Raw genomic sequence first — 56,715 nt, 5'->3', positions numbered from 1 at the left:
TCCAGGCCAGCCAGCAGCACATCAAATACCCGCCCCTGAGCCACCGCCTGCGCGTCGATGCTCAAGCGCCCTGCGGCATCAAACGGGCCGGCGGCGGGATAACGCGCCGTGACGCTACCCTGGGCATCCAATACCTCGAAATAATGGCCCTCGGGCCAACCCGGCAGCAGCGGCAAAGCGTGCATCTGGGTAGCCGCACTTTGCCCATTGAGGTAAGCGCCACGCTCCAATAGCCAGACCAGATCGCGGATCGACTGCTCCAGCCTGAAACGCTCGTACAGATCACGAAAGCGCGCCGGAAAGGGCAGGCACTCGTGCGCCAGGTGATACCCCCAGCGGTGGGGCTTATCGATGATGTCCTTGACCAGCCGCAGCTTGCGCGAGTCCAGCGCAGGGTGGCGACTGCTCGGCTCCAGACGGGAAAACAGATAGTCCTGGTCTTCCCACTCGTCAGGATCCTCGAACGCAAAGCGCCAGGCCCCCTCGCCGTTGTGCAACATCACCGGACGATAGGCCGCCTGCCGCGTGCGGTGATTGGCCCGCCACACGCCCTGCTGGGGCTCGTAGGTCACCTGATGCAGGTTGTCGCCGACTTTGACGTATGAGCGCGCGCCCACCTGGTAGACGCCTTGCGCGTCGGCAGCCACCTCGTCGATCAGGTGTTGATCGTGGGAATACTGCCCGAGGTCTGGCCGCCACAGGCGTGGCTGCCCGTCGTTGGAGCGCACCGCTTCCAGCGTCTTGAAGTAATCGGCATAGCTTTGTCGGGCGCGCTTGAAGACCTTGCCCACCACCTTGGCCCCCGCGGCGAACAACACCATTGAAGTAATGTCCTGCGCCACGGCAACCAATTGTTTGAGCGCTTCTTCCTGGTCGCCACGGCGCCAATCTTCAATGCCGTCATACACCTCGCCGAGCATCTGCCCCACCGCCACGCTGGTCATCAACAGGCCCAATGCCGGGACCACAAACCCAGCGAGGTTGAGCAGCGTCAGCCCGGCGTCCAGATAGTCCAGCAGGCGCTGTTTGCGCACCTCTTCATCCACATCCGCCACTGGGACCGCCAAGGTCCGGGCGTCGATCTGCAATTTGCCCGCATAGGTGGCGAAAAAGTGCTGCGCCAGGCTAGTGGTGATGGGCCTGGCCTCCAGCACGCCCAGGGTGCGGCGCTGGTCAAAGTGCCGGAAAAAACCGACCCGGTCTATTTCGCCCAGGTAAGCGGTGAAAAACGTGCGGTAGGTGCGCACTTCCAGCTTCAGATCCAGATAGACCTTGAAGTCGTTGAGCGAGGGGTACTCAAAAAAAGGTCGCCCCGGCTCATTGGGCATGTACACCACACAGGGCTCCTGCGGGTAATCGGCAATCGGCCGGCCAGAAAACACCACCACGCTCCACAGGCAGCAATCCAGCGCACTCAAGCCCTGCCAGATGACCTGGCGCCCTTGAAACAACAGGCCCCTGGCCTGCACCGGGTCCATCTTGCGATCCAGCAGGGTGCATAACAGGCCATAGGTCTGGTGGGTGATATCGCCGCGCATGCAGGCCATGTGCGCGTCGATTTTCATGTCCAGGGTTTTCATCCAACCGATATCGAGCGCCACGCCATTGAAATAGGCGTCATCGCCGGGCTCACCAACGTCGAGGTTGAACACGTCACTGATGTGCTGCTGATACAAGCGCCCTACATCAAGGTCCCGGCAGCCCTTGGCAAACGCCTGCACTGAGACAGGGCTCACCCCACGCAGGGCTGAGCCCAATTGCAGCCGCGACTGCGGCGCAAAATGCGCGTCTTGTGTTTCCTCCTCGGTAAAGTTCTGCAGGGCCATGTGCAGCAGGGTCTGCTGCTCCAGCTTGGTACTGCGGACATATTCCAGCGGCAGGACGTCTTTCTGGTATTCGTAGAAAGCCCGCACAAACAGGTCCTTCTGCGGCTCGACCGTGACCTGCCAGTGCCTCTGGCAGTAGGCCTTCAACTGCGCACTGCAAAATTCATCCAGTGACCGCAACGGGCGCAAGCGGCCTGCGACTGCGGCCCTCGCCTCGTCAATCTGCGCAGCATCGCGCTCCAGCGCCTCCAACACCCCTTTGGGAGCGTTCAGCATCCAGCCCGGCAGGCGCTTTTGCAGGACCTCGGCCTTGGGCAGGTCGTTGGTGATTTCCAGCAACGCGGCTTGCAACTGGCGCTGGGTCAATTGAGTACATGTCTTGGTCAAATCATCCTGGTCCGGCATGCGCAATGTCCTTTATTGCCCGTTAATCAGCCATTCACCATAACCCGACGCAAGCCATTGAATTTACGCAGATAGTTGATCGATACCGGGGTCATTGCAGGCATTTTTTGCGTGCAAACAGCAGCGGGCTACCACCACAGGCCGGCGTGGATCGGCCGCCGCTCCCGTGATCGGCTAGAATGGCCGCCTTGTCTTTGCCGAGTTGCCCATGAACCCCGTATCGCCAAATGCCCAGCTTGACTGGGACGACCAGGGACGCCCGCGCTCGCGGGTCTTCGACGACGTGTATTTCTCCGATCAGTCGGGCCTGGACGAAACCCGTTATGTGTTCCTTGAACAGAACCATCTGCAACAGCGCTTTGCCGCGCTGCCCGCGGGTGGGCGACTGGTGATTGGTGAGACGGGCTTTGGTACCGGGCTGAACTTCCTGTGTGCCTGGCAGTTGTTTGACCAGCACGCCGCACCCGGCGCCCGCCTGCATTTTGTCAGTGTGGAGAAGTACCCCCTGAGCCACACCGACCTGCAGCGGGCCTTGGCCCTATGGCCGGAACTCCAGCCCTGGGCCGAGCAACTGCTGGCGCAATACATTGCCATTCACCAGGGTTTCCAGCGCCTGGTGCTGGACGCGGGCCGCGTGACCCTGACGCTGTTGATTGGCGATGCCCTGGAGCAACTGCCGCAACTGGACGCGCAGGTCGATGCGTGGTTCCTCGACGGGTTTGCCCCGGCGAAAAACCCCGACATGTGGACCGCCGAGCTGTTCGCCGAACTGGCGCGGCTGGCGGCACCGGGCTCGACCATCAGCACCTTCACCAGCACCGGCTGGGTACGTCGCCTGCTCAATGGCGCCGGGTTCAAGATGAAACGCACGCCGGGCATCGGCCACAAGTGGGAAATCCTGCGGGGTGAATTCCTCGGTTGGCCGGCTGAAACACCGCCACCCACAGCCATCAAGCCCTGGTTTGCCCGTCCGCCGGCCTACACCGGCGAGCGCCGCGCCCTGGTGATCGGCGGCGGCCTGGCCGGTTGCACCACAGCGGCCAGCCTGGCGGCACGCGGTTGGCAGGTCAGCCTGCTGGAACGCCACGCCGGCCTGGCGCAAGAAGCCTCGGGCAATCCGCAAGGCGTGCTGTACCTCAAGCTGTCCGCCCACGGTACCGCGCTGTCGCAACTGATTGTCAGTGGTTTCGGGCATACCCGGCGCCTGCTGCAACACCTGCAGCGCGGGGTCGACTGGGACAACTGCGGAGTCCTGCAACTGGCCTTCAACGCCAAGGAAGCCGAGCGCCAGGCGCAGTTGGCGGCGGCCTTCGACCCACAGCTGGTGCATCAGCTGGATCAACAGCAGGCGCAGGCACGGGCGGGTATCGGCCTTGGATCAGGTGGATTGTTTTATCCCGAAGGCGGCTGGGTCCATCCACCCGCACTCTGCGATTGGCAGGCGCACCAGCCAGGCGTCGAGGTCCTGACCCATCATCATGCGCTGGACCTGCGCAAGGTCGGTGACCAGTGGCAGGCCTGGAATGGCCAACAGTTGCTGGCCAGCGCAGCGGTGGTGGTGCTCGCCGGGGCCGCCGAGGTCAAGGCTTTTGCGGCGGGCGCCGAGTTGCCCCTCAAACGCATTCGCGGGCAAATCACCCGCGTGCCACAGACCGACACCAGCCAAACCCTGGCCACGGTGGTGTGCGCCGAAGGCTACGTGGCACCGGCGCGCCAGGGCGAACACACATTGGGGGCCAGCTTCGACTTCAAAAGCTGTGACCTGACCCCCACTGCCGCCGACCATGCGGGCAACCTCGAACTGCTGGAGGCGATCTCGCCCGACCTGGCTGCGCGCCTGCAGGCGTCGACCCTCGCCCCGGACAGCCTGCAAGGCCGCGCGGCCTTTCGCTGCACCAGCCCCGATTACCTGCCGATTGTCGGGCCGCTGGCCGACAGCCCGGCATTCGCCGACGCCTACGCGGCGCTGCGCAAGGATGCACGCCAGACGCCGGACGTTGCCTGCCCTTGGATGGACGGTTTGTATGTCAACAGCGGCCATGGCTCCCGGGGCCTGATTACCGCACCGCTGAGCGCCGAGCTACTGGCCGCCTGGCTCGACAATGAGCCGTTGCCCTTGCCCCGAAGCGTGGCCGAAGCCTGCCACCCGAATCGCTTTGCCTTACGCACCCTGGTGCGCAGCAATACCCTCAAGCGCGATCATTCAAACTGACGGCAAACCCCAGCCGATCAACTCCTGGTATTTCAACGCCTCCTCGCTGAGGCGTTCCAACTCGGCGCGCCGGGGTTTGATCGCGTGTCGGTGTCACCTGCAACGCTCCTTATCGACGCACAGGCCATTTGCCTTATAACGCATTGTTCTAAAACTCCCGCAACACGCATGGGGTCAGTCTCTGGGTACCCGCCGTATTGGCGCGTGCGCTTTTATCCCTCCCCAACGGAAAAACCGGTAAGGAATTTATGTGCGGATTAGCTGGAGAATTACGTTTCGATGCCCAACCTGCCGACCTGGCAGCCATTGAGCGCATCACCCATCACTTAGCCCCTCGCGGCCCCGACGCCTGGGGTTTCCATGCCCAAGGGCCGATTGCCCTGGGCCATCGGCGCCTGAAAATCATGGACCTGTCGGATGGCTCGGCCCAACCGATGGTCGATGCCCAGTTGGGCCTGTCCCTGGCCTTCAACGGCGCGATCTACAACTTCCCCGAATTGCGCAGCGAACTCGAAGCCCTGGGTTACGCGTTCTATTCCGGTGGCGATACCGAAGTGCTGCTCAAGGGCTACCACGCCTGGGGCGAAGCCCTGCTGCCCAAGCTCAACGGCATGTTTGCCTTCGCTATCTGGGAGCGCGACAGCCAACGCTTGTTCATCGCCCGAGACCGCCTGGGCGTGAAACCCTTGTACCTGTCGCGCACCGGCCAGCGCCTGCGCTTTGCCTCGGCGTTGCCGGCGCTGCTCAAAGGCGGCGATATCAACCCGATCCTCGACCCGGTGGCGCTCAACCACTACCTGAATTTCCATGCCGTGGTGCCCGCGCCGCGCACGTTGCTGGCGGGTATCGAAAAACTGCCGCCCGCCAGTTGGATGCGGATCGACGCCAACGGCACTACCGAGCAGAAAACCTGGTGGACCCTGCCCTACGGCCCCCATGAGGATGAAAAGAACCTGACCCTGGAAGACTGGACCGACCGCGTGCTCGACAGCACCCGCGAAGCCGTGGCGATCCGTCAACGGGCCGCGGTGGATGTGGGCGTGCTGCTCTCGGGCGGGGTCGATTCGAGCATGCTCGTGGGCCTGTTGCGGGAAGTGGGCGTGCAGGACTTGTCGACCTTCTCCATCGGTTTTGAAGATGCCGGCGGCGAACGTGGCGACGAGTTCCAATATTCGGACCTGATCGCCAAACACTACGGCACCCAGCATCACCAATTGCGCATCGCCGAAAGCGAGATCATCGAGCAATTGCCGGCCGCGTTCCGCGCCATGAGCGAACCGATGGTCAGCCATGACTGCATCGCCTTCTACCTGCTGTCTCGGGAAGTGGCCAAGCATTGCAAGGTGGTGCAAAGCGGCCAGGGCGCCGATGAGTTGTTCGCCGGTTACCACTGGTACCCACAGGTGGACGGTGCGAGCGACCCTTACGCCGCCTATCGCGATGCGTTTTTTGATCGCAGCTACGACGACTACGCCGCCACTGTCGCGCCGCAATGGCTGACCGCCAATGACGCCGCCGGCGACTTCGTGCGCGAACATTTCGCACAGCCGGGTGCCGATGCCGCTGTGGATAAGGCCTTGCGCCTGGACAGCACGGTGATGTTGGTGGACGACCCGGTCAAGCGCGTGGACAACATGACCATGGCCTGGGGCCTGGAAGCGCGTACGCCATTTCTCGACTACCGCCTGGTGGAGTTGTCGGCCCGGGTGCCGGGCAAATTCAAGCTGCCGGACGGCGGCAAGCAAGTGCTCAAGGAAGCCGCGCGCCGGGTCATCCCCAGCGAGGTCATCGACCGCAAGAAAGGCTACTTCCCAGTACCCGGGCTCAAGCACTTGCAGGGCGATACCCTCAATTGGGTACGCGACCTGCTGCTGGACCCGAGCCAGGATCGCGGCCTGTTCAACCCGGCGATGCTCGACCGCCTGCTCACCGATCCCCAAGGCCAACTGACGCCGCTGCGCGGCTCCAAGCTGTGGCAATTGGCAGCGCTGAACCTGTGGCTCAGCGAACAAGGAATCTGATTGATGAAACCTCACGCCACGGCCTACAGCCAACGCCTGCTGCGCGGCCAGGCGCCTTCCTACGAGCGCTTGCAAGCGCGTCTGGCCGAAGACGGCAGCGAACCCAGCGCGCAGCCCATCGCATTACATTGCGGCTGGGGCCGGTTGTTGATTGGGCATACCTTCCCTGACCCGGCGAGCCTGGCCCTGGAGTTGCTCAACGAGCAGCCGGGGGAGCGGGATATCGCCCTGTATGTGGCCGCGCCCCAGCAGATCCTCGGGATCGATCCGCAACAATTGTTCCTCGATCCATCCGACACCCTGCGCCTGTGGTTCACCGACTACCGCCCGGCGACCCGGGTGTTTCGTGGCTTTCGCATTCGCCGGGTACAGAGCGAAGCCGATTGGCAGGCCGTCAATCGCCTGTACCAGGGGCGCGGCATGTTGCCGGTGGATGCCAACCTGTTGACCCCGCGCCATCAAGGCGGCCCGGTGTACTGGCTGGCCGAGGACGAAGACAGCGGCGCGGTGATCGGCAGCGTCATGGGTCTCAATCATCAAAAGGCCTTCCACGACCCGGAAAGCGGCAGCAGCCTTTGGTGCCTGGCCGTAGACCCGCAATGCTCGCGGCCGGGGGTCGGCGAAGTGCTGGTGCGCCACCTGATCGAACACTTTATGAGCCGGGGCCTGAGTTACCTGGACCTGTCGGTATTGCATGACAATCGCCAGGCTAAAAGCCTCTACGCCAAGCTCGGTTTTCGCGCCCTCACCACCTTCGCGATCAAGCGCAAAAATGGCATCAATCAACCGCTGTTCCTCGGCCCTGGGCCGCAGGCGGGGTTCAATCCCTATGCGCGGATCATTGTCGAAGAAGCCCACCGACGCGGGATCGACGTGCAGGTAGATGACGCCGATGCCGGGCTGTTTACCCTCAGCCATGGCGGGCGGCGGGTGCGCTGCCGTGAGTCGTTGAGCGACCTGACCAGCGCCATCAGCATGACCCTGTGCCAGGACAAAAGCCTGACCCACAAGACCTTGAACGCCGCCGGTTTGAAATTGCCATCGCAGCAACTGGCCGCCAGCGCCGACGATAACCTGGAGTTTCTCGACGAACACCAGCGCATCGTGGTCAAGCCGCTGGACGGGGAACAGGGCCAGGGCGTGGCCGTGGACTTGCAGACCATCGAAGAAGTGCAAAACGCCATCGAGGCGGCGCGCCAGTTCGACGCGCGGGTATTGCTGGAGAGCTTCCACGAAGGCCTGGACCTGCGCATCCTGGTCATTGGTTTTGAAGTGGTGGCCGCCGCCATCCGCCGCCCGGCCCAGGTGATCGGTGACGGCAAGCACAGCGTCGGCGCGTTGATCGAGGCGCAAAGCCGCCGACGCCAGGCGGCCACCGATGGCGAAAGCCGCATCCCCATGGACGACGAAACCCTACGCACCTTGAAAGCGGCAGGTTACGACTACGACAGCATCTTGCCTTCCGGCGAAGTGCTGGCCGTGCGCCGTACCGCCAACCTGCACACCGGCGGTTGCCTGGAAGATGTCACGGCGATTCTGCACCCGACACTGGCGGACGCTGCCGTACGTGCCGCGCGCGCCCTCGACATCCCCATGGTGGGCCTGGACCTGATGGTGCCGGCCGCCGACCAGCCGGAGTATGTATTTATCGAAGCCAATGAACGCGCCGGCTTGGCCAATCATGAACCGCAACCGACTGCGGAGAAATTCGTGGATTTGTTGTTTCCCCATAGTCAGTCCACGGCTTGAGATAGGCGTTGACGGGTCGGGCCTCATCGCGGGCAAGCCCGCTCCTCCATGGGTACGCGATCAACTGTAGGAGCGGGCTTGCCCGCGATGAGGCCAATGCAGGCAACAAATACCCCAGGCCCCTCATCGAAACCATCGATGCCCTCAACTCATCAGGAGTTTCCATGACCCGAACCATCCCCGAACCGGATCTCAACTACCTGCAGAAAGTGCTGCTGGAAATGCTCGCTATCCCCAGCCCCACCGGGTTTACCGACACCATCGTGCGCTACGTCGCCGAGCGCCTCGAAGAACTGGGCATCCCCTTTGAAATGACCCGTCGCGGGACCATCCGCGCCACCCTCAAGGGCCAGCAAAGCAGCCCCGACCGCGCAGTTTCCGCGCACCTGGACACCATCGGCGCTGCCGTGCGGGCAATCAAGGACAATGGCCGCCTGACCCTGGCCCCCGTGGGCTGCTGGTCCAGCCGCTTTGCCGAAGGCAGCCGCGTGAGCCTGTTCACCGACAATGGCGTGATCCGTGGCAGCGTCCTGCCACTGATGGCTTCCGGGCACGCGTTCAATACCGCCGTGGATGAAATGCCAATCAGTTGGGACCATATCGAACTGCGCCTGGACGCCTACTGCACCACCCGTGCCGATTGCGATTCCTTGGGGATCGGTGTCGGTGATTTCGTGGCCTTCGACCCACTTCCGGAGTTCACCGAGAGCGGCCATATCAGCGCCCGTCACCTGGATGACAAAGCCGGGGTCGCCGCCTTGCTGGCGGCGCTCAAGGCGATCGTCGACAGCGGTGAACCGTTGCTGATCGACTGCCACCCACTGTTCACCATCACCGAAGAAACCGGCAGCGGGGCGGCGGCGGCATTACCCTGGGATGTCAGCGAATTCGTCGGCATCGACATTGCCCCGGTCGCCCCCGGCCAGCATTCCAGCGAGCATGCCGTGAGCGTCGCGATGCAGGATTCCGGCGGGCCCTATGACTATCATTTGTCCCGTCACCTGCTGCGCCTGGCCGCCGACCATGAGTTGCCGGTACGCCGCGATCTGTTTCGCTATTACTTCAGCGATGCCCACTCGGCCGTGACGGCCGGGCACGATATCCGCACCGCGCTGCTGGCCTTCGGTTGCGATGCGACCCACGGTTACGAGCGCACCCATATCGACAGCCTGGCGGCATTGAGTCGCCTGCTTGGCGCCTACATCCTCAGTCCGCCGGTATTTGCCAGCGATGCCCAGCCCGCCCAGGGTTCCCTGGACCGCTTCAGCCATCAACTGGAACACGAGACACAAATGGAGAGCGACACCCGCGTGCCGTCGGTGGATAGCCTGGTCGGGCAGAAAACCTGACGCTGGCAACAATGATCCCGGCACAGTAGCATCGCCGGGATCAATCATTTGAGGCTTGTATGCTGATTCCCTACGATGCACTTGAAGTCGACACCCTGACCCGCCTCATTGAAGACTTCGTCACCCGCGACGGCACCGATAACGGCGACGACACGCCCCTGGAAACCCGGGTACTGCGTGTACGCCAGGCGTTGGCCAAGGGCCAGGCGCTGATCGTTTTCGATCCGGAGAGTGAACAGTGCCAACTGATGCTCAAGCACGATGTGCCCAAGCATCTGTTCGACTAAGGGTTGGGTACAGGCACTGGATGGGTGGTCAGCGGCTGCCCCTGCAAGTTGCGGATCTTTTCGTAGACCTCCGCCCGATGCACATTGACCCCTGCCGGCGCGTCCACACCGAGTTTTACCTGGAAGCTATTGACCTCCAGGATCCGCAGGGTGATGTGATCGCCGATGGAAATGATTTCGCCTACCGCGCGGCTAAGTACCAGCATGGCGTTTGTCCTTTGAGAGTTACCGGACATCGACCATGCGCCCTCCCCCATGCCCCATCAATGCCTTGCTAGCTAAACAGACCTCCCCTACAAGCCTTGGTTAACTTTACTGACAGACAAATATGGAAAGCGCCGCAACAGAAGACAAAAACTGAACACTCCGTTTACTGTGTGGCGAGGGGGCTTGTCCCCCGCCGGGCTGCGCAGCAGCCCCAATAAGACCGCCGTTTTTTATCAGGCAGACCGCAGCGCCTGGGTTTAGGGCTGCTGCGCAGCCCATCGGGGGACAAGCCCCCTCGCCACAGTAAGCGCTTGAGCCACACTTGCCCCTGCGCCCATTAACTTTTGACCGACTGGGCCTTGGCGCGCATTTTTTCCGACATGCTGGTCATTTCGTCATACAGCAACTGCGGGTTTTTCTGCTTCAAGGCCCAGGCCATCCGCCCTTGTTCATGGGGCAGGATCATGAACTCACCGGCCGCCACGCGCTGGTAGATGTAATCGGCGATGTCCGCCGCCGTGATTGGCGAGCTTTCCAGCAGCTTGCCGACCTGAGCCTTCATCGCCGGGGTGGGGCCGCGGAACGAGTCCAGCAGGTTGGTCTGGAAGAACGACGGGCAAACCACATGCACCCCGACTTCCTGCTGCTTGAGTTCCACCAGCAGGCTTTCCGAAAGTGCCACCACACCAGCCTTGGCCACGTTGTAGTTGCTCATGGCCGGGCCTTGCATCAGGGCCGCCATGGAAGCGATGTTGATGATCCGGCCCTTGCTTTTTTCCAGCAGCGGCAGGAAAGCCTTGCAGCCCTTGACCACGCCCATCAGGTTGATCGCGATCTGCCAGTCCCAATCTTCCAGGGACAGTTCGCTGAAGAATCCACCAGAGGCGACCCCTGCGTTGTTGACGATCACATCGATACCGCCCAGCTTGACTTCGCAGGCCTGGGCAAAGGCAGTGAGCTGGCTGTAGTCACGCACGTCACAGCGCTGGATAAAGCCATCGCCACCGGCCTGGAGCACCAGCGCGAGGGTTTCCTGCAAACCCGGCTCACTGACATCCGACAAGGCCAGTTGCCAACCTTCGCGGGCCCAGCGCAGAGCGATTTCGCGACCCAGGCCGGACCCGGCGCCAGTGATCATCATGCGATTTTGCATAGGAAGTAGCCTTGTGGTTCAGGGAAGAAGTACGCGCCAGTGTAGCGAAGGTTATTCACCGCCCCATGCACCATCAAGTTGCTGAATGCCGCGGGCAAACCAAAGGCCCGGTCGGATGCCAGGGCCTGGGGTTAGTTCAATCTTTTTAAACTAAGCGCGAAGCCGCACTACAATTAAAAAGGAAATAAGCCAGTGGCCAAATCGCTTTAAAAAAACAGGGAATTTTCTGCAAAGTGCAGGAGTCAGATTGGTTAAGGCAGCCGTTTTAGATGTGCGGCTCTGACAATTAACAATCAGGTCTTTTCAGAAGACGAATAAGGAAAACAACCTATGAGCCTCATTCTTATCATTGTTCTGATCCTCCTGCTGGTCGGCGGCCTGCCGGTGTTCCCGCACTCGCGCAACTGGGGTTATGGGCCATCGGGTATTCTCGGTACGGTGCTGGTAGTGCTGTTGATCCTGTTGTTGCTGGGCAAGATATAACGGCGTTGATTGCATAACTGTAGGAGCGAGCTTGCTCGCGAAGAACTCAGCAGTACTGCGGTTATCCAGAACAAACGTGTTGCCTGGGCATTTTTCGCGAGCAAGCTCGCTCCTACAAAAAATAGATGCAAAAAAAAGAGGCCTTGAAGAAGGCCTCTTTTTTATTGCTTGGCGATTAGTCCGGCTTGCCGTCTACCACGCCTGCGGTGTTATCCAGCAGGCTCTTGGTCGCGGTTTGCAGGAACGACTCAAGTTTCTGCTTGAGTTGTGCCTCATCCGCCGACTCAGGGATTACCTTGCCGGTAGGGTTGGCGCCCAGTTCGTATTGCCACAGTTTCGGTGGCATTTCCTTGGGCAGTACCAACACACGGTCAGCGGTGAGCAACGCCACGGTCTGGTCGCTGCCCGATGGCTTGATCACGCCAAAGCCCTTGTCGCCTTCCGGCAGGTTGAGCAGGTCACGGCCCCAGCACTGGTGGCGGGTTTCACCGCCCAGGCGGCCCATGATGGTCGGCACGATGTCGATCTGCGTCCCCACGGTATGGTCGCGCACGCCGAACTTGTCCTGCACGCCCGGGGCGATCAGCAGCAGCGGCACGTTGAAGCGGCCCAGGTCCATCTCGGTGATCTGTTGCTCGTTACCGAAACCATGGTCGCCGACGATCACAAACAAGGTGTCCTTGAAGTACGGCTCCTTGCGGGCCTTCTCGAAGAACTGGCCCAGGGCCCAGTCGGAGTAGCGCATGGCCGTCAAATGTTCGTTGAGACGACCACGGTCAGTCACCGGCTCGACCGGCAACGGCGTCGGCAAGGCGTACGGCGTATGGTTGGACAGGGTTTGCAGCAGTGCGTAGAACGGCTTGCCGCCCTCGCGCGCCTTCAACTCTTGCAGGCCACGGTCGAACATGTCCTGGTCGGACACGCCCCAGGTCGGATCGGAGAACACCGGGTCGACGAAGTCATTGCGGCCAATGAAGTTGGTCATGCCCTGGTTGCTGAAGAAGCCCGACTGGTTATCCCAGGCGAAGTCGCCGTTGTAGACATACACATCGTCGAAATCGCGGGCACTGAGCAATTGCGGCAAGCCCGACAACTTGTGGCTGCCTTCCGGGGTCTGCATCAGGTATTCGAAGCCTGGCAGGTTCGGGAAGCAAGCCATGGTGGCGAACATGCCCTGGTGGGTATGGGTGCCGTTGGAGAAGAAACGGTCGAACAGCAGGCCTTCCTTGGTCAACTCATCGAAGTACGGCGTGATCTTGCCGTTGCTGCCCAACGCGCCCACCGAGTGACCGGCGAAGCTTTCCATCAGGATCACCACGACGTTCTTGATCGGCAGGGTCTTCTCGGCCGGTGGCGTGAAGTCACGGCGCACGGCGGCGGTGTCGGTATCCACCAGTTTTTCGTCGGGCAACACCAGCATGTCGCGCACGGTCTGGGTGGCCAGCGGTTGCTCCAGGGTGGCTTTCCAGACGTTCTCGCGATGCTCGGAAAAACGCGCCTTGGCCGCACCGATCAGCGACAACGTACCGTTGAGGCCCAGGTGGTTGGCGAAGTTGGAGTCGGTGGTGTACACGTCACCCCAACGCAGCGGCGGGCCCTGGCGCAGGGTACCGCGCGCGGCGACCACGGCGATCAGCAGGCACACCATGAACACCGCGACGCGGCCGTACCACGGGGCAACCTGGCGAGTGCCGACGGTGCCACCGCTGAACGGGCCACGGGGCCGCGTGGCACGGTCAGCGCCCTTGAAGGCGATGCTCAGGATAAACGTCCCCACGGCCCAGCCCAGCAGGTAACGCACCACCGGGAAACCGTACCAGAGCATGCTCATCACGGTTTTCGGGTCTTCCTTGACGTACTGGAAGACCAGGCCGTTGAGGCGCTGGTGGAACTCGCGGTAGAAGTCCATCTCCATCAGGCCAAGGAACAACGCGATGCTGGAGACCACCGTCAGCCACAGCCGGAAGAACCCGCGAGCAGCCATGGCGCGCACACTGAACAAGGCCAGGATCAGCGGGATGCTCAGGTACACCACCAGGCGCAAGTCCAGGCGCAGGCCGTTGACGAACGCTTCAAGGAAGGTCGAGGCCGGGGTGTCGAGCATCATGTCGCTGTTGTAGATCAACAGCCCGAGGCGCAGCAGGGAGAGCATCACCATCATGACCAGGGCGCAAAGCAGCGTGTAGGCCAGGTGGGATTTGACGGTGGGTTGCAGCAGGCGATTAGAAGCTCGCTGCTGATTCAGGGCGTCCGGGTTTGCCATGTTGTTTGAGGACCCATTGGAAGTTTAAGTTGCGAAATAATGCAGCGGCGTCCTGCCCCGGCCAATAGAGGCATAGGGTCCAGGGTATTACGCGGTGGGCAGATGGTGCCCGATCAACGTCGGCAACGCTATTGATTACTCAGCGCGCAGGGCTCCTGGCGACACAGACGGACTGTGGCAGGAAAATAAAGCGGGGGAATTGTCTTGGATGAAGTGTGAAAATTTTGTGCAGCGAATATCCAGACACACAAATCTAGTGGATGCGGGGTACAAAAATGTGGGGGGTGGGTTTGCTCGCGATAGCGGCGTGTCAGCCAATTAACCGGGTAATGATGGGGCATTAGGATCTACACAAGTTGCTCTTTTTGGGGGGGGTGTACATATCCATTGCTGTGGTCACGGCCACTTAGGGTTCCGCCCTTACGGCGGGTCACTTTCGAAGAGCGCGAAAGTAACCAAAGCGCTCTTGCCCCACCACTCGGCACCTCGCCTAGGCTCGGTGTGCCCGTAATCCGACATTGATTTGGGGGGCCGCCGCGATGGGCCATCCATGGCCCAGCGCGGCTAAACCGGCGTCCTGCCGGTTTACCCCCCAAATCAATATCGGATGACGGCCAGCGTGGTTTAACGGGGCGCCTAAGATCAAAATCACAAGCAGAGCGAGGCGGCCTGACAGCCGGCCTGATCGTCGAAGCGTGCGCGTCCCCCTGTGGGAGCGGGCTTGCTCGCGAATGCAGTCTGTCAGTTGATAAATGCATTGACTGACACTCCGCATTCGCGAGCAAGCTGAACTGGCCTAATGATCCCGGACACCTCTTAAGGGCGATATGATTCGCCCAACCAGGAGGTTCCATGCAAGAACGAAAGACCTACACCCGCGAGTTCAAGCAACGTGCTGCAAGCATGGTTCTTGATGATAACTGCTCAGTTCCTGACGTCTGTGCATCGATGGACGTTGGCCCTACGGCCCTGCGCCGCTGGGTTGATCAGGTTCGTAAAGAACGTCAGAAAGGGCAGCCAGTGGCAGGTACCAAAGCAATCAGCGACGAACAGCGAGAGCTTCAACAGCTGCGAGCCAAGGTCAAGCGCCTGGAGACCGAGGCTGAAATCTTAAAAAAGGCTACGGCTCTCTTGATGTCGGATCCCGATCGTTTTTTCCTGATCGAGGAGCTGAGGGAGTCGAGCTCATATCCGACCCGTCTGCTTTGTAGTGCGCTGGGCGTTTCCCGCAGCGCGTTTTATGACTGGCTTAAGCGTCGCTCAGCGCCGAATGCCAAGCGTGACGCGCTCAGAGCAAAAGTCGTGCAACTGCATGTCGAAAGCCGGGGAAGTGCAGGCGCGCGGATGATCTCTCAGCACTTGAAGGCCCAGCAGATCAAGGTGGGACGGCATCTGGCCGGAAGACTCATGGCGGAGGCAAACCTGGCCAGCAGACAGCGCCGCCGCCATCAGTATCGCTCTAGAGGCGTCGAAGCATTTGTGGCCAAGAACCTGCTCGAGCGTAACTTCGAGCCAACCGCAATCAATCAGGTCTGGTGCGGCGACGTTACCAGCCTGATGGTTGGGAAGCGCTGGTATCACTTGGCAGCGGTCATTGATCTGTTCGCCCGTCGAATCGTTGGCTGGGCGTTTTCTCTGGTCAATGACGCCAACCTGGTTAGCAGAGCGCTGAGAATGGCGGTGGAGGTTCGAGGCAAACATGCAGGCTTGATGTTTCATTCGGATCAAGGCTGCCAATACACCAGCCAGCTCTTTCAGTCCGCACTGCTGGAGCATGGGATAGCGCAAAGCATGAGCCGTAGGGGGCAGTGCTGGGACAACGCGCCAACAGAGCGTTTCTTCGGGACACTCAAATCAGAGTGGGTGCCCACCAAGGGCTACACAACAGTTGAAGAAGCCAGGCAGGATATGACCAGCTTCTTCATGCGATACAACCGAATCAGGCTCCACAGCTACAACAACTACCTGTCGCCAATAGCCATGGAGCAGCAGTCGGCTTAATTACCGTAGTCGGTGTCCGGAAAAACTTGACCAGAACAAGCCCGCTCCCACAGGGGAATGCAGCTCTGCGCTCTGGCTTTGTTGTTGCTTTTGCTCAGCTTTTGATCTGGCTTTTGATCTTGGGCGCCCCGTCAAACCACGCTGGCCGCAGGCAGGTATTGCGCAGTGGGCACCCCGGCAGGATGCCGGGGTAGCCGCGACACGGCCATGGATGGCCGATCGCGGCGGGCCCACGGAGCAATGCCTGACTGCGGGCATGCCGAGCCTAGGCGAGGCACCGAGTGGTGGGGCAAGAGCGCTTTGGTTACTTTCGCGCTCTTCGAAAGTGACCCGCCGTAAGGGCGGAACCCTAAGTGGCCGTGACCGCAACAACGGATATGTACCCATACCAAGAAGATACTTGTGTAGATACTCAGAGCTATCGCGGGCAAGGCCGCACACTATTTGATCGTGCCCAATGAAGATCAGATCCGCACATTGCCCCGTGGCCCGGCGATGGCCCAGATAATCAGGCCCAATACCGGCAACAGCAGGATCAACAGGATCCACAACACTTTGGCCCCGGTGCTGGCGCCGCTTTTGAACACGTTGATGATCGCCCAGATATCCAGTGCAAGGATGATCAACCCGATCAGACCATTAAATGTGGAACCCATGGTGTCGCTCCTAAGTGAGGGCTTGCCTGCTTAGGATAGCCAGCCCTGACGAGGGTTCCGTTTTATTTCAGACATGCAACGCGATGCGCAGGGCTTCCAGGGAGGGTTCGCCCTTGATCCCGACTGCGGCACACAACTCCAGCACCCGTGGTACGTCGTTGCCGTACACCAACACCGCCTGGATCTCATCATCGAGCAACTGGCTGAAGTTCATCAGCGTATAGCCGCCGTTTTCCGGGTTCATGGCACTGAGTTGGATCTGGATGCGATTGAGCGCCGTGAGCGCCTCGGTCTTGGCCAATTGCTTTGGCTTGAGGTTGAACGCAACGTCGGGACCAAAGGAGGCAACGATCTGGGCGAACAGGTCCTGGTAAGTATCAGCCTGGAACAACACCGTTTCCGGCAGACTACCGACCACAATCCACTCGCCCAGAGGGATGGGGAAGCTGTCGTCATAGTTGATATCGGGGTTGGCCGCCAGGAATCCGTCGGCATCGGCGTAGGCCTGGGTGGCCTCGTCGGCGATCTGCGCGATCTCGGCCTCGCCCAGGCAACCGGAACTGATTTTAGTGATGAGTTCGACGAGCGCGGTGTTCATGGGCGAATCCTGTGGCGAGGCTGATTTTGAGGGCGCAAAGCCTACACCAGTTTTTGCAACTGCGCCGTCGTATCCACCGCACCCATGGTCTGGGCCGCCACCAGGGCGGTCGCCCCTTGAGCATCCGTGGCCTTGGGGTTGGCCCCGACGCTGATCAGGTACTCGACCATCTCGGTACGGTTGAACATCGCCGCCATCATCAGCGCCGTGCGGCCATCGGCAGAGGCACCGTCTACCGGAGTGCCAGCTTCGATCATTGCCGTGACCACCGCCAGGTTGCCCTTGAATGCCGCACCGGCAATCGGTAATTGATTCTTATCGTTGGCGATCTGCGGGTCGGCCTTGAACTCCAGCAGCACTTTCACCGCCTCGGCATGCCCGTGATAGGCGGACAACATCAACAAGGTATCGCCATTGTGATTGCGCAGATTGACCGGCAAACCTTTGGCCAGCAGCGCGGCCAGCATGGCGGCATCGCCCCGGCGGGCCACGTCGAAGACCTGCTCGGCAAATTCGGCGGCTTCTTCTTCGGTCATTTGTTTGGCTTGATCTGACATCTGCGGCTCCCTATGGGGTGTGGCGTAAGGCCGTCAGTTTCCCGAGCAGCGCCACGCCTGTCACCCCTTTTTTGCCGAAGGCAGCAATAGTCAGGCTCTATCACGTGCCGTCAGTAGCGATATTTTCCGCCCTGAATATCCGCCAGCACCTGCTCGGTCACAGGCACATAGCCATCCGTGCCTGGCAGCCAGGCATAGAGTGGATCATCACCCACCCTGGCCGGGTCGAACGCCTCCTCCTTGAGCCGCACCTTTTGGTACTTGAAGGTGCCAGTGGTTTCCATCTTGACCTTGATCCGCAGGAACAGCGGCACCGCATAGGTCGGCATCTGGCTCAGGGCGAACTGCAGCAAAGCCTGCATATCCAGAGTTGCGAGGGATTCGGATGGGGTAATCGCCGCCATCCCGGCGCGGCCGTTGGTGTTGGCGATTTCCACGCCGTAGGCCACCGCCTCGGTGATCTGCGGGTGCTGCATAAAGATGTTTTCGACCTCGGTGGTGGAGACGTTCTCGCCCTTCCAGCGATAGGTGTCGCCCAGACGGTCGACGAACTGCGCATGGCCAAAGCCGATGCTGCGCAGCAGATCGCCGGTGTTGAAATAGCGATCGCCCTTTTCGAACACATCGCTCAACACCACCTTGCGGTTCTTTTCCGGGTCGGTGTAACCATCGAACGGTGCCTTGTCGTCGATCCTGGCCAGCAGCAGGCCCTGCCCGCCCTTCTGCACTTCACGCATAAAGCCATTGCTGCCACGGATCGGTTCGCAGGTGTCGTGGGCGTAGTCCACCAGTGCCCAATGCATCAGGGAAAAGCCGATGGTGTTGTCGAAATTCAGCACGTTGGTGAAGCCGATATTGCCGTCGCTGGCCGCGTACAGTTCGCAGATATGATCGACCCCAAAGCGCTCCTTGAACGGCCCCCACACCCCTGGGCGCAAGCCGTTGCCGATCATCTTCACCACGCGATTGTCGCGGTCGCGCGGGCTTGGCGGCTGGTCGATCAGGTAGCGGCACAACTCACCGACATATCCCAGGGTGGTTGCGTTGAATTTGCGCACATCGTCCCAGAACTGGCTGGCGCTGAACTTGCGGCGGATGGCAAACCCTGACGCACCGGCAATTGCCGAGCCCCAGCACACGCAAAGCCCGGTGGCGTGGTACAGCGGCAGGGTGCAATAGACGACATCCTCCGGGCCCATGTCCAGGGCGATGGTGCCGAAGCTGGCCGAGGATTTCATCCAGCGGCCATGCTTGAAAATGCCAGCCTTGGGCAAACCGGTGGTGCCGGAGGTGTAGATATAGAAGCATGGGTCGTTGAAGTAGATCTGTTGGCTGCTGGCCGGGTTGTCCGGCGAGCAGTCCGCGCTGGCCGCCATCAGGTCGATATAGCCAGCAGGCACCGGCGCCGCCTGTTGCTCGGCAACGTACCAGGTACGCTGAGGATCAATCGCCACCTGCCCGCGCACGGCGTCGTAGGCTTGGACCAGTTCAGCGCCGACCACAATCGCCACCGGGTCTACCAGGGTCAGGCTGTGGACCAGCACCGCCTGGGTTTGCGCGGTGTTGAGCATGGCGCAGATGCCGCCGACCTTGGCCACCGCCAGCACGGTCAGCAGCAGTTCGGGACGGTTTTCAATAAACAGCGCGACCACATCCCCCTTGCCAATGCCCTGGGCCTGCAGGTGATGGGCGATGCGGTTGGCGTGCTGGTTGGCCTGGCGATAACTGAGCACCTGATCGCCGTACAGCAGCGCCGCGCCCTCGGGGTTGCGCTGGGTGGCCTGTTCGAAGGTCCAGCCCAATCCGCAGGGTTGGTCGGGGTCAGTGATATTGGCGACGCGGATACCACGCACCAGGCGTGGCAGGGCCCTGACAATGGTCGGCACCTTGCGCAACATCATGCCGAGGGTAATCATCTCGCTGTTCGGATTGCTCATGTACAGAAGTCCTTTTTCTTATTATTCGTAGAGTCTGCGGGCCTTCATGGGGTGTAGGACCGCTCCTGAATGCCTTGCAGGAAAATACGCCAGCCATTCCTTGGCTGTACACGCGGGATTTGCAATGTTTTGTATCCCACATCGAGGCGGTGCCCAGCACCGTTCGTCACCGGCCAATAGCGCAAAATGCAGGATGCACGATGGCCATTCATGCATATTGCACGAATCCGAAAAATTCAGTTTTTTATATGATATTGATTTATAAGGATTTTTTACAAAAACCAATACTGGCACAATCACTGCACCTATCACTCCATGCCGCACAACACGAGCCAATGGAGCCGATAGACATGAGCCTGATCCAAGACAAATTCGCTTCTGTATTCTCCAACTACGACGTCACCACTCAAGCGCGTCCTGATGGTGGGATCCTGCTGACCCTGCGCAACACTGAGGGCAAGCAGATCAAACGCTCGATCTCGTACCAGCAGCTGCACACTGCCGACCAATTGACCTGGGTCATCAGCGCCATCCGTCGTGACCTGGCAGAACAGGCCAGCGAGCTGCCGCAGATTTCGATGCTGCAAAGCCAGCACCGCTTTGCCCTGCCAACCTACCACTCGGCCTGAATACCGATTTGTTTTACTGGGCCGTGAAGCTGTCAGGCTTCACGGCCTTTTTTTATCTGCACAAACCGCGCTTGATCGCCTCGCTCACCGCCTGGACACGGTTATTGACGTGCAACTTGCCGTAGATATTGCGCAGATGAAATTTCACCGTAGCTTGTGAGACACAACGGATCCGGCTGATTTCCCATACGGTCTTGCCCTGCGTGGCCCAACGCAGTATTTCCAGTTCCTTGGCAGTCAGCGGCTTATTCGGCAACGCCAGTTGTGCGCCACCCGCCCTGTCGCTGGACGCCTGTTCACCGGCCTCGTGTGCCGCGGGCGCCACGGATAGGGTCGACTCCTCTGGGCTGCTCATGCATACCTCTCCGTCTCTTATTGAATTGCACTGCCAATATTCGGACTCCTCCTATTGACAGATAAATGCACAGCGACGGGAGAGTTACATAAAGCCTGGAATTAACACATCGACCCACAGACAAATAGCTGGAACTTACAAACTATAGAGCCCATTCCCACAAACTTATCCAACTTCGGAGTATTGAATAAGTTTGTGGAAAGTGAACTAAGATCAATCATCCAGCCCGGGGAAAGCCTGGGCGATGTCCCTGCCGGTTACTTGCGCCACAGCCCCAGACGCCGTCTTGAACAGACTGATGGCGACCACCCGCGGCTCTTCACCCAGGTCAAACCAACGCGGCATGCCGGCCGGAATGCGCAGCAGGTCATGTTTTTCGCAGAGCACCGTGTAGACGTAATCGCCAATATGCAGGCCGAGCAGCCCTCGCCCGGCGGCGAATAGGCGGATTTCGTCGGCATCATGGCGATATTCATCGCGCAAACGCCCAGCAACGGCATCCTTTTGCGGATGCTCGCGGTTCACACTTAACACCTCGACTTGCGCGTAGCCCTCTGCGGTCATCCAGCTGTCGATTTGCCCCTGGTACGCCGCCGTCACCTCGGCCGCGCTGGTACCGGCCTCGACGCGGGTGCTCGCCTGCCAGCGCTCGAAGCCCACGCCCTGCTCGGCCAGGGTCGAGGCAATATCGTCAGCGTGGGTCAGGACCTTGTTCGGGGTGTCCGGGGTGGCAACGTGATAAACGAAGAGAATGCTCATAAAAGGGGTCCTTGGGCGGTAAGAGTCTGCAGATGATGGGCCGGGCTCACGGCCGTTCCTCGGGCAAGCGCAGCGCCATGACCAACGCGGCGGCCAGGGCCGCGAGGCTGGCGATACTGAAGGTCAGGGTCGGCCCCAGCTGGTTCCAGCTATAACCGGAATACAAGGCGCCCAGCGCGCCACCGCTGCCGGCCAGCGCCGCATACAGGGCCTGGCCCTGGCCTTGCTGGCGTGCACCGAAGCTGCGCTGCACAAACTGGATGGCCGCCGCATGAAAGCTGCCAAAGGTCGCGGCATGCAGCAATTGGGCAAATAGCAGCACCCACAGGAATTCGGCGAACGAACCCAGTAACAACCAGCGCAACGCCGCCAACAGAAAACTGGCCACCAGCACCCGCCGTACCGAGAAGCGCGTGAGAATCTGGCTCATGGCCATGAACATCAACACTTCCGCCACCACGCCCAGGGCCCACAACAGGCCGATCATGCCACGGCTGTAACCGAGGTTTTCCAGGTGTAGGGTGAGAAAGGTGTAGTACGGGCCATGGCTCATTTGCATCAAGGCGACACAGGCATAGAACGCCAGCACCCCAGGGCTGCGCAATTGCCGCAGGAAGCCGTCGCCAGCCTCGCGATCGCCGGTGGCGGCCGGCTGGGCATTGGGCACCCACCAACTGGCACCGATGATCCCGGCCATGATCAACACGATTGCCGCCGGGTAGATGTCCAGGCTCAGGGCTTCAAACAGCCGACCCAGGGCGACTACGGCGAGGATAAACCCCACGGAGCCCCACAGGCGGACTTGGCTGTAGCGTGAGGTCTGGCCCCGCAGGTGCGCCAGGGTGATGACCTCGAACTGCGGCAGCACCGCATGCCAGAAGAACGCATGCAGGGCCATCACCAGCGCCAGCCAGGCGTAGCTCTGGCTGACGAAGATCAGCGAGAAACTCAGCAGCGTGCATACCGCGCCAAAGCGCACGATGGCCAGGCGCCGACCGGTGTAGTCCCCCAGCCAGCCCCAGATATTGGGTGCCACACAGCGCATCAGCATCGGGATCGCTACCAGTTCGCCAATGCGCGCGCTGGAGAATCCCAGATGATGGAAGTACAGCGCCAGGAATGGCGCCGTCGCCCCCAGCAGGGCGAAATAGAACAGATAGAAGCTGGAAAGTCGCCAGTACGGGAGTGCTGTCACGGTCAGACCGTCACAGCTGGCCCAGCACCGGGGTACTCACGCGCACATCGGCATTCTGCCCACGATGGCGCAGCAGGTGGTCCATCAGCACAATGGCCATCATTGCCTCGGCAATCGGCGTGGCGCGGATGCCGACGCAAGGGTCATGGCGGCCCTTGGTGATCACGTCCACCGGGTTGCCATGCACATCGATGGAACGGCCCGGCGTGGTAATGCTCGATGTCGGCTTGAGTGCCAGGTGCGCCACGATCGGCTGGCCGGAGGAGATGCCCCCAAGAATGCCCCCAGCGTTGTTGCTGACAAAGCCTCCGGGGGTCAGCTCATCGCGATGCTCGGTGCCACGCTGGGCTACGCAGGCGAAACCGGCGCCGATTTCCACACCCTTGACCGCGTTGATGCTCATCAGCGCGTGGGCCAGTTCGGCGTCCAGGCGGTCGAAGATCGGCTCGCCCAGGCCCGGCATCACGCCTTCGGCGACCACGGTGATCTTGGCGCCTACCGAATCCTGGTCACGGCGCAACTGGTCCATATAGGCTTCCAGTTCCGGCACCTTGTCCGGGTCGGGGCTGAAGAAAGCGTTGTCTTGCACGCTGTCCCAGGTCTTGAACGGGATTTCGATCGGGCCCAACTGGCTCATGTAGCCACGGATCACGATGCCCTGGGTCGCCAGGTACTTCTTGGCGATGGCCCCGGCGGCTACGCGCATCGCGGTTTCCCGCGCCGAACTGCGGCCACCGCCACGGTAGTCGCGCTCACCGTATTTATGGTGGTAGGTGTAGTCGGCATGGGCCGGGCGGAACAGATCCTTGATCGCCGAATAGTCCTTGGACTTCTGGTCGGTGTTGCGGATCAACAGGCCGATGGCGCACCCGGTGGTGCGGCCCTCGAACACGCCGGAGAGGATTTCGACTTCGTCGGGCTCCTGGCGCTGGGTGGTGTGGCGGCTGGTGCCGGGCTTGCGGCGGTCGAGGTCGCGCTGCAGGTCGTCCAGGGACAGCTCAAGGCCGGGCGGGCAGCCGTCGACAATGGCGACCAACGCCGGACCATGGCTTTCGCCTGCGGTGGTGACAGTGAACAGCTTGCCGTAGGTATTGCCGGACATGCAGAGCGCTCCGTGAAATCAGTTGAATCAACTCAACCGTGATAACTAAGCGCGCCAGTATACGCAGGCTCACCCAGTAGTTCATCCTCGAAACCTTCCCGGTAGACGTTGGTCCAACCGGCACCTTCCTCATGATGGCGCGATGATGCTGCGAGTTTTACTGTTTACCCTCACCCTGATCTGCACCGCCGCCCACGCCGCCGCACCTGTGGTGCTGCAACGCCCCATCAGCCTGGACACCGGCAGCGGCGAGTTGTTTGGCTCGTTACTACTCCCCCAATCTGACAAACCCGTGCCCGTGGTGCTGATCATTGCCGGCTCCGGCCCCACCGATCGCAACGGCAACAGTGCTGAAGGGGCGCGCAATGACAGCCTCAAACGCCTGGCCTGGGTCCTGGCCCGCCATAACATTGCCAGCGTGCGCTACGACAAACGCGGCGTGGCCGCCAGCCTCAAGGCTACGCCCGATGAGCGCAATCTGACGCTGGACGCCTATGTGGCCGACGCGGTGGCCTGGGGCAAATCCCTCAAGGCCGATCCGCGCTTCGGGCCCCTGGTGGTACTGGGCCACAGTGAAGGCGCCTTGGTCGCAGCCCTCGCCGCCCCTGAGCTCGACCCCGCCGGGGTGGTTTCCCTGTCCGGCAGTGCCCGCCCGGTGGACCAGGTGATCCGCCAGCAACTGGCCGATCACCTGCCACCGGCTCTGCTGCTGCGAAGTAACCAGATCCTCGACCGACTCAAGGCCGGCCAGGTGGATGGCGATGTGCCCGGCCCGCTGCAAAGTATTTTCCGCCCCAGCGTGCAGCCTTACCTGATCAGCCTGTTTCGTGCAGATCCTGCGGCGGCGTTCGCCCGCCTGAACATGCCGGCCCTGATTGTCCAGGGCACCACCGACCTGCAAGTGGGGGTGGCCGATGCCGAAAAGCTCAAGCAGGCCAAGCCCGACGCCGAGTTGGCGGTGATTCCCGGCATGAACCACGTCATGCGCATCGTACCCAACGATGTGAAGCAACAACTGAGTTCCTACAACAATCCACAATTGCCCCTCGCCGATGCGCTGGGCAGGCGTCTGGTTGGCTTTATCGACGGACTTCGCCCCCGATAACCCACTATTCACCCTCCAGTCCTGGAACAAACGGCCGATAAGCACAAGGTCGACAGCAAAAAGCCTGTCGACTTGCTGGGCTTGGACAGGATCGCGCCGAATGACGAACACCGAAGCAGTACCGGAATCTCCCGCCGAGAGCACCGCCGAAACCGAAACGGCGGCTGCTCTGCCGTGGGCGGAGGTTGAGGCCGAACACTTCAAGATGCTGCGCCTGGCGCCCTTGGCCACTGACCGCGCCACCGGCGCCCGGCCATTGCGTTTTGTGCAGTTTGGCTATGCCGAACGCAACAACAAGGACCACAGCCTGCTGCGCATGGTCATCCAACTGCCTGGCCAACGGGTGCGGCACGAACAGAATCGCCTGGATGTGTGGGTCGACCACGCCACCCACCGCGTGCATTTTGGCCCGGGCAACAGCCTGGAAATCGAACCGGCAAACCGGGGCCTCGGCCGTTTCCTGGTAGCCCAGGGCGCCGCGTGGGCAAAGAAGAAGTGGTCGCACTATCGCGTCGACGGCGTGGACCTGGCGAACAAGGACGCGCTGAACGAAGCCACTCGCCTGCGCCGCGATCACTTTTTGCGGATCCAGGGCTTTGATGTGGCCTACGCCGATGTGCAGCACCTCAAAGGGCACGTGCAGCCGGGCAAGGTCAGCGAAGTGCTGGACAGCTGGAACACCGAGAAGGTGCAGTTCGTGGAAATCCTGGAAGCGGCGCAGATGCTGCAACAGGCCGAGCAGAACCTGGCGGAACAGGAAGTGAAACTGCGTCACGAAGAAGAAAAGGTCATCAAGTTCAAGCGCGAAGACAGCGGCTTGCGCTTCACCATCACCTGCCTGGTAGCATTTACCGTGTTCCAGGCGGGGCTATTGATCTGGATCGCGACGCACCGCTGACAACACGCTGTAACTGAAGAATCCAAATCAAATGTAGGAGCTGGCTTGCCTGCGATGGCATCAACTCGGTGTAGCTGATACACCGAGTCGTCTGCATCGCAGGCAAGCCAGCTCCCACATGGACCAGGCTAAACCCTGGCGGCAAACACCGCCTGATGCGCCCGGCACTGCTCCGCCGTGAGCATGAACACGCCATGGCCACCATTCTGGAACTCCAGCCAGGCAAAATCCACTTCCGGGTACAGCGCCTCAACGTGCACCTGGCTGTTGCCCACCTCGACAATCAACAAACCCTTCTCGGTCAGATGATCGGCCGCCTCGGCCAACATCCGCCGCACCAGGTTCAAGCCATCGTCACCGCAGGCCAGGCCCAGCTCAGGTTCGTGCTGGTATTCATCGGGCATGTCGGCAAAGTCTTCGGCATCGACGTATGGCGGGTTGGACACAATCAGGTCAAAGCGCTGGCCGGGCAGACCGTCGAAACCATCACCCTGCACGGTGTACACGCGCTCGTCGGCACCATGGCGCTCGATGTTCTGGTTAGCCACTTCCAGCGCTTCGAAGGACAAGTCCCCCAGCACCACTTCGGCGTCCTGGAACTCGTAGGCGCAGGCGATGCCGATACAACCGGAGCCGGTGCACAGGTCGAGGATGCGCGCCGGAGGCTGGGCCAGCCAGGGTTCGAAGCGGTTTTCGATCAGTTCACCAATCGGTGAGCGCGGGATCAACACGCGCTCGTCGACGATAAACGACATGCCGCAGAACCAGGCTTCCTTCAACAGGTAAGCGGTGGGCACGCGCTCGTGGATACGGCGATGCAGCAGACGCTGTACGTGGGAAATCTCTTCTTCTTCGAGGTTGCAGTCCAGATAGCTGTCGGCAATTTCCCAAGGCAGGTGCAGCGCACCCAACACCAATTGCCGGGCTTCGTCCCAGGCATTGTCGGTACCATGGCCAAAAAACAGGTCTTCCCCATGGAAACGGCTGACGGCCCAACGGATGTGGTCGCGCAAGGTGCGCAGGCGGGAAGTGATCACGGGGCAAGCTCCAGGAAAAAACGACTGGCAATTCTAACAGCCTTAAGCTGTACGGACGATGTATGAAAAACCTCTGCGCCATGTCAGTTTCAACCTGATTCAAGGTTTTTCTGTTACACAGCAGTCCCTCTTGACAAGGCTGTAGGCCAACAACGGCGCACCTTACGTTAGTAGCGATTCACAGAACCGCTCAGCCAGAGGACAATGTCGCAAAAGCCCCACTCACAGGAGCCCCAGAATGTCCGTTCCAAAGACGATGTTTCAACTCAGCGGTCGCGGTTACGCACCGGCCAATTTGAGCCACGCGACCCTTGTGATCATCGATGCCCAGAAAGAATATTTGAGCGGCCCGCTCGCCCTGTCGGGCATGGACGCCGCCGTAGAAAACATCAAGCAACTGAGCGCTGCCGCACGCAAGGCCGGGCGGCCCATCGTGCATGTGCGCCACCTGGGCACCGTGGGCGGCCTGTTCGACCCCCAGGGCGAGCGCGGCGAATTTATTCCCGGCCTGGAACCCCAGGGCGACGAAACCATCATTGGCAAGCTGCTGCCCAGCGCTTTCCACGGTACAGACCTGGAAAAAACCCTGCAGAACCTGGGCTCCCTGGACTTGATCGTCTGCGGTTTCATGAGCCACTCCAGCGTCAGCACCACCGTGCGCGCGGCGAAGAACCTGGGCTTTCGCTGCACCCTGGTGGAAGACGCCTGCGCTACCCGCGACCTGCCTTACAAGGGCGGTATCCTCAGCGCCGAGCATGTCCAGCAGACGGAAATGGCCATCATGGCCGACAACTTCGCCACCCTTGCCCTGACCCAAGATCTGATCTGATCACCCTGTTGATGAGCGGCGCGGCCACCGCAACGGCCCCGCTCATCCGCTAAAGCCTGTCATTTACCGCAATTGCCTCCCAGCCCGGAACAAGTTGTTTATCTTCCGGTCGAAGGGCCGATACCCTGGAGGAAAGGTCGGAATGAAGATATCCGATGGTTTTGACGCTCGTCGCTTGCGCCCCAAGGGCCCGAGCAACTGGCGTCTGCGCCTGGGCGTGGCATTTGCCGCGCTGTTGGCGTTGTGTGGCTTGCTGCTTTCGTTGGCCGGCGCTGCCGGTCTGCTCGGTCACTCGCCAGCGCTGGGCGAACTCAATGCCAGCCCCGGCGGTGCGGGCGTGCTGTTAGGCAGCGGGCTGTTGATCCTGTGGCTGGGCGTCTGGCTGTGGCGCCGTTGCCGGCGCCGTATGCGCCAGCCACTGTCGCTGAACATCGCCTCGCACCTGATGAAAAAGCACGATTAAGGGAACACTGATAGCGTTTTGTCCCGCATCAACCGCCTCGATTTGGGTAAACTGCCCGCCCCGCGCGGAGGCTGACATGCAAGACGACGATTTTTCCCTATTCAAGAACGAGCTGCGCGGCGTCAAGCCGATCAAGCATGATCGCGCCGATACCGGCAAACCCAAGACCGACCGCGCGCAGATCGCCAAGCTGCGCCAGGCGGCCACGGTGCGCACTGACGCCACCACGGTGGACGGCCTATCGGACCAGTTCGTGATTGACGTCGGCCCCGAGGACGAGTTGATGTGGTCCCGCGACGGGGTCCAGGAAAGCCAGGTGCGCAAGCTCAAGGCCGGCCAGATCCCCTTCGAAGGCAGCCTCGACCTGCATGGCATGACCGTGGAAAAGGCCCGGGAAACCCTTTGGGCGTTCCTTGCCGAAGCCACCCAGTTCGAAATCCGCTGCGTACGTGTGACCCACGGCAAGGCCGTGCGCCTGGACGGCAAGCGCCCGATGATCAAGAGTCACGTCAATACCTGGCTGCGCCAACATACCCAAGTGCTCGGGTTCACCTCCTGCCAACCGCGCCATGGTGGCGCCGGTGCGGTGTATGTGATGCTCAAGCGCACGATGCTTGAAGGCCGTGACGAGTGAATGACTTGGGAAAGGTTCATCTGTGGCGAGGGGGCTCGTCCCCCGTTGGGCTGCGAAGCAGCACCAATCTATAAGGCCCACTGCGCTTTATCAGATACACCGAGGCGCCAGGTTTTGGGGCCGCTTCGCAGCCCAACGGGGGACGAGCCCCCTCGCCACGAATGCAAACCCCGCATTCCAGGGAATTACACCTCTCGGCATACCTACGCTACTATGTGCACCAATCACTGGCGACGCTGCACGACCGCTCGCTGGCGTACCGCTTCACATTGGTACAGGCATACACCGTACCGTTCTGAAACCCATACGGAAACAGTCCTGTGACATTGGAACAAAACTACACCGCAATCCTCGGCCAACTCGGCGAGGACGTCTCCCGCGAGGGCCTGCTCGACACGCCAAAACGTGCCGCCAAGGCCATGCAGTACCTTTGCCGCGGCTATGAGCAAACACTCGAAGAGGTCACCAACGGTGCCCTGTTCAGCTCCGACAACAGCGAAATGGTGCTGGTCAAGGACATCGAGTTGTACTCGCTGTGCGAACACCACCTGCTGCCGTTCATCGGCAAGGCCCATGTCGCCTATATCCCCAGCGGCAAGGTCCTGGGCCTGTCGAAGGTCGCGCGGATCGTCGATATGTATGCCCGCCGCCTGCAGATCCAGGAAAACCTCAGCCGCCAGATCGCCGAAGCGGTCCAGCAGGTGACCGGTGCCCTGGGCGTTGCGGTGGTGATCGAGGCCAAGCACATGTGCATGATGATGCGCGGTGTGGAAAAACAGAATTCGTCGATGATCACGTCGGTGATGCTGGGTGAGTTCCGCGAAAACGCGGCAACCCGCAGTGAGTTTCTCAGCCTGATCAAGTAACAGGCTGCGTCAGAAAAAACCGGCATTCATCGCCGGTTTTTTTTCGCCTGTGGAAATCAGGTAAGCTGCCGCCCCTTCTGTCATGGGCAAGAGGTTTCAGCCATGTTCGTCAAAGCACTTCGAGTAGGCCTCGGCCACGTCATCATCGCGGGCGACTTCCTTACCCGTCCACGCAAAAAGCAGCGCCCTGCCGAACAACAGGCGCAGGTCAATCAAGCGGCCAAGGGCCTGACCCTGTACCAATTCCACGCCTGCCCGTTCTGCGTGAAGACCCGCCGCACCCTGCACCGCCTGAATGTACCGGTGGCGCTCAAGGACGCGAAGAACAACGAGCAGGACCGCCAGGCATTGCTTACCCAAGGCGGCAAGATCAAGGTGCCGTGCCTGCGTATCGAAGAGAATGGCCAGACCACCTGGATGTATGACTCCAAGGTGATCATCGATTACCTGGACAAGCGCTTCGCCGCGGTCTGACAGAAAACGCGGTCAACATGTGGGAGCGGGCTTGCTCGCGAATGCGGTGTGTCAGTCAATTATTCATCAACTGACCCTACGCTTTCGCGAGCAAGCCCGCACACATTTAGGTCGCGCCTATCAGTCGAGCATCGGCACGTGCCGGGGATGGCTGGCCACGCGTGCAAGCCAGGCTTGTACGGCCGGATAGGGGCTCAGCTCAAAGCCACCCTCATGGGCCACATGGGTGTAGGCATACAGCGCAATATCGGCAATCGAATATTGGTCGCCCACCAGGTACGGCGTGGCTTGCAGCTGTTTTTCCATGACCCTCAAGGCCTTGTAGCCGCCTTTATGGGTGGTTTTGTATTCCTCCAACCGATCCTCCGGCAGCCCCAGGTAAAGCAGGATAAACCGCGCCACCGCGATGTACGGCTCATGACTGTATTGTTCGAAAAACTGCCACTGCAACACCTGGGTCCGCAGGCGCGGCTCGGTGGGCAGGAACTCGCTGCCGTCGGCGAGGAAGTTGAGGATCGCGTTGGACTCCCACAGGCAGGTGCCGTCTTCGAGCTCCAGTACCGGGATCTTGCCGTTGGGGTTCTTCGCCAGGAACTCGGCGGTCTGTGTGTCGCCGTTCAAGATGTCGACATTGACCCACTCATACGCGATGCCGAGCAGGTTGAGCATCAACTTGACCTTGTAGCAGTTGCCCGAACGGTAATCGCCATAAACCTTGTACATGAAGCTCCCCTTATGCCGCTTGCGCGCGCTGTGCTTGACGGATCACCGCCGCGAGACGCTTGAGACCTTCGTCCAGGCGTGCCGGGTCGATGTGGCTGAAGTTGAGCCGCAGGTGCCCGTGGTGCTGGTCTGGCTCGGAAAAGAACGGTTCACCAGGCATGAACGCCACGTCCTGGTCGAGCGCTGGTGCCAACAAGGTGCGGGTATCCAGGGGCTGTTTCAAGGTCAGCCAGAAGAATAATCCACCCTGGGGCACTTGCCAGTCGGCCAGTTCATCGAAGTGGCGCGTCAATGCCGCCTGGAACCCATCGCGACGCTCACGGTAAAAACTGCGCAGTTGCACCAGGTGTTGCTGGTAGCGCTCGGTGCCGATCCACTGCATGGCTTGCCATTGGCCGACGCGGTTGGTGTGCAGGTCCGCCGACTGCTTGAGCTTGAGCAGGTGGGGGAACAGATCGGGGCTGGCGATCAGGTAGCCAACCCGCAGGCCCGGGAGCAGGGTTTTCGAGACGGTGCCGGTGTAGATCCAACTGGCCTTGCGCAGACGGCTGACAATCGGCCGGGCGCTGCCGCCATCAAAGGTCATCTCGCGGTAGGGCTCGTCTTCGATCAGGGTCACGCCGAATTCATCGAGCAGCGCCGCCACGGCATCGCGCTTGGCTTCGCTGTAGCGCACCGCCGACGGGTTCTGGAAGGTGGGGATCAGGTAGATGAACGCCGGGCGATGGCGTTCCAGATTGCTGCGCAGCGCCGTCAGGTCCGGGCCGTCGGCTTCCAGCTCCACGGTCAGGCAATCGGCGCCGAACAGTTGAAAGATCTGCAGGGCGGCCAGGTAGGTCGGGCCTTCCAGCAGGATCTGCGTGCCTTGGTCGATGTACAACTTGGCTGCCAGGTCCAGGGTTTGCTGCGAACCACTGACCACCAGGACCTGGCTGGCCTCGCAAGCCACCCCCAGCGACCGCGCCTCGGCGGCCAGCAACTCGCGCAATTGCGGCTCGCCCTCGCTCATGCCGTATTGGCCCATGGCCGGCGGCATGCCTTGCCAATCCAGCGTCGGCAACATGGCTTCGGCGGGCAGGCCACCGGCAAATGACATCACCTGCGGGCGCTGGGCCGCCGCGAGGATCTCACGGATCAAGGAGCTTTTAAGGCGCGAAACACGTTCAGAGAAAGCCATAGGGTCACCGGTAGCAAAGCCTGGGGAAAATACGTCAAACTGGTTGACCGAAATTACGACGCCCAAGGTAGATACGTCAATATGCTTGACCTTAAAAACCAAACCTCGCAGCAAGCCGCCATGGAAGCGTTCTTCTTCGGCTACCAGGCCTTTACCGCCAAAGCCGATGCAATGCTGGAGCGTCGGGGCTTGAGCCGGGTGCATCAACGCATCGTGTTTTTTATCGCCCGCTACCCCGCCTTGAGCGTCAAGCAACTGCTGGAGCTGTTGGGGGTGAGCAAGCAGGCGCTGAACATGCCGCTGCGCCAATTGCAGGAAATGCAGCTGGTCGACAGCGTTGCCTCGGACGCTGACAAACGTAAGCGCCTGTTGCACTTGACCGAGGAAGGCCAGCGCTTCGAACAGTCCTTGCGCCGCGAGCAAGTCAAGCTGCTGCAGCACGCCTTTGCCGAGGCCGGTGAAGAAGCGGTGAAGGGTTGGCTGGCGGTGAACAAAGCCCTGACCCTACTTTGAAATTGGCCTTTCATCTTTTTTGCACACATAATCGCAAACATTATTTGCTTTCTTTGTATACAAAAGCATAATTCGCTTCGTGCGAGTTCCTGACCTACTGGTCAACAAAGCCCGCTGGTACCTCAAAGCGCCGCTGCCCACTCATGTGTCCGGCGCTGGAAATAACAATAAAACTCTTGAGGAGTACTTGCTGTGGAAAGCCATAAATCCGACGCCCCGACCCTGGACCTCAGTCCGCCCCACCTTTCGACCACAAAGCAGGGCTGGCTGGAACGCCTGTTCAAACTCAGCTTGCATGGCACCACAGTGAAGACCGAATTGATCGCCGGCCTCACGACGTTCATCACCATGGCCTACATCATCTTCGTCAACCCCAACATCATGGCCGACGCCGGTATCGACCACGGCGCCGCGTTTGTCGCGACCTGTATCGCTGCGGCCCTCGGTTGCCTGTTGATGGGCCTGTACGCCAACTGGCCAGTCGGCCTGGCGCCAGGCATGGGCTTGAATGCGTTCTTTACCTACACCGTGGTCGGCACCATGGGCTACACCTGGGAGACCGCGCTGGGCGCGGTGTTTATCTCCGGCGTGTTGTTCATGATCCTGACGCTGTCGCGCATCCGCGAATGGCTGCTCAACAGCATTCCGGTAAGCCTGCGCCACGCCATGGGCGCCGGGGTGGGCCTGTTCCTGGGGGTGATCGGCCTGAAAACCGCCGGCATCATCGTTGCCAGCCCCGCCACCCTGATCAAGCTCGGCTCCCTGCATGAACCGGCCCCGCTGTTGGCAGCCGTGTGCTTCCTGCTGATCGCGATCCTCAGTTACCACCGGGTATTCGGCGCGATCCTGATCAGCATCATTGCCGTCACCCTGGCCGGCTGGGGCCTGGGCCTGGTGCATTACCAGGGCATTGTTGCCGCCCCGCCGAGCCTGGCGCCGACCTGGATGGCGATGGACGTGATGGGCGTGTTCAACGTCAGCATGATCAGCGTGGTATTCGCCTTCCTGTTTGTGCACATGTTCGACACCGCCGGCACCCTGATGGGCGTCGCCCAGCGCGCTGGCCTGGTAAAGGCCGACGGCAAGATCGAAAACCTGTCGAGGGCCTTGAAAGCCGACAGTGCTTCCAGCGTGTTTGGCGCGGTGGTCGGTGTACCGCCCGTGACCAGTTATGTAGAAAGCGCGGCGGGCGTGGCGGCTGGTGGGCGCACAGGGCTTACGGCTGTAACCGTGGGCGTGCTGTTTGTGGCGGCGATGTTTTTCGCCCCGCTGGCGGGCATGATTCCTGCGTATGCCACAGCCGGCGCGCTGATTTATGTGGCGATGCTAATGATGAGCGGCATGGCACACATCGAGTGGGACGACGCCACCGACAGCATTCCGGCGATTGTCACGGCAATCATGATGCCCCTGACCTTCTCGGTCGCCGATGGCATCGCCCTGGGCTTTATCACTTACGTGGCCCTCAAGACCGGCACGGGCAAGTACAAGCAGATTTCCATCAGCCTGTGGGTGCTGTGCGCGATTTTCATCGCCAAGTTTGTCTTCCTGTAACGCGGAAGCTGGCGAAAACCGCCTCACCTTCGGGTGGGGCTTTTGCATGTATGGAGGAATGTAATGAGCGTGGAAACCTGGCTGCTGTTCAGCGGCGCTGCTTTGATCGTGATTCTGATTCCGGGGCCGCTGTCGCTGCTGATGATCAGCAACAGCCTGAACTACGGCCTGCGCCGTTCGTACCCGGCGTTTCTTGGCGGGGTGTTTGCCTCGATCTGCCTGTTGAGCGCCTCGGCCCTGGGCCTGGGGGCCTTGTTGCTGGCGTCGGAGCAGTTGTTCAGCGCCTTGAAGATCGTCGGTGCGCTGTACCTGTTCTACCTTGCGTGGCAGAGCTGGCAGCAATCGCGCCTGCCGTCCCAGGGCGCCGTGGTGCCGGACGCAGCACCCGTGCCGCGCTTTCGCGCCCTGTTTGGCCGGGCCTTTGTGCTGGGCGCCAGCAACCCCAAGGACATCCTGTTTTTCGCCGCCTTCCTGCCGCAGTTTCTCAGCAGCCAGCAGCCGTTCCTGCCGCAACTGCTGATCATGATCGCCACCTGGACCGTGCTGGACCTGCTGTGCAAGCTGGCCTACGGCCTGGGTGCCCACGGCGCCGCACGCTACCTGCGCACCGGCAAGGGCCAGAGCTGGTTCAACCGCTTCAGCGCCGGGCTGTTTGGCAGCGCCGGAGCGGCGTCGCTGCTCAGGGGCTAGTGAAACCCTAATGCCGCTGTACATTGTAGGAGCGAGCTTGTCTCCGGCCGGCGCTCCGACGAAGAACTTGAGAGCGCCACGTTTAACCAGAAAACGCGCGTTATCGTTGACGTTTTTCGTCGGAGCGCCGCCCGGAGACAAGCTCGCTCCTACAGTGGCCCTCCTTTATTGGCAGGCCAAAAAAAGCCCGCAGTGTGAGCGGGCGAAACCAACGAAGAGCATTTGGGGGTGTGAAGCGAGTGTGACGACTTAGCTACCGCGGTACGTGGAGTAGCTGTAGGGCGAAATCAGCAACGGCACATGGTAGTGATCCTGTTCGGCACTGATGCCAAAACGCAGCACTACCACATCGAGAAACGCCGGTTCCGGCAGTTGCACACCACGGGCGCGGTAGTAATCCCCGGCACTGAACTGCAACTGGTAGACGCCACTGCGGTAGTCGTCACCTTGCAGCAGTGGCGCGTCGCAACGGCCGTCGCTGTTGGTCAGGGCGCTGGCGACCAGCTCCAGTTGCGCGCCTTCGACGCGATACAGTTCAACTTTGATGGCGCTGCCTGGGCAGCCGTGGGCGGCGTCCAGTACGTGTGTAGTGAGTCGTCCCATGGATCGGAGCTCCCGTGTCATCGATTAATAAGAGGCCGCACCTTTGCGGGGCACTGAAAAAGCCGGCGATGGCTGATTAAGACACTTTTCAAAAAAATTGTACACAATAAATTCAACAACCCCCCTCTTCCCCAATAGGAGCTGGCTTGCCGGCGATGACGGTGTATCTGCGAGCAATGCGGCTATAGGAAGTTCGCTATCGCAGGCAAGCCCGCTCCTACAGTAAAGCGGTGCCGCAGGTTTTTGAGATTTAGTTGACCAGTCGGGCAAGTTTCTTGCAAGGATAGGCCGGTGCGACCGCCTGGAAAAAATGCAGAAATACAGGCTTACAAAGTGACCATTAAGTTGTATACAATCAGCCCATCGCTGTGACGCAACGGCCGCCACACCATCGATCACGAACAAGAAGGAAGACTGCAGTGAGCGCTGACTACCCACGCGACCTGATCGGTTACGGCAGTAACCCACCGCACCCTCACTGGCCGGGCAAGGCGCGTATCGCCCTGTCGTTCGTACTCAATTACGAAGAAGGCGGTGAGCGCAATATCCTGCACGGCGACAAAGAGTCGGAAGCCTTCCTCTCGGAAATGGTCTCGGCCCAGCCGCTGCAAGGCGCGCGCAACATGAGCATGGAGTCGCTGTACGAATACGGCAGCCGTGCCGGCGTGTGGCGCATCCTCAAGCTGTTCAAGGAATTTGACATTCCGCTGACCATCTTCGCCGTGGCCATGGCCGCCCAGCGTCACCCCGATGTAATCCGTGCAATGGTCGCCGCCGGTCACGAGATCTGCAGCCACGGCTACCGCTGGATCGACTACCAGTACATGGACGAGGCCCAGGAGCGCGAGCATATGCTCGAAGCCATCCGCATCCTTACCGAGCTGACCGGCGAGCGCCCACTGGGCTGGTACACCGGGCGCACCGGCCCGAATACGCGGCGGCTGGTGATGGAGGAAGGTGGCTTCCTGTACGACTGCGACACCTACGACGACGACCTGCCCTACTGGGAACCGAACAACCCGACTGGCAAAGCGCACCTGGTGATCCCCTACACCCTGGACACCAATGACATGCGCTTCACCCAGGTGCAGGGCTTCAACAAGGGCGACGACTTTTTCGAGTACCTCAAGGACGCGTTCGATGTGCTGTATGCCGAAGGTGCCGAGGCGCCGAAGATGCTGTCCATCGGCCTGCATTGCCGCCTGATCGGCCGCCCGGCGCGCCTGGCTGCACTCAAGCGTTTTATCGAATACGCCAAGGGCCATGACCAGGTGTGGTTCACCCGCCGCGTCGACATTGCCCGCCACTGGCACGACGTACACCCTTTCCAGGGAGCCGGCAAATGACTGCTTTCCAGACCTTGAAACCATCGGCCCTCAGCCGCGACGAATTCGTCGCAGCCTTCGCTGATATCTACGAACACTCGCCATGGGTGGCCGAAAAGGCCTTCGACCTGGGCCAGGACGCCTCGATCGATGAGATCGAAACCCTGCACCAGCGCATGAGCGATATCCTGCTCCGCGCCGATCACACCAGGCAACTGGCGCTGATCAACGCTCACCCGGACCTGGCCGGCAAAGCCGCCGTCCAGGGCCAACTGACCGAAGCCAGCACCAACGAACAAGCTGGCGCCGGTATTCACCAATGCACGGCCGAAGAGTTTTCTCGCTTCACCGAGCTGAACGACGCCTACAAGGCCAAGTTCAAGTTTCCCTTCATCATGGCGGTAAAAGGCAGCAACCGGCATCAGATCCTCGCCGCGTTTGAAACGCGCATCCACAACCCGGTCGAAACCGAGTTCAAGTGCGCACTGGCAGAGATCAACAAGATTGCGTTGTTCCGTTTATTGACCCTCTAGACACCATCCCCAGCCACTCTATCTAAGGCAGACAAGAAGAATGAAAGCGCAACCCCTACCCTTCGAGAAGTTCGTCAACCTGGCCGACGCCCGTCTGGGCACCAAGATCATCTCGGTGACCGATGACTGGTTCGCTGACGCCAACCGACTGTTCCAGCCGACCCCGGCCGTATGGAAGGAGGGCGTTTTCGATGATAACGGCAAGTGGATGGACGGCTGGGAGTCACGCCGCAAGCGCTTCGAAGGCTTCGACAGCGCGGTGATCCGCTTGGGCGTACCGGGCACGATCAAGGGCGTGGACATCGACACTTCATTCTTTACCGGCAACTTCCCGCCGTCGGCATCCCTGGAAGGCTGCTTCCTGGCCGAAGGCGAACCGACTGAAAACACCCAGTGGGTCGAAGTGCTGTCTGCCGTGGAGTTGCAGGGCAATAGCCATCATCTGCACGAAATCAATAACGACCAGGCGTTCAGCCACCTGCGCTTCAACATCTTCCCCGATGGTGGCGTAGCGCGTCTGCGGGTGTATGGCATTCCGTTCCGCGACTGGTCGGCCGTGGGCGACAACGAACAAGTGGACCTGGCCTCCTCCCTCAATGGCGGCCGCGCACTGGCCTGCTCCGACGAACACTTCGGGCGCATGGGCAACATCCTCAACCCGGGCCGTGGCATCAACATGGGCGATGGCTGGGAAACCGCGCGTCGTCGCACACCTGGCAATGACTGGGTGATCGTCGCGCTGGGGCATGCCGGCGAGGTCGAGAAGGTAGTGGTCGACACCCTGCACTTCAAGGGCAACTACCCCGACACTTGCTCGATCCAGGCCGCGTTCGTCAAGGGCGGTACCGACAGCCAGATCGAGACCCAGTCGCTGTTCTGGCGTGAACTTTTGCCCGCGCAGAAGCTGGAAATGCACGCCGAACACACCTTTGCCGAGCAGATCAAGGCACTGGGCCCGATCACCCACATCCGCCTCAACGTATTCCCGGATGGTGGTGTAAGCCGCCTGCGGGTTTTCGGCAAGGTTTCGAAGTAAGCGGTGATGCCATTCGCGAGCAAGCCCGCTCCCACAGGGGGATGCATTCCAAATGTGGGAGCGGGCTTGCTCGCGAAGGCGCCAGAACAAACAACACAGAATTCGGATAAGAAGACAGCCATGCGCACACTGATGATCGAACCCTTGACCAAAGAAGCCTTCGCCCCTTTCGGAGACGTTATCGAAACCGATGGCAGCGATCACTTCATGATCAACAACGGCTCGACCATGCGCTTTCATAAACTGGCGACGGTAGAAACCGCCACGCCAGAAGACCACGCCATCATCAGCATCTTCCGCGCCGATGCGCAGGACATGCCGCTGACCGTGTGCATGCTGGAAAGACACCCGCTGGGCAGCCAGGCCTTTATTCCGCTGCTCGGCAACCCCTTTCTGATCGTGGTCGCGCCCGTTGGCGATGCACCTGTATCAGGTTTGGTCCGCGCCTTCGTCACCAACGGCAGGCAGGGCATTAATTACCATCGCGGCGTCTGGCACCACCCGGTGCTGACGATCGAAAAGCGGGATGACTTCCTGGTGGTTGATCGCAGTGGCACAGGCAATAACTGCGATGAGCATTTTTTCAAAGAGGATGAGCGGTTGATCCTTGCCCCCCACCAATAAGAGAAGGTCCGATCACCCGACAACAAGGGTGACGGGCGAGAGGTAAAGACTGTGGAAGCACATCTGTTGGAATGGCTGAACCTAAGCGTGCGCTGGGTTCATATGATCACTGGCGTGGCCTGGATCGGTGCGTCTTTCTATTTCGTCTGGCTGGAAAACAACCTGAACCGCGTCAACCCCAAAAACGGCCTGGCTGGCGATTTATGGGCAATCCACGGTGGCGGTATCTACCACCTGGAAAAATACAAACTGGCCCCACCGACCATGCCGGACAACCTGCACTGGTTCAAATGGGAGGCCTATTTCACCTGGATGTCGGGCGTCGCGCTGCTGTGCGTGGTGTTCTACCTCAACCCGACGCTGTACCTGCTTGCCCCCGGCAGCAGCCTCAGTGGTACCGAAGGCGTGTTGCTGGGCATAGGCTCACTGTTCGCCGGCTGGTTCATCTACTCCTTTCTGTGCGACTCGGCCCTGGGTAAACGCCCTGCCCTGCTCGGCCTTATCCTGTTCGTCCTGTTGATCGGCGCGGCCTACGGCTTCAGCAAGGTGTTCAGCGGCCGCGGTGCGTACCTGCATGTGGGTGCGATTATCGGCACCATCATGGTCGGCAACGTGTTCCGCATCATCATGCCGGCCCAGCGTGCGCTGGTGGCAGCGATTGCAGAAAACCGCACGCCGGACCCGGCACTGCCGGCCAAGGGCCTGCTGCGTTCACGTCACAACAACTACTTCACCCTGCCTGTGCTGTTCATCATGATCAGCAACCACTTCCCGAGCACCTACGGCAGCCAGTACAACTGGTTGATCCTGGCCGGGATCGCGGTGGCGGCGGTATTGGTACGGCACTACTTCAACACCCGTCATGACAGCCAGAAATACGCGTGGACCCTGCCGGTCGGCGCCCTGGCGATGATCTGCCTGGCCTATGTCACCGGTCCAAAACCCGTGGCTACCACACCGGACGTGGCCAAGGCTCCAGCGGCCATCGAGTACCAGCCATTGCCGGAAACGGCGCTGGGTGGCGGCCTCAAGCCAGCAGCTGCCGCCACGCCCGCACCGGCAGCAGAAGCAGCTCCGGCCCAGGCCTCGACGGATTTCGGCAAGGTTCACAGCGTGATTGAAGAGCGTTGCACCGTGTGCCATTCGGCCAAGCCCACCAGCCCGCTGTTCAGCACCGCGCCGGCCGGGGTGATGTTCGATACCCCTGCGCAGATCCAGCAGCAGGCGGCGCGTATTCAAGCGCAGGCGGTTGCCAGCCAGATCATGCCGCTGGGCAACATTACCCAGATGACTCAGCAGGAGCGGGAGTTGATTGGCAGTTGGATCAATCAGGGGGCGCGTACCAACTAACAGGATAAAACGGCTCAACATGTGGGAGCGGGCTTGCTCGCGATAGCGGTGTGTCATTCAACACATCCGGTGACTAAAGCACCGCTATCGCGAGCAAGCCCGCTCCCACAGGGGTCGGATGATGCTTTGAAGATTAGGTTTCACCTGGCAATTGACTGCCAAACAACACAAAAATAAAAAAGATCCGAGGTGTTGCATGTCCCAGTTAGAACCGCAGATTCCTGCCGCCCCCGCCATGGTGCGGCTTCCACTTTTGCAACTGATTCTGGTGGGCCTGCAACATGTACTGCTGATGTACGGCGGCGCGGTGGCCGTACCGCTGATCATCGGACAAGCCGCGGGCTTGAGCCGTGAAGAAATCGCCTTTTTGATCAACGCCGACCTGTTGGTGGCGGGGATCGCCACCATGGTCCAGTCGTTTGGCATCGGCCCGCTGGGTATCCGCATGCCGGTGATGATGGGCGCCAGTTTCGCCGCCGTCGGCAGCATGGTCGCCATGGCGGGCATGCCGGGTATCGGCCTGCAAGGGATTTTTGGCGCGACCATCGCCGCCGGATTCTTTGGCATGCTCATCGCCCCCTTCATGTCCAAGGTGGTGCGCTTCTTCCCACCTTTGGTGACCGGTACCGTGATCACGGCCATCGGTCTTTCGTTGTTTCCTGTCGCGGTGAACTGGGCCGGCGGTGGCGCTAGCGCTGTGCAATTCGGCTCGCCGATCTACCTGGCCATCGCCGGCCTGGTGCTGGCCACCATCTTGCTGATCAACCGTTTTATGCGTGGCTTCTGGGTCAATATCTCGGTACTGATCGGTATGGCCCTGGGCTACGCCTTGTGTGGATTGCTCGGCATGGTCGACCTCGGCGGCCTGGAGCAGGCGCCATGGCTGCAGGTGGTCACGCCATTGCACTTCGGCATGCCCAAGTTCGAGTTGGCGCCGATCCTTTCGATGTGTCTGGTGGTGGTGATTATCTTTGTCGAGTCCACCGGCATGTTCCTCGCGCTGGGCAAGATCACCGGCCAGGAAGTCACCCCGAAAATGCTGCGGCGCGGCCTGCTGTGCGATGCCGGTGCGTCGTTCTTCGCCGGGTTCTTCAACACCTTCACCCATTCCTCTTTCGCCCAGAACATCGGCCTGGTGCAGATGACCGGTGTGCGCTGCCGCTCGGTGACAATCATGGCCGGGGCCTTTTTGATTGTCCTCAGCCTGCTGCCCAAGGCCGCATTCCTGGTGGCTTCGATCCCTCCTGCGGTGCTGGGCGGTGCGGCTATCGCAATGTTTGGCATGGTGGCAGCGACCGGGATCAAGATCCTGCAGGAAGCCGACATCGCCGACCGTCGCAACCAGTTGCTGGTAGCGGTCAGTATCGGCATGGGCCTGATCCCCGTGGTGCGCCCAGAGTTCTTCGCGCAGTTGCCCTTGTGGATGAGCCCGATTACCCACAGTGGCATCGCCATGGCCACGCTCAGTGCGCTGTCGCTGAACGTGCTGTTCAACATTCTGGGCGGCTCAGAACGCCCCGCAGTCGCCCATACGCATTGATTCCTTCGTTACTACAAAAACAACAACGAACAGGGAACATCAACATGCACACCATCGACTTGGGGCCGGCCACACGCCGTGCCCCATTCTCGCCCCTCGCGCTCTTTTACAGCGCACTTGAGCACAGGCTCTGGAGCCAGTATTCTCCGCGCCCGCTCGAATCGACTCAAAAAAAAACAGCGAATGTAAAAGCTGACTTAAAGGCCAACTTATCCCGGCCTTATGTCCGCTGCCAAAGTGCGCAAAAGTCCTCTGAATCCGACTGCATCCCATGTAGCCGGCGGGGATTTTTTGGCTTTTCAAACACTTTGGCGCAGCTCTTGCTAAAAGCATTAAAGCTGACCGAACAGACGATTTTTGCAGCGAACCAAAAGGCGCCACACCAGAGCGCCTGCGTAGAAGAAAAACCACAAAACCTTAGCTCGGGAGCAACCGAATGAAACGTACCGTGAACAGCCTGATGTTGGCCGGATCCCTGTTGGCCGGGGGCCAGGCGATGGCGGGTGACCTGCTGCAGTGGCAGAACAACAGCCTGACTTACCTGTGGGGCAAGAACTTCAAAGTCAACCCAGAGATCCAGCAAACCGTCACCTTCGAACATGCCGATGCGTGGAAGTACGGCGACAACTTCTTCTTCCTCGACCGCATCTTTTACAACGGCAAGGAAGACGGCAACGTCGGCCCCAATACTTACTACGGCGAGTTCAGCCCGCGGTTGTCGTTTGGCAAGATCTTCGATAAAGACTTGTCCTTCGGCCCGATCAAAGATGTATTGCTGGCGTTCACCTACGAGTTCGGCGAGGGCGACAACGAGTCGTACTTGGTAGGCCCGGCGTTCGACTTGAACATCCCAGGCTTTGACTACTTCCAGTTGAACTTCTATCAGCGCCAGACCGAAGGCAATCGCCCGGGTGATGGCGTATGGCAGATCACCCCGGTCTGGTCCTACACCATTCCAGTGGGCAACTCCGATGTGCTGATCGACGGCTTTATGGACTGGGTGGTGGATAACGACAAGAACGCCCGTGGCACTTACCACGCCAACCTGCACTTCAACCCGCAGGTCAAGTATGACCTGGGCAAGGCCATGAGCTGGGGCGCCAAGCAGTTGTATGTGGGTTTTGAATACGACTACTGGAAGAACAAGTACGGGATCCAGGACAGCGGCGCGTTCGAGACCAACCAGGATACGGCGAGCCTGTTGGTCAAGTACCACTTCTAAAGCCAACCCCGGCCTCCCCTGTGGGAGCGGGCTTGCCCGCTCCCACACAAGCCCGCGCCCCGATTCAGTTCGGGGTCAAGCCCAGGAACCGCTGCAACTCTTCGCGCTTGGCCAGCGCATCGCGCCGGCCCAACTCGATCAACTCACTGCAATACCCCGCCTCGAACAGCAGATAGCTGAGCACCCCCCGCCCCGCTGGTCTTGGTCGCCCCTGGCCCACGCAAAAACAGACGCAACGCCGCCGGCAGTTCCTGGCGATGGCGCGCCGCGATTTCATCGATGGGTTGGCTGGGCGCAATCACCAGTACTTCTACCGGTGCAAGACCGCGCGCGGCACTGTTGGCCGGTTGCAGATGGCTGAACTGGTTGAGGCGCTCCAGCAACTCGATATCACTCTCCAGGCTATCAATGAACGTGCTGTTGAGCATATGCCCACCGATCTGCGCCAGAGTCGGCTCCTGGCCGGTGTAGGTGCGTTGCTGCGGCACCGAGGGGTCTGGGGAGCGCGGGTTGCCACTGACACCCACCACCAGTACCCGGCTGGCCCCCAGGTGCAACGCAGGGCTGATCGGCGCTGATTGGCGGACGGCGCCATCGCCAAAATATTCCTGATCGAGTTTGACCGGCGCAAACAGTAATGGGATCGCCGAGCTGGCCAGCAGATGCTCCACGGTCAATTGCGTGGGCAGGCCGATGCGCCGGTGGCGCAGCCAGGCGTCGATGGTGCCGCCGCCCTGATAGAAGGTCACCGCCTGCCCTGACTCATAGCCGAACGCAGTCACCGCTACGGCATGCAGGTGCTTATGGCGGATTGCCTCATTGATGCCTTCCAAGTGCAGCTTTTCTTGCAGCAACTGGCGCAGCGGCGAGCTGTCGAGCAGCGCCACCGGCACGGGTGAACCCAGGCCCAGCAAGCTGCGGGTCAGAAAACGGCTGGCCTGGTGAATCACCCCCGGCCAGTCGCTGCGCAGCACCAAGTGGCTGCGAAAGCCCTGCCAGAATGCGGTGAGGCGTGCGATTGCGGCGCGAAAGTCCATGGCGCCACTGGCCAGGCTCACCGCATTGATCGCCCCGGCCGAGGTACCGACAATCACCGGGAAGGGGTTGGCAGCCCCCGGTGGCAACAGTTCGGCAATCGCCGCCAAGACACCGACCTGATACGCCGCACGCGCCCCGCCACCAGAAAGAATCAAGCCTGTGACCGGTTCAGTGGGGCGCATTGCATAACTCCATGGGCGGGGGAAAATCCGTTTATTCAGCGGCGCTTTTCGTACAGCTTGGGTTCGCCCGGTGGCCGGCTCTTGAAGCGGCGATGGGCCCACAGGTATTGCTCGGGGCACTCGCGCACCGCGGTTTCCACCCATTGGTTGATACGCAGGCAATCGACTTCATCGGATTCGCCGGGGAAGTCGCTCAAAGGCGGATGAATCACCATGCGGTAGCCACTGCCATCGGCCAGACGCTCCTGGGTAAACGGCACCACCAACGCCTTGCCCAGGCGCGCGAACTTGCTGGTAGCGGTGACTGTGGCCGCCTGGATGCCGAACAACGGCACAAAAATGCTCTGCTTGGCGCCATAGTCCTGGTCTGGCGCGTACCAGATCGCCCGGCCGGCGCGCAGCAGCTTGAGCATGCCGCGTACGTCTTCGCGCTCTACCGCCAGGGAGTCGAGGTTGTGGCGCTCGCGGCCACGGCGCTGGATAAAATCGAACAACGGGTTGCCGTGCTCACGGTACATGCCATCGATGGTGTGCTTCTGCCCCAGCAAGGCCGCACCGATCTCCAGGGTGGTGAAATGCAGGGCCATGAGGATCACGCCCTTGCCTTCCCGTTGCGCCTGCTTGAGGTGCTCCAGCCCTTCGACATGGGCCAGGCGCGCCAGGCGCTGTTTGGACCACCACCAACTCATGGCCATCTCAAAGAAGGCGATACCGGTGGAGGCAAAGTTTTCCTTAAGCAAATGTTTACGCTCCTGGGCGGAGATTTGCGGGAAGCACAGTTCCAGGTTTCGCGCGGCAATACGCCGACGCTCACCGGCCACCCGGTACATAAACGCACCCAGCACACGACCAATTCCCAGCAGCACGCGGTATGGCAACTGGGTAATCAGCCACAGCACACCGAGCCCCAGCCATAGCAGCCAGAAACGCGGGTGAAAAAATACAGCTCGAAAACGCGGGCGATCCATTACAGATTCCGGTAAAGACAGGGCCGCGCATTCTACAACGGTTCGACCCGGCTTGCGGCTAGCGGTTGTTCTCGTTATAAGTCTCGACACTTTTCGTGACAAGCCGCTTTGCCGACCATGAGCCAAACCGAATCGCTAGACCAAGATCCCGTCTTCCAGCTCAAAGGCAGCATGCTCGCCATTACTGTGCTGGAACTGGCCCGTAACGACCTTGATGCCCTGGACCGCCAGCTCGCCGCCAAGGTCGCCCTGGCCCCGAATTTCTTCAACAACGCGCCGCTGGTGCTGGCCCTGGATAAATTGCCGGCCGGCCAGGGCGCGGTTGACCTGCCCGGGCTGATGCGTGTCTGCCGCCAGCATGGCCTGCGCACCCTGGCCATTCGCGCCAGCCGGATCGAAGACATCGCAGCCGCCATCGCCATTGAACTGCCAGTACTGCCACCGTCCGGCGCCCGCGAGCGTGTGCTCGACCCGGTGGAAGGTGAAGTGAAGAAAAAACCGGAAAAACCACCGGAGCCGACGATCAAGCCTACAAGGATCATCACCTCTCCCGTACGCGGCGGGCAGCAGATTTACGCCCAGGGCGGCGACCTGGTGGTGGTCGCTCCGGTCAGTCCCGGCGCGGAACTTCTCGCCGATGGCAACATCCATGTATACGGCCCAATGCGTGGCCGGGCACTGGCTGGAGTCAAGGGCGATACCAAGGCCCGGATTTTCTGCCAGCAATTGAGCGCTGAGCTAGTGTCCATCGCCGGCCAGTACAAGGTTTCGGAAGATTTGCGCCGTGATCCGCTGTGGGGGGCCGGGGTACAAGTCAGCCTGTCGGGCGATGTGTTGAACATCATCCGTCTTTAACGGATACTGCCGCATTTTCCAAGCATCTCTGGACTCTGATAGCACAGCGAAACCGGCAAGACTTGCGTAGGAATAATTGAAAGGTGGCGCTTCCCCTACGGGAAGCACATCTTTTTCCTACGAAGGCTGTCCGCCTGCGGCGAGTTTCAAGAGATGTTTTTCAGGGACTGAGAGGTCCTTTTTCCTTAGGGGTGAAACACCTTGGCCAAGATTCTCGTGGTTACATCCGGCAAGGGTGGTGTGGGTAAGACCACCACCAGCGCCGCTATCGGTACCGGCCTCGCTCTGCGCGGCCACAAGACAGTCATCGTCGACTTCGACGTCGGTTTGCGTAACCTCGACCTGATCATGGGCTGCGAGCGCCGTGTGGTGTACGACTTCGTCAACGTGGTCAACGGCGAAGCCAACCTGCAACAGGCCCTGATCAAGGACAAGCGCCTTGAGAACCTGTATGTACTGGCCGCCAGCCAGACCCGTGACAAAGACGCGCTGACCAAAGAAGGCGTGGAAAAGGTCCTGATGGAACTCAAGGAAACCTTTGAGTACGTGGTCTGCGACTCCCCGGCCGGTATCGAGACCGGTGCTCACCTGGCGATGTACTTCGCCGATGAAGCCATCGTCGTGACCAACCCGGAAGTGTCTTCGGTACGTGACTCGGACCGTATGCTGGGCCTGCTGGCCAGCAAATCCCGGCGCGCCGAAAAAGGCGAAGACCCGATCAAGGAACATCTGTTGCTGACCCGCTACAACCCTGACCGTGTCAGCAAGGGCGAAATGCTCGGCGTTGAAGACGTCAAAGAGATCCTGGCCGTGGCCCTGCTGGGCGTGATCCCGGAATCCCAGGCCGTACTGAAAGCATCCAACCAAGGCGTACCGGTCATCCTCGATGACCAGAGCGACGCCGGCCAGGCATACAGCGATGCCGTTGATCGCCTGTTGGGAAAAACCGTGGAACACCGCTTCCTCGATGTAGCGAAGAAGGGATTCTTCGAGCGCCTGTTTGGAGGCAACTAAACAATGAAATTTCTCGACTTCTTTCGCGCCAACAAAAAGCCAAGCACCGCATCGGTAGCGAAAGAGCGTCTACAGATCATCGTGGCGCACGAACGCGGCCAACGCAGCACCCCGGACTACCTGCCAGCCTTGCAGAAGGAACTGGTGGAGGTGATCCGCAAGTACGTCAATATCGGCAACGATGACGTGCATGTCGCCCTGGAAAACGACGGCAGCTGCTCGATTCTGGAACTCAATATCACCCTGCCTGATCGTTGATCGACCAGGCGGTCGCCACGGCGGCTACGCTACCTGGCCCTGTAGGAGCGAGCTTGCTCGCGAAGAACCTGAGAGCGCTGCGTTTATCCAGGATGAACGCGGTGCAGTTGAATTCTTCGCGAGCAAGCTCGCTCCTACAGGGGGCGGTTGGCGCAGCCGCCGTTGGCGTTTGTTACGAGGCTGTTTAATGCCGCTGTCCAATATCCATATCCTTCACCAGGATGACGCTGTCCTGGTGGTGAACAAGCCGACCCTGCTGCTCTCGGTGCCTGGTCGCGCCGACGACAACAAGGACTGCCTGATCACCCGCCTGCAGGAAAACGGTTATCCCGAGGCCCGCATTGTCCATCGCCTGGACTGGGAAACGTCGGGAATCATCCTGCTGGCCCGGGATGCCGACACCCACCGCGAACTGTCCCGCCAGTTTCACGACCGTGAAACCGAAAAAGCCTACACCGCCTTGTGCTGGGGCCAGCCGGAGCTGGACAGCGGCAGCATCGATCTGCCGTTGCGCTACGACCCACCGACCAAGCCTCGCCATGTGGTTGACCATGAGTTCGGCAAGCACGCCCTGACCTTCTGGAAGGTCCTGGAGCGTTGTGGAGATTGGTGCCGGGTCGAACTGACGCCGATTACCGGGCGCTCCCACCAACTGCGTGTACACATGCTGTCTATCGGCCACCCGCTGCTGGGTGACGGCTTGTATGCCCACGAACAGGCCCTGGCTGCCTGGCCGCGCCTGTGCCTGCACGCAAGCATGCTGAGCTTCACCCATCCGCAAAGCGGCGAGCGCCTGCGCTTCGAGTGCCCTGCGCCGTTCTAATCGGTAAACGCAATTAAAATGTGGGAGCGGGCTTGCTCGCGAATGCGGTGTGTCAGTTGCTGGATAAGCTAACTGATCCACCGCATTCGCGAGCAAGCCCGCTCCCACATTTGTTCTGTGCACTTGTCACACCGGACGGTAAACTCGCGCCATTGCTGTCTGGAGCTACTTATGCGCGAAGCGTTGAATCAAGGCCTGATCGACTTCCTCAAGGCCTCTCCCACCCCCTTTCATGCCACTGCAGCCCTGGCCCAGCGCCTGGAAGCTGCCGGTTTCCAGCGCCTCGACGAGCGCGAGACCTGGACTACCGAGGCCAACGGTCGTTACTACGTGACCCGCAACGACTCCTCGATCATCGCTTTCAAGATGGGTCGCCAATCGCCCCTGCACGACGGCATCCGCCTGGTCGGCGCCCATACCGACAGCCCGTGCCTGCGGGTCAAGCCGCAACCTGAGCTGCAACGCCAGGGCTTCTGGCAACTGGGCGTGGAAGTCTACGGCGGCGCATTGCTGGCGCCGTGGTTCGACCGTGACCTATCCCTGGCCGGGCGCGTGACGTTCCGGCGTGACGGCAAGGTCGAAAGCCAGTTGATCGACTTCAAGCTACCCATCGCCATCATCCCCAACCTGGCCATCCACCTGAACCGTGAAGCCAACCAGGGCTGGGCGATCAATGCCCAGACCGAGCTGCCGCCAATCCTCGCGCAGTTTGCCGGTGACGAGCGCGTGGACTTCCGCGCCGTGCTCACCGACCAACTGGCCCGCGAACATGGGTTGAACGCTGATGTGGTACTCGACTACGAGCTGAGTTTCTACGACACCCAAGGCGCGGCAGTGATTGGCCTGCATGGCGACTTTATTGCCGGCGCGCGCCTGGACAACCTGCTGTCGTGCTACGCCGGCCTGCAAGCGCTGCTCACCAGCGAGACCGACGAAACTTGCGTGCTGGTGTGTACCGACCACGAAGAGGTCGGCTCCTGCTCGGCCTGCGGTGCCGACGGGCCGATGCTGGAACAGACCCTGCGTCGCCTGCTACCTGAGGGTGATGAGTTCGTACGTGCGATTCAGAAGTCTCTGCTGGTATCTGCCGACAATGCCCATGGCATCCACCCCAACTACGCCGACAAGCACGACGCCAACCACGGCCCGAAACTCAATGCCGGCCCGGTGATCAAGGTCAACAGCAACCAGCGCTACGCCACCAACAGCGAAACCGCCGGGTTCTTCCGCCACCTGTGCATGGCCGAAGAAGTGCCGGTGCAGAGCTTCGTGGTGCGCAGCGACATGGGCTGTGGCTCAACCATCGGCCCCATCACCGCCAGCCACCTGGGCGTGCGCACCGTGGACATCGGCCTGCCGACGTTCGCCATGCACTCGATCCGCGAACTGTGCGGCAGCCACGACCTCGCGCACCTGGTGAAAGTGCTGAGTGCGTTCTACGCAAGCCGCGACCTGCCCTGAGATCGGCTGTGGCGAGCGGGCTTGCCCCGCGCCGGGCTGCGCAGCAGCCCCAAAACGCCCACCGCGTTTCTTCAGATAAACCGCGATGTCCGGGTTTAGGGCTGCTTCGCAGCCCAGCGCGGGGCAAGCCCGCTCGCCACAGGGGAGGTCGCCAGTGTCTGAAAGTTGTGTAGATACCGATGCCCCCGCTGGGCTGCGCAGCAGCCCCAAAACCTGCCACATCTATCTGTCTGAAAAACCTCAGCGGTCTTGACTGACTTGGGGCTGCTGCGCAGCCCAGCGGGGGACAAGCCCCCTCGCCACGACAGCGCCTGGCCACATAGCCTTCGCCCTATCTGACACACATCAACCCCACTTGCGCCAATCCAGCCTAGACTGACAATCATCTTTCTACGACAAGGCCGTCCCTCCATGATCCCGATGTCCGCCTTCCACGCCATGCTCATCCCCATCCTCACGGGCATGATCCTGCTGGCCGTTGGTTTCAACTTCCGCGACAAAAACCTCGGTGTATTTGGCATGTGGGTCGGCATGCTGTTGATCCTCGGCACCATCGTCTACCGGATCCTCGCGAAACTGGCCGATTAACAAATGCACTCGCATTGGGCATAGCGCCCTCGTACACTCGGTCGATCTGTCGTTTCCAAGGTTGACCGCCTCGTGCTTGCCCGTCTGTTTGCCCTGCCCCACTGCCTGCTCCTTTGCCTGCTGATCCTGTTGCCTATCGCCCCTGCCCAAGCGGTCGGCCTGCCAGGCATCCTGGGCAGCACCACCAAAACCCAGCCACAGGCCGACGTGCCGCTGGGGCAGTCTTTGGACGAGGTGATCAAGACCCTGGAAAACGACCAGCAGCGCACCAAGCTGCTGGCCGACCTGAAGAAGCTGCGCGAGGCCACGAAAAAGGCCCAGCCTCAGGCCGAGCAAGGGGTGCTGGGCCTCATCGGCGGCACCCTGGCCAGCCTCGAGCAACAGCTGTCCGGCGCCGACAGCCCGCTCAATCGCTGGTCCGTCGAGTTCGACCAGGCCAAGACCGAGCTGGCCGCACTGATGCTGCCCGCCAGCGAATGGCTACCGATCATCTTTGGCTTTGCCATGGTGCTGATGCTCTGGAGCCTGCTGGCGGCCGCGCTGATCTGGCTCGGCCATCGAGTGCGCCTGCGCTTTGGCCTCAGTGAAGAGCTGCCACAACACCCCAAGACCTGGGACATGCTGCGTTTTGCCCTGCGCAAACTCGGCCCATGGCTGATTGCGCTGGTGATCACTGTCTACCTGAGTTACGCCCTGCCCTCGTCCTTGGGCAAGTCCCTGGCGATGGTCCTGGCGTATGCGCTGGTGGTCGGCACCTGTTTTTCGGCGATCTGCGTCATTGCCTTTTCCGTGCTTGACGGCCCGCACCGCCACCGGGCCCTGTACATCCTGCGCCACCAGGCGTTTCGCCCGCTGTGGCTGATCGGCAGCTTCGCCGCCTTCGGCGAGGCGCTGAGCGACCCGCGCCTGACCGAAGCCCTGGGCATCCACCTGGCACACAGCGCGGCGACCGTCGCCAATGTCCTGGCGGCACTGTCCACCGGTGTGTTTATCCTGCGTTTTCGCCGGCCCATCGCGCACCTGATCCGCAACCAGCCACTGTCCCGGCGCCTGACCCGCCGTGCCTTGAGCGACACCATCGAGATCATCGGCACCTTCTGGTACCTGCCCGCGCTGCTGTTGGTGGGCATTTCGCTGTTTGCCACCTTCGTGTCCGCAGGCGATACCAGCACCGCCTTGCGCCAGTCATTGCTCTGCACGGTGTTGCTGGTGCTGTGCATGGTGATCAACGGCCTGGTGCGCCGCCACTCACTCAAGCCTCAACGTGGGCACAAGCGCCATGCGCTGTATTCCGAACGCCTGAAAAGTTTCGTCTACACCCTGGCCCACCTGGTGGTGTGGCTGGTGTTTATCGAGCTGGGCCTGCGGGTCTGGGGCTGGTCGCTGATCCGCTTTACCGAAGGCGACGGGCATGAAATCAGCGTCAAGCTGTTCGGCCTCGCGGGCACCCTGTTGTTCGCCTGGCTGATCTGGATCCTCAGCGACACCGCGATCCACCACGCCCTCACCCGCTCGCGCAAAGGCCTGGCCAATGCGCGGGCGCAGACCATGATGCCGTTGATCCGCAACGTGCTGTTCGTGACGATCTTTATCATCGCCTCCATCGTCGCCCTGGCGAACATGGGCATGAACGTCACGCCACTGCTGGCCGGTGCCGGCGTGATCGGCCTGGCCATCGGTTTTGGCGCGCAGTCACTGGTGGCGGACTTGATCACCGGCCTGTTCATCATCATCGAAGACTCCCTGGCCATCGATGACTATGTAGACGTCGGCGGCCACCTCGGCACCGTCGAAGGCTTGACCATCCGCACCGTGCGCCTGCGCGATATCGATGGCATCGTGCATACCATTCCGTTCAGCGAGATCAAGAGCATCAAGAACTACTCGCGGGAATTCGGCTATGCGATTTTTCGCGTGGCGGTGCCTGCCAGCATGGACATCGACACCGCGATCAAGCTGATGCGCGACGTCGGCCAGAAGATGCGCGCCGATCCGCTGCAGCGCCGCAATATATGGTCGCCCCTGGAGTTCCAGGGTGTAGAGAGTTTCGAGTCCGGCAACGCCATCCTGCGCGCGCGTTTCAAGACCGCGCCGATCAAGCAGTGGGAAGTGTCGCGGGCGTTCAATCTGTCGCTCAAGCGCCACCTGGATGAGGCCGGCATGGACCTGGCGATGCCGCGCTTGAGTGTGCAGGTGGTGACAGCGGCGAGTGGACCGCAGGACGCTCAGGTCACATCCACACCGACATGAATCGCATCATGGCGCCAGAACTCCAGGTCGCAATCAATCAGGCGCTGATGTTGATCGTAATTGACCCGGGCGATTCGCAGCCCGGGGCTGCCTGCCGAGACCTTCAGGGCTGCTGCCGCTTCCACCTGTAATGAAGTCGGCACAATTTCGAAGCGCACGCGCCCGTAATGCAGGTCGTACTTGCGGGCGTACAACTCGGTCATCGACTGGTTCAGGTCACACGCCAGGATCCCCGGAAAATACTGAGGGTTGAGGTAGTGCTCGACATACAACACCAACCGCCCATCAATACGCCGCCTGCGGCAGATCTGGATCACGCTCGATAGCGCCGGCAGTTGCAGCCACGCGCAAACAGCCGCCGAGGCCGGTTGCAGGCGTGCCGATATGACTTCAGTGCAAGGCACCCGCCCCTGAGCGCTGACCATGGCGTGGAAGTGGCTGCGCTGCATCAGGTTGTAGGCCAGCCGGGGTGGCGAAACGAACCAGCCACGGCGTTCCTCGCGGTAGATCTGGCCCTGGGCTTCCAGTTGCAGCAAAGCCTCGCGCACGGTGATGCGGGTGGTACCAAACAACTCACTGAGTTTGCGCTCGGCCGGCAATTTGCTCGCCGGGCTCAATAAACCGTGGCTGATCTGCTCTTGCAGCGCCAGGCCGATGGCTGTCACCGCTTTGGTTGCCTCATCACGCATCAACGTTACCTATCTGGACTAGGCCAGCACTGTTTGGGTGCGCCAAATGCCCCTGGAGTGGGCGACGGCTAGTGCGTGCAAGCCTAGGCATCACACATGACCGACAGATGACAGCGCCGTGCGCCGCCGCCTCACACGCCCTGCAATACATCGGCCAAGTCCAGGTATTACGGGCTCGCGGTCGTGGTCTACGCTTAACCGGCAGGTGCCTGCCCAGGCGCTTTAAAAACGACATCGACATGAAACTGTCATCCAGCGCGCCTAAATTGGCTCGTGTATTGCTGACCTAGACCAAACCAACCGCGCCATCAAAAAATCGCAGCGTTGAAAACGCCCAAAGGAGCTTCGGATGAAACAGCTTTTCCTGGCATCACTGTTAGGCTCGACCATTGCCATGTGCACCGCCGCCATGGCCGCTGACACCGATTTGAAAACCCTGGAAGCTGCCGCCAAGGCAGAAGGCGCTGTGAACAGCGTCGGCATGCCCGATGACTGGGCCAACTGGAGAGGTACCTGGGAAGACCTGGCGGCCAAGTACGGCCTCAAGCACATCGACACCGACATGAGCTCGGCCCAGGAAATCGCCAAGTTCGCCGCAGAAAAAGACAACGCCAGCGCCGATATCGGCGACGTCGGTGCTGCCTTTGGGCCGATTGCGGCCACCAAGGGCGTCACACAAGCCTACAAGCCCAGCACCTGGGAACAGATCCCCGATTGGGCCAAGGATAAAGACGGTCACTGGGCGCTGGCCTACACCGGCACCATCGCGTTTATCGTCAACAAAAAGCTGCTGCACGGCTCCGAAGTCCCGACCAAGTGGGCCGACCTGAAGACCGGCAAATACAAGGTCTCGATTGGTGACGTGAGCACCGCCGCCCAAGCCGCCAACGGCGTATTGGCAGCCGCCCTGGCCAACGGTGGCGACGAGAAGAACATCCAGCCGGCCCTGCTGATGTTCGCCGACATTGCCAAGCAGGGGCGTATTTCCCTGGCCAACCCGACCATCGCCACCATGGAAAAAGGCGAAGTGGAAGTGGGCGTGGTCTGGGACTTCAACGGCCTGAGCTACAAGGCGAAGATGGCCAACCCGGATGACTACGTGGTGCTGATCCCATCGGATGGCTCGGTGATTTCCGGCTACACCACCATCATCAACAAATACGCCAAGCACCCGAACGCCGCCAAGCTGACCCGCGAATACATCTTCAGTGATGCCGGGCAGATCAACCTGGCCAAGGGTAATGCGCGGCCGATCCGTGCCGAACACCTGACCCTGCCAGCCGAAGTGCAGGCCAAGCTGCTGCCTAACGAACAGTACAAAAACGTGACGCCCATCAAGGACCCGGCCGCCTGGGAGGCAACCTCCAAGGGCTTGCCGCAGAAGTGGCAGGAAGAAGTCATCATCAATATGCAATAAGCCCTGGGTGGGAGCTGGCTTGCCGGCGATAGCGGTATGACATTCAGCACTTGTATCGGCTGATGCACCGTTATCGCAGGCAAGCCAGCTCCCACAGTTGATCCGGTTCCAAAAGAACCACGCAATCAAGCCCAATTTGTCGCGGAGCCCCTGCCCCTATGAAGCACAACGTCATCCTTGTGGTGCTCGACGGCCTCAATTACGAGGTCGCCCGGCATGCCATGGGGCATCTCCAGGCCTACGCCGGTGCCGGGCGTGCGGCGCTGTACAAGCTGGAGTGCGAATTGCCCGCCCTGTCCCGTCCGCTGTACGAATGCATCCTCACCGGCGTACCGCCTATCGACAGCGGCATCGTGCACAACCACGTCTCGCGCCTGTCCAACCAGCGCAGCATTTTCCATTACGCCCGCGCCGCCGGCCTGACGACCGCAGCGGCGGCTTACCACTGGGTCAGCGAGCTATACAACCGTTCCCCCTTCATCGCGACCCGTGACCGGCACACCGACGACAAAGACCTGGCGATCCAGCACGGGCACTTCTACTGGAGCGATCATTACCCGGACACCCACCTGTTTGCCGACGCCGAAAGCCTGCGCCTCAAGCACGCGCCGAACTTTTTGCTGGTGCACCCGATGAATATCGACGACGCCGGCCACAAGCACGGCCTCGATACCGCGCAATACCGCAACAGCGCCCGCACGGCCGACATTATCCTGGCCGACTACCTGCAAGGCTGGCTCGATGCCGGCTACCAGGTGCTGGTAACGGCCGACCACGGCATGAACAACGATCGCTCCCATAACGGCCTGTTGCCAGAGGAGCGTGAAGTCCCGCTGTTTGTCCTCGGTGATGCCTTCAGCCTCGACCCCAAGGCCCAGCCCAGGCAAACCGATATCTGCGGCACCGTCTGCGCCCTGCTTGGTGTTGCCCACGAAAAACCTGTCTGCCAGGAGCTGTTGAAGTGAGTTCAGTGATCCGCGGCAAATGGCTGGCTGCCTTGTGCCTGGTACCTTTCGCCCTGTTTTTTATCGTGTTCCAGATCGCTCCGCTGTTCTGGGTAATGGTCAACAGCCTGCAATCGGAAGAGTTCGGCTGGGGCCTGGCCAACTTCAGCAAGATCTTCAGCTCCAAGTTCTACCTACAGGCGATCAAGCACAGCCTGGAGATCAGTTTCTACTCCAGCATCTTCGGCATCATCATCGCAGTGCTGGGCAGCTACTCGTTGCGCAAGGTGGATTCGCCGCTGCGCAATTTCGTCACAGCCTTTGCCAACATGACCAGCAACTTCTCCGGCGTGCCCCTGGCCTTTGCCTTCATCATCCTGCTGGGGTTCAACGGCAGCATCACCATCATGCTCAAGCAGGCCGGGATCATTCAGGACTTCAACCTGTACTCCAAGACCGGCCTGATCATTTTGTACACCTACTTCCAGATTCCTCTGGGCGTGTTGCTGCTGTACCCGGCCTTCGATGCCCTGCGCGAAGACTGGCGCGAGTCCGCAGCACTCTTGGGCGCCAATGGCTGGCAGTACTGGCGGCATATCGGCCTGCCGGTGCTGACGCCGGCGCTGCTGGGTACTTTCGTGATCCTGGTGGCCAATGCCCTGGGGGCCTATGCCACGGTGTACGCGTTGACCACCGGCAACTTCAACGTGCTGCCGATCCGCATCGCGGCGATGGTGTCCGGTGACATTTCCCTGGACCCGAACATGGCCAGCGCCCTGGCCGTGATCCTGGTGGCGCTGATGACCGTGGTCACCGTGGTCCATCAACTGCTGCTCAAGAGGAGCTACCATGTCTCGCGCTGAAGCCAGCCCCGTTGCCCTCTATCATCGCGTGGTGGTGTACCTGCTGTTCGCGATCCTGGTGCTACCGCTAATGGGTACCCTGGTGTACTCCCTCGCCAGCAGTTGGTCGGCGACCATCCTGCCCGCCGGCTTTACCTTCAAGTGGTATGTGCAGCTGTGGAGCGATCCGCGCTTTTTGCATGCCTTTGGCCAGTCGCTGCTGGTCTGCGTGGGTGCGCTGATCCTGTCGGTGGTGCTGATCCTGCCGCTGCTGTTCGTGGTGCATTACCACTTCCCCAAGCTCGATGCGCTGATGAACATCCTGATCCTGCTGCCCTTCGCCGTACCGCCAGTGGTGTCGTCGGTGGGGCTGTTGCAGTTGTATGGCTCGGGGCCGCTGGCGATGGTCGGTACGCCGTGGATCCTGATCGGCTGCTACTTCACCG

The 56,715-nt window shown here is 60.8% G+C and carries 55 protein-coding genes and 1 pseudogene (2 of these 56 running past the window's edge); 37 read left to right on the top strand and 19 right to left on the bottom strand.

What is annotated here, in order from left to right:
* On the bottom strand, positions 1–2,231 hold the 5' portion of the coding sequence (locus JTY93_RS28955; RefSeq protein ID WP_240357278.1) for a dermonecrotic toxin domain-containing protein. 493 nt of this gene lie to the left of the window's left edge; only the first 2,231 of its 2,724 coding nucleotides appear in the window; its start codon is at positions 2,229–2,231; its stop codon lies off the left edge, out of view.
* A gap of 208 nt (positions 2,232–2,439) precedes the next feature.
* Here JTY93_RS28955 and mnmC point away from each other — a divergent pair, with 208 nt between their 5' ends.
* The 5 genes from mnmC (at position 2,440) to JTY93_RS08710 (ending at position 9,849) form a co-directional block, all read left to right on the top strand.
* Entirely contained in the window at positions 2,440–4,443 is a 2,004-nt protein-coding gene (gene mnmC, locus JTY93_RS08730; RefSeq protein WP_205478829.1) for a bifunctional tRNA (5-methylaminomethyl-2-thiouridine)(34)-methyltransferase MnmC2/FAD-dependent 5-carboxymethylaminomethyl-2-thiouridine(34) oxidoreductase MnmC1, read from the top strand.
* A 248-nt stretch (positions 4,444–4,691) separates the two neighbouring features.
* Positions 4,692–6,464: an N-acetylglutaminylglutamine amidotransferase gene (locus JTY93_RS08725; protein ID WP_205478822.1), complete on the top strand. Its 1,773-nt coding sequence runs from the start codon at positions 4,692–4,694 to the stop codon at positions 6,462–6,464.
* Between the two features lie 3 nt (positions 6,465–6,467).
* Complete coding sequence (gene ngg / locus JTY93_RS08720; protein ID WP_205518991.1) at positions 6,468–8,213, top strand: N-acetylglutaminylglutamine synthetase; 1,746 nt, start codon at positions 6,468–6,470, stop codon at positions 8,211–8,213.
* 164 nt (positions 8,214–8,377) lie between these two features.
* Positions 8,378–9,562: an osmoprotectant NAGGN system M42 family peptidase gene (locus tag JTY93_RS08715; protein WP_205478819.1), complete on the top strand. Its 1,185-nt coding sequence runs from the start codon at positions 8,378–8,380 to the stop codon at positions 9,560–9,562.
* A 59-nt stretch (positions 9,563–9,621) separates the two neighbouring features.
* Entirely contained in the window at positions 9,622–9,849 is a 228-nt protein-coding gene (locus tag JTY93_RS08710; protein WP_205478815.1) for a YheU family protein, read from the top strand.
* Here the strand turns inward: JTY93_RS08710 and csrA are convergent.
* Positions 9,846–10,055, bottom strand: a complete 210-nt coding sequence (gene csrA, locus JTY93_RS08705) for a carbon storage regulator CsrA (RefSeq protein ID WP_205478813.1) — start codon at positions 10,053–10,055, stop codon at positions 9,846–9,848. The genes JTY93_RS08710 and csrA overlap by 4 nt on opposite strands.
* A 338-nt stretch (positions 10,056–10,393) precedes the next feature.
* Positions 10,394–11,209 carry an SDR family oxidoreductase gene (locus JTY93_RS08700; protein ID WP_205478812.1) on the bottom strand — a complete coding sequence of 272 codons (816 nt, stop codon included), beginning with the start codon at positions 11,207–11,209 and terminating at the stop codon, positions 10,394–10,396.
* Positions 11,210–11,539: 330 nt separating this feature from the next.
* On the opposite strand from JTY93_RS08700, the gene JTY93_RS08695 reads away from it, so the two are divergent.
* Complete coding sequence (locus JTY93_RS08695; protein ID WP_032863216.1) at positions 11,540–11,692, top strand: DUF3309 family protein; 153 nt, start codon at positions 11,540–11,542, stop codon at positions 11,690–11,692.
* A 175-nt stretch (positions 11,693–11,867) separates the two neighbouring features.
* Here the strand turns inward: JTY93_RS08695 and JTY93_RS08690 are convergent, their stop codons facing one another.
* Positions 11,868–13,955, bottom strand: a complete 2,088-nt coding sequence (locus JTY93_RS08690; RefSeq protein ID WP_205478811.1) for an LTA synthase family protein — start codon at positions 13,953–13,955, stop codon at positions 11,868–11,870.
* An 852-nt stretch (positions 13,956–14,807) separates the two neighbouring features.
* Here JTY93_RS08690 and JTY93_RS08685 point away from each other — a divergent pair.
* A complete protein-coding gene (locus JTY93_RS08685) occupies positions 14,808–15,956 on the top strand; it encodes an IS3 family transposase (RefSeq protein WP_205518990.1) in 1,149 nt (382 codons plus the stop codon).
* Positions 15,957–16,420: 464 nt separating this feature from the next.
* On the opposite strand, the gene JTY93_RS08680 is transcribed toward JTY93_RS08685, so the two are convergent.
* The 4 genes from JTY93_RS08680 to JTY93_RS08665 all read right to left on the bottom strand — a co-directional run bounded on the left by JTY93_RS08680 (position 16,421) and on the right by JTY93_RS08665 (position 19,704).
* On the bottom strand, positions 16,421–16,612 hold the full coding sequence (locus JTY93_RS08680) for a PLDc N-terminal domain-containing protein (protein ID WP_003172956.1): 192 nt from the start codon (positions 16,610–16,612) through the stop codon (positions 16,421–16,423).
* 67 nt (positions 16,613–16,679) lie between these two features.
* Positions 16,680–17,210, bottom strand: a complete 531-nt coding sequence (locus JTY93_RS08675; protein ID WP_205475505.1) for a hypothetical protein — start codon at positions 17,208–17,210, stop codon at positions 16,680–16,682.
* A 41-nt stretch (positions 17,211–17,251) separates the two neighbouring features.
* Complete coding sequence (locus tag JTY93_RS08670) at positions 17,252–17,767, bottom strand: ankyrin repeat domain-containing protein (protein ID WP_205475506.1); 516 nt, start codon at positions 17,765–17,767, stop codon at positions 17,252–17,254.
* A 110-nt stretch (positions 17,768–17,877) separates the two neighbouring features.
* Entirely contained in the window at positions 17,878–19,704 is a 1,827-nt protein-coding gene (locus JTY93_RS08665) for a long-chain-acyl-CoA synthetase (protein WP_205475507.1), read from the bottom strand.
* A 350-nt stretch (positions 19,705–20,054) separates the two neighbouring features.
* Here JTY93_RS08665 and JTY93_RS08660 point away from each other — a divergent pair, with 350 nt between their 5' ends.
* Positions 20,055–20,333: a DUF3509 domain-containing protein gene (locus JTY93_RS08660; protein ID WP_029300345.1), complete on the top strand. Its 279-nt coding sequence runs from the start codon at positions 20,055–20,057 to the stop codon at positions 20,331–20,333.
* 52 nt (positions 20,334–20,385) lie between these two features.
* On the opposite strand, the gene JTY93_RS08655 is transcribed toward JTY93_RS08660, so the two are convergent.
* From JTY93_RS08655 to aroC, 4 genes are all read right to left on the bottom strand, one after another.
* Positions 20,386–20,688, bottom strand: coding sequence for a response regulator transcription factor (locus JTY93_RS08655; RefSeq protein WP_205475508.1), 303 nt, complete (start codon positions 20,686–20,688; stop codon positions 20,386–20,388).
* 213 nt (positions 20,689–20,901) lie between these two features.
* The gene (locus JTY93_RS08650) at positions 20,902–21,447 is read right to left on the bottom strand and encodes a 1,2-dihydroxy-3-keto-5-methylthiopentene dioxygenase (RefSeq protein ID WP_205475509.1); all 546 of its coding nucleotides are present in this window, start codon (positions 21,445–21,447) and stop codon (positions 20,902–20,904) included.
* A 46-nt stretch (positions 21,448–21,493) separates the two neighbouring features.
* Positions 21,494–22,642 (bottom strand): MFS transporter, encoded by a 1,149-nt coding sequence (locus JTY93_RS08645; RefSeq protein WP_205475510.1) that lies wholly within the window; start codon positions 22,640–22,642, stop codon positions 21,494–21,496.
* A 10-nt stretch (positions 22,643–22,652) separates the two neighbouring features.
* A complete protein-coding gene (gene aroC / locus JTY93_RS08640) occupies positions 22,653–23,744 on the bottom strand; it encodes a chorismate synthase (protein ID WP_205475511.1) in 1,092 nt (363 codons plus the stop codon).
* A gap of 142 nt (positions 23,745–23,886) precedes the next feature.
* Between aroC and JTY93_RS08635 the strand changes: the two genes are divergently transcribed.
* A complete protein-coding gene (locus JTY93_RS08635; protein WP_205475512.1) occupies positions 23,887–24,849 on the top strand; it encodes an alpha/beta hydrolase in 963 nt (320 codons plus the stop codon).
* A 100-nt stretch (positions 24,850–24,949) separates the two neighbouring features.
* Positions 24,950–25,747, top strand: a complete 798-nt coding sequence (locus tag JTY93_RS08630; RefSeq protein ID WP_205475513.1) for a hypothetical protein — start codon at positions 24,950–24,952, stop codon at positions 25,745–25,747.
* A gap of 128 nt (positions 25,748–25,875) precedes the next feature.
* Here JTY93_RS08630 and prmB read toward each other — a convergent pair whose 3' ends face one another.
* Positions 25,876–26,784: a 50S ribosomal protein L3 N(5)-glutamine methyltransferase gene (prmB, locus tag JTY93_RS08625; protein ID WP_205475514.1), complete on the bottom strand. Its 909-nt coding sequence runs from the start codon at positions 26,782–26,784 to the stop codon at positions 25,876–25,878.
* Between the two features lie 238 nt (positions 26,785–27,022).
* Here prmB and JTY93_RS08620 point away from each other — a divergent pair, with 238 nt between their 5' ends.
* The 5 genes from JTY93_RS08620 to JTY93_RS08600 all read left to right on the top strand — a co-directional run bounded on the left by JTY93_RS08620 (position 27,023) and on the right by JTY93_RS08600 (position 30,050).
* Complete coding sequence (locus JTY93_RS08620) at positions 27,023–27,613, top strand: cysteine hydrolase family protein (RefSeq protein WP_169994112.1); 591 nt, start codon at positions 27,023–27,025, stop codon at positions 27,611–27,613.
* Between the two features lie 142 nt (positions 27,614–27,755).
* Positions 27,756–28,076 (top strand): hypothetical protein, encoded by a 321-nt coding sequence (locus JTY93_RS08615; protein ID WP_169994114.1) that lies wholly within the window; start codon positions 27,756–27,758, stop codon positions 28,074–28,076.
* A gap of 76 nt (positions 28,077–28,152) precedes the next feature.
* The gene (locus JTY93_RS08610; protein ID WP_205475515.1) at positions 28,153–28,710 is read left to right on the top strand and encodes a Smr/MutS family protein; all 558 of its coding nucleotides are present in this window, start codon (positions 28,153–28,155) and stop codon (positions 28,708–28,710) included.
* A 320-nt stretch (positions 28,711–29,030) separates the two neighbouring features.
* Positions 29,031–29,576: a GTP cyclohydrolase I FolE gene (gene folE, locus JTY93_RS08605; RefSeq protein ID WP_169994120.1), complete on the top strand. Its 546-nt coding sequence runs from the start codon at positions 29,031–29,033 to the stop codon at positions 29,574–29,576.
* Positions 29,577–29,678: 102 nt separating this feature from the next.
* Entirely contained in the window at positions 29,679–30,050 is a 372-nt protein-coding gene (locus JTY93_RS08600) for a glutathione S-transferase N-terminal domain-containing protein (protein WP_205475516.1), read from the top strand.
* 120 nt (positions 30,051–30,170) lie between these two features.
* Here JTY93_RS08600 and JTY93_RS08595 read toward each other — a convergent pair whose 3' ends face one another.
* On the bottom strand, positions 30,171–30,773 hold the full coding sequence (locus JTY93_RS08595) for a glutathione S-transferase family protein (protein ID WP_205475517.1): 603 nt from the start codon (positions 30,771–30,773) through the stop codon (positions 30,171–30,173).
* Between the two features lie 10 nt (positions 30,774–30,783).
* On the bottom strand, positions 30,784–31,950 hold the full coding sequence (locus JTY93_RS08590; RefSeq protein ID WP_205475518.1) for an aminotransferase-like domain-containing protein: 1,167 nt from the start codon (positions 31,948–31,950) through the stop codon (positions 30,784–30,786).
* Between the two features lie 81 nt (positions 31,951–32,031).
* Between JTY93_RS08590 and JTY93_RS08585 the strand changes: the two genes are divergently transcribed.
* The 3 genes from JTY93_RS08585 to JTY93_RS08575 all read left to right on the top strand — a co-directional run bounded on the left by JTY93_RS08585 (position 32,032) and on the right by JTY93_RS08575 (position 34,707).
* Positions 32,032–32,463 carry a MarR family winged helix-turn-helix transcriptional regulator gene (locus tag JTY93_RS08585; RefSeq protein ID WP_205475519.1) on the top strand — a complete coding sequence of 144 codons (432 nt, stop codon included), beginning with the start codon at positions 32,032–32,034 and terminating at the stop codon, positions 32,461–32,463.
* A 222-nt stretch (positions 32,464–32,685) separates the two neighbouring features.
* Positions 32,686–34,017: an NCS2 family permease gene (locus JTY93_RS08580; protein ID WP_240344122.1), complete on the top strand. Its 1,332-nt coding sequence runs from the start codon at positions 32,686–32,688 to the stop codon at positions 34,015–34,017.
* Between the two features lie 63 nt (positions 34,018–34,080).
* The gene (locus tag JTY93_RS08575; RefSeq protein ID WP_032863245.1) at positions 34,081–34,707 is read left to right on the top strand and encodes a LysE family translocator; all 627 of its coding nucleotides are present in this window, start codon (positions 34,081–34,083) and stop codon (positions 34,705–34,707) included.
* A 249-nt stretch (positions 34,708–34,956) separates the two neighbouring features.
* Here the strand turns inward: JTY93_RS08575 and uraH are convergent, their stop codons facing one another.
* Complete coding sequence (gene uraH / locus JTY93_RS08570) at positions 34,957–35,310, bottom strand: hydroxyisourate hydrolase (protein ID WP_092235056.1); 354 nt, start codon at positions 35,308–35,310, stop codon at positions 34,957–34,959.
* Positions 35,311–35,729: 419 nt separating this feature from the next.
* On the opposite strand from uraH, the gene puuE reads away from it, so the two are divergent.
* From puuE to JTY93_RS08530, 8 genes are all read left to right on the top strand, one after another.
* Complete coding sequence (gene puuE, locus JTY93_RS08565) at positions 35,730–36,656, top strand: allantoinase PuuE (RefSeq protein WP_205475521.1); 927 nt, start codon at positions 35,730–35,732, stop codon at positions 36,654–36,656.
* Positions 36,653–37,168 (top strand): 2-oxo-4-hydroxy-4-carboxy-5-ureidoimidazoline decarboxylase, encoded by a 516-nt coding sequence (gene uraD / locus JTY93_RS08560; protein ID WP_205475522.1) that lies wholly within the window; start codon positions 36,653–36,655, stop codon positions 37,166–37,168. The genes puuE and uraD overlap by 4 nt, the downstream gene beginning before the upstream one ends.
* Positions 37,169–37,208: 40 nt before the next feature.
* Positions 37,209–38,204, top strand: a complete 996-nt coding sequence (alc, locus tag JTY93_RS08555) for an allantoicase (protein ID WP_205475523.1) — start codon at positions 37,209–37,211, stop codon at positions 38,202–38,204.
* Positions 38,205–38,324: 120 nt separating this feature from the next.
* The gene (locus JTY93_RS08550; protein WP_099168728.1) at positions 38,325–38,828 is read left to right on the top strand and encodes an ureidoglycolate lyase; all 504 of its coding nucleotides are present in this window, start codon (positions 38,325–38,327) and stop codon (positions 38,826–38,828) included.
* 51 nt (positions 38,829–38,879) lie between these two features.
* On the top strand, positions 38,880–40,178 hold the full coding sequence (locus JTY93_RS08545) for a urate hydroxylase PuuD (protein ID WP_205475524.1): 1,299 nt from the start codon (positions 38,880–38,882) through the stop codon (positions 40,176–40,178).
* A gap of 196 nt (positions 40,179–40,374) precedes the next feature.
* The gene (locus JTY93_RS08540; protein WP_205475525.1) at positions 40,375–41,718 is read left to right on the top strand and encodes a nucleobase:cation symporter-2 family protein; all 1,344 of its coding nucleotides are present in this window, start codon (positions 40,375–40,377) and stop codon (positions 41,716–41,718) included.
* Positions 41,719–41,762: 44 nt separating this feature from the next.
* Positions 41,763–42,158: a hypothetical protein gene (locus tag JTY93_RS08535; protein WP_205475526.1), complete on the top strand. Its 396-nt coding sequence runs from the start codon at positions 41,763–41,765 to the stop codon at positions 42,156–42,158.
* Positions 42,155–42,940, top strand: coding sequence for an outer membrane protein OmpK (locus tag JTY93_RS08530; RefSeq protein ID WP_205475527.1), 786 nt, complete (start codon positions 42,155–42,157; stop codon positions 42,938–42,940). Before JTY93_RS08535 ends, JTY93_RS08530 begins: the two co-directional genes overlap by 4 nt.
* 64 nt (positions 42,941–43,004) lie before the next feature.
* Here JTY93_RS08530 and JTY93_RS08525 read toward each other — a convergent pair.
* Together JTY93_RS08525 and JTY93_RS08520 are read right to left on the bottom strand one after the other, a co-directional pair.
* Positions 43,005–44,160: pseudogene (locus JTY93_RS08525) on the bottom strand (patatin-like phospholipase family protein).
* A 35-nt stretch (positions 44,161–44,195) separates the two neighbouring features.
* Positions 44,196–45,128: a lipid A biosynthesis lauroyl acyltransferase gene (locus JTY93_RS08520; RefSeq protein ID WP_205475528.1), complete on the bottom strand. Its 933-nt coding sequence runs from the start codon at positions 45,126–45,128 to the stop codon at positions 44,196–44,198.
* Positions 45,129–45,245: 117 nt separating this feature from the next.
* On the opposite strand from JTY93_RS08520, the gene minC reads away from it, so the two are divergent.
* The 7 genes from minC (at position 45,246) to JTY93_RS08485 (ending at position 52,377) form a co-directional block, all read left to right on the top strand.
* Complete coding sequence (gene minC, locus JTY93_RS08515) at positions 45,246–45,983, top strand: septum site-determining protein MinC (protein WP_038447253.1); 738 nt, start codon at positions 45,246–45,248, stop codon at positions 45,981–45,983.
* Between the two features lie 201 nt (positions 45,984–46,184).
* Entirely contained in the window at positions 46,185–46,997 is an 813-nt protein-coding gene (gene minD / locus JTY93_RS08510) for a septum site-determining protein MinD (protein WP_057440689.1), read from the top strand.
* A 3-nt stretch (positions 46,998–47,000) separates the two neighbouring features.
* Entirely contained in the window at positions 47,001–47,255 is a 255-nt protein-coding gene (gene minE, locus JTY93_RS08505; protein ID WP_003175252.1) for a cell division topological specificity factor MinE, read from the top strand.
* A gap of 187 nt (positions 47,256–47,442) precedes the next feature.
* The gene (locus tag JTY93_RS08500) at positions 47,443–48,078 is read left to right on the top strand and encodes an RluA family pseudouridine synthase (RefSeq protein ID WP_057440687.1); all 636 of its coding nucleotides are present in this window, start codon (positions 47,443–47,445) and stop codon (positions 48,076–48,078) included.
* 171 nt (positions 48,079–48,249) lie between these two features.
* Positions 48,250–49,539, top strand: coding sequence for a M18 family aminopeptidase (locus JTY93_RS08495; RefSeq protein WP_029300406.1), 1,290 nt, complete (start codon positions 48,250–48,252; stop codon positions 49,537–49,539).
* A gap of 411 nt (positions 49,540–49,950) precedes the next feature.
* Complete coding sequence (locus tag JTY93_RS08490) at positions 49,951–50,127, top strand: hypothetical protein (protein ID WP_169994160.1); 177 nt, start codon at positions 49,951–49,953, stop codon at positions 50,125–50,127.
* Between the two features lie 72 nt (positions 50,128–50,199).
* Positions 50,200–52,377 carry a mechanosensitive ion channel family protein gene (locus tag JTY93_RS08485; protein ID WP_205475529.1) on the top strand — a complete coding sequence of 726 codons (2,178 nt, stop codon included), beginning with the start codon at positions 50,200–50,202 and terminating at the stop codon, positions 52,375–52,377.
* Here the strand turns inward: JTY93_RS08485 and JTY93_RS08480 are convergent.
* Positions 52,353–53,066, bottom strand: a complete 714-nt coding sequence (locus tag JTY93_RS08480; RefSeq protein WP_205475530.1) for a UTRA domain-containing protein — start codon at positions 53,064–53,066, stop codon at positions 52,353–52,355. The genes JTY93_RS08485 and JTY93_RS08480 overlap by 25 nt on opposite strands.
* A 349-nt stretch (positions 53,067–53,415) precedes the next feature.
* Here JTY93_RS08480 and JTY93_RS08475 point away from each other — a divergent pair, with 349 nt between their 5' ends.
* The 4 genes from JTY93_RS08475 to JTY93_RS08460 form a co-directional block, all read left to right on the top strand.
* The gene (locus JTY93_RS08475; RefSeq protein ID WP_205475531.1) at positions 53,416–54,483 is read left to right on the top strand and encodes an ABC transporter substrate-binding protein; all 1,068 of its coding nucleotides are present in this window, start codon (positions 53,416–53,418) and stop codon (positions 54,481–54,483) included.
* Between the two features lie 158 nt (positions 54,484–54,641).
* Positions 54,642–55,448 carry an alkaline phosphatase family protein gene (locus tag JTY93_RS08470; RefSeq protein ID WP_205475532.1) on the top strand — a complete coding sequence of 269 codons (807 nt, stop codon included), beginning with the start codon at positions 54,642–54,644 and terminating at the stop codon, positions 55,446–55,448.
* Complete coding sequence (locus tag JTY93_RS08465; RefSeq protein ID WP_205475533.1) at positions 55,445–56,290, top strand: ABC transporter permease; 846 nt, start codon at positions 55,445–55,447, stop codon at positions 56,288–56,290. The genes JTY93_RS08470 and JTY93_RS08465 overlap by 4 nt, the downstream gene beginning before the upstream one ends.
* On the top strand, positions 56,277–56,715 hold the 5' portion of the coding sequence (locus JTY93_RS08460) for an ABC transporter permease (RefSeq protein WP_205475534.1). 362 nt of this gene lie beyond the right edge of the window; the window shows 439 of its 801 coding nt (coding positions 1–439); it begins with the start codon at positions 56,277–56,279; its stop codon lies beyond the right edge, outside the window. The genes JTY93_RS08465 and JTY93_RS08460 overlap by 14 nt, the downstream gene beginning before the upstream one ends.

The sequence above is a fragment of the Pseudomonas hygromyciniae genome (assembly GCF_016925675.1).
Lineage (GTDB): Bacteria > Pseudomonadota > Gammaproteobacteria > Pseudomonadales > Pseudomonadaceae > Aquipseudomonas > Aquipseudomonas hygromyciniae.
The sequence above is the reverse complement of the archived record's forward strand: the minus strand, read 5'-3'. Positions and strand labels throughout refer to the sequence as shown.

Bases quoted from the DNA above. Each gene is read 5' to 3' on its own strand.
- JTY93_RS08685 (WP_205518990.1), top strand. From the start codon at position 14,808: ATGCAAGAACGAAAGACCTACACCCGCGAGTTCAAGCAACGTGCTGCA.
- JTY93_RS08550 (WP_099168728.1), top strand. From the start codon at position 38,325: ATGCGCACACTGATGATCGAACCCTTGACCAAAGAAGCCTTCGCCCCT.
- JTY93_RS08590 (WP_205475518.1), bottom strand. From the start codon at position 31,950: ATGGCTTTCTCTGAACGTGTTTCGCGCCTTAAAAGCTCCTTGATCCGT.
- JTY93_RS08615 (WP_169994114.1), top strand. From the start codon at position 27,756: ATGAAGATATCCGATGGTTTTGACGCTCGTCGCTTGCGCCCCAAGGGC.
- JTY93_RS08600 (WP_205475516.1), top strand. From the start codon at position 29,679: ATGTTCGTCAAAGCACTTCGAGTAGGCCTCGGCCACGTCATCATCGCG.
- JTY93_RS08535 (WP_205475526.1), top strand. From the start codon at position 41,763: ATGCACACCATCGACTTGGGGCCGGCCACACGCCGTGCCCCATTCTCG.
- JTY93_RS08635 (WP_205475512.1), top strand. From the start codon at position 23,887: ATGATGCTGCGAGTTTTACTGTTTACCCTCACCCTGATCTGCACCGCC.
- JTY93_RS08670 (WP_205475506.1), bottom strand. From the start codon at position 17,767: ATGTCAGATCAAGCCAAACAAATGACCGAAGAAGAAGCCGCCGAATTT.
- JTY93_RS08725 (WP_205478822.1), top strand. From the start codon at position 4,692: ATGTGCGGATTAGCTGGAGAATTACGTTTCGATGCCCAACCTGCCGAC.
- minE (WP_003175252.1), top strand. From the start codon at position 47,001: ATGAAATTTCTCGACTTCTTTCGCGCCAACAAAAAGCCAAGCACCGCA.
- JTY93_RS08715 (WP_205478819.1), top strand. From the start codon at position 8,378: ATGACCCGAACCATCCCCGAACCGGATCTCAACTACCTGCAGAAAGTG.
- ngg (WP_205518991.1), top strand. From the start codon at position 6,468: ATGAAACCTCACGCCACGGCCTACAGCCAACGCCTGCTGCGCGGCCAG.
- JTY93_RS08695 (WP_032863216.1), top strand. From the start codon at position 11,540: ATGAGCCTCATTCTTATCATTGTTCTGATCCTCCTGCTGGTCGGCGGC.
- JTY93_RS08620 (WP_169994112.1), top strand. From the start codon at position 27,023: ATGTCCGTTCCAAAGACGATGTTTCAACTCAGCGGTCGCGGTTACGCA.
- JTY93_RS08675 (WP_205475505.1), bottom strand. From the start codon at position 17,210: ATGAACACCGCGCTCGTCGAACTCATCACTAAAATCAGTTCCGGTTGC.
- alc (WP_205475523.1), top strand. From the start codon at position 37,209: ATGAAAGCGCAACCCCTACCCTTCGAGAAGTTCGTCAACCTGGCCGAC.
- JTY93_RS08495 (WP_029300406.1), top strand. From the start codon at position 48,250: ATGCGCGAAGCGTTGAATCAAGGCCTGATCGACTTCCTCAAGGCCTCT.
- csrA (WP_205478813.1), bottom strand. From the start codon at position 10,055: ATGCTGGTACTTAGCCGCGCGGTAGGCGAAATCATTTCCATCGGCGAT.
- JTY93_RS08490 (WP_169994160.1), top strand. From the start codon at position 49,951: ATGATCCCGATGTCCGCCTTCCACGCCATGCTCATCCCCATCCTCACG.
- JTY93_RS08630 (WP_205475513.1), top strand. From the start codon at position 24,950: ATGACGAACACCGAAGCAGTACCGGAATCTCCCGCCGAGAGCACCGCC.
- JTY93_RS08690 (WP_205478811.1), bottom strand. From the start codon at position 13,955: ATGGCAAACCCGGACGCCCTGAATCAGCAGCGAGCTTCTAATCGCCTG.
- mnmC (WP_205478829.1), top strand. From the start codon at position 2,440: ATGAACCCCGTATCGCCAAATGCCCAGCTTGACTGGGACGACCAGGGA.
- uraH (WP_092235056.1), bottom strand. From the start codon at position 35,310: ATGGGACGACTCACTACACACGTACTGGACGCCGCCCACGGCTGCCCA.
- JTY93_RS08650 (WP_205475509.1), bottom strand. From the start codon at position 21,447: ATGAGCATTCTCTTCGTTTATCACGTTGCCACCCCGGACACCCCGAAC.
- JTY93_RS08470 (WP_205475532.1), top strand. From the start codon at position 54,642: ATGAAGCACAACGTCATCCTTGTGGTGCTCGACGGCCTCAATTACGAG.
- JTY93_RS08500 (WP_057440687.1), top strand. From the start codon at position 47,443: ATGCCGCTGTCCAATATCCATATCCTTCACCAGGATGACGCTGTCCTG.
- uraD (WP_205475522.1), top strand. From the start codon at position 36,653: ATGACTGCTTTCCAGACCTTGAAACCATCGGCCCTCAGCCGCGACGAA.
- JTY93_RS08595 (WP_205475517.1), bottom strand. From the start codon at position 30,773: ATGTACAAGGTTTATGGCGATTACCGTTCGGGCAACTGCTACAAGGTC.
- JTY93_RS08700 (WP_205478812.1), bottom strand. From the start codon at position 11,209: ATGCAAAATCGCATGATGATCACTGGCGCCGGGTCCGGCCTGGGTCGC.
- JTY93_RS08480 (WP_205475530.1), bottom strand. From the start codon at position 53,066: ATGCGTGATGAGGCAACCAAAGCGGTGACAGCCATCGGCCTGGCGCTG.
- JTY93_RS08585 (WP_205475519.1), top strand. From the start codon at position 32,032: ATGCTTGACCTTAAAAACCAAACCTCGCAGCAAGCCGCCATGGAAGCG.
- JTY93_RS08655 (WP_205475508.1), bottom strand. From the start codon at position 20,688: ATGAGCAGCCCAGAGGAGTCGACCCTATCCGTGGCGCCCGCGGCACAC.
- JTY93_RS08680 (WP_003172956.1), bottom strand. From the start codon at position 16,612: ATGGGTTCCACATTTAATGGTCTGATCGGGTTGATCATCCTTGCACTG.
- JTY93_RS08660 (WP_029300345.1), top strand. From the start codon at position 20,055: ATGAGCCTGATCCAAGACAAATTCGCTTCTGTATTCTCCAACTACGAC.
- JTY93_RS08610 (WP_205475515.1), top strand. From the start codon at position 28,153: ATGCAAGACGACGATTTTTCCCTATTCAAGAACGAGCTGCGCGGCGTC.
- JTY93_RS08575 (WP_032863245.1), top strand. From the start codon at position 34,081: ATGAGCGTGGAAACCTGGCTGCTGTTCAGCGGCGCTGCTTTGATCGTG.
- JTY93_RS08530 (WP_205475527.1), top strand. From the start codon at position 42,155: ATGAAACGTACCGTGAACAGCCTGATGTTGGCCGGATCCCTGTTGGCC.
- JTY93_RS08520 (WP_205475528.1), bottom strand. From the start codon at position 45,128: ATGGATCGCCCGCGTTTTCGAGCTGTATTTTTTCACCCGCGTTTCTGG.
- JTY93_RS08665 (WP_205475507.1), bottom strand. From the start codon at position 19,704: ATGAGCAATCCGAACAGCGAGATGATTACCCTCGGCATGATGTTGCGC.
- JTY93_RS08475 (WP_205475531.1), top strand. From the start codon at position 53,416: ATGAAACAGCTTTTCCTGGCATCACTGTTAGGCTCGACCATTGCCATG.
- JTY93_RS08540 (WP_205475525.1), top strand. From the start codon at position 40,375: ATGTCCCAGTTAGAACCGCAGATTCCTGCCGCCCCCGCCATGGTGCGG.
- JTY93_RS08710 (WP_205478815.1), top strand. From the start codon at position 9,622: ATGCTGATTCCCTACGATGCACTTGAAGTCGACACCCTGACCCGCCTC.
- minC (WP_038447253.1), top strand. From the start codon at position 45,246: ATGAGCCAAACCGAATCGCTAGACCAAGATCCCGTCTTCCAGCTCAAA.
- aroC (WP_205475511.1), bottom strand. From the start codon at position 23,744: ATGTCCGGCAATACCTACGGCAAGCTGTTCACTGTCACCACCGCAGGC.